The organism is Frankia sp. BMG5.23 (assembly GCF_000685765.2).
Classification (GTDB): domain Bacteria; phylum Actinomycetota; class Actinomycetes; order Frankiales; family Frankiaceae; genus Frankia; species Frankia casuarinae.
The window spans coordinates 1-57671 of record NZ_JDWE01000005.1 but is presented as its reverse complement, the minus strand read 5'-3'; the positions used below and the strand labels follow the sequence as shown (position 1 = coordinate 57671).

General features: G+C 69.2%; 45 protein-coding genes, 2 tRNA genes, 2 pseudogenes and 1 riboswitch (1 of these 50 running past the window's edge). Of the genes and pseudogenes, 25 read left to right on the top strand and 24 right to left on the bottom strand.

Going from position 1 to position 57671, the window contains the following annotated elements:
* The 4 genes in view from BMG523DRAFT_RS03665 to BMG523DRAFT_RS03650 are tightly spaced (each overlapping or abutting the next) and all read left to right on the top strand, a layout consistent with a single transcriptional unit that may run on beyond the window.
* On the top strand, positions 1–517 hold the end of the coding sequence (locus BMG523DRAFT_RS03665) for a DEAD/DEAH box helicase (RefSeq protein WP_043590444.1). It extends 2360 nt beyond the left edge of the window; the window shows 517 of its 2877 coding nt (coding positions 2361–2877); its start codon lies beyond the left edge, outside the window; its stop codon occupies positions 515–517.
* Positions 514–5664, top strand: coding sequence for a hypothetical protein (locus tag BMG523DRAFT_RS03660; RefSeq protein WP_043590392.1), 5151 nt, complete (start codon positions 514–516; stop codon positions 5662–5664). The genes BMG523DRAFT_RS03665 and BMG523DRAFT_RS03660 overlap by 4 nt, the downstream gene beginning before the upstream one ends.
* Positions 5661–12389, top strand: coding sequence for a DEAD/DEAH box helicase (locus tag BMG523DRAFT_RS03655; RefSeq protein ID WP_083494736.1), 6729 nt, complete (start codon positions 5661–5663; stop codon positions 12387–12389). The genes BMG523DRAFT_RS03660 and BMG523DRAFT_RS03655 overlap by 4 nt, the downstream gene beginning before the upstream one ends.
* A complete protein-coding gene (locus tag BMG523DRAFT_RS03650; protein WP_043590391.1) occupies positions 12386–14707 on the top strand; it encodes a UvrD-helicase domain-containing protein in 2322 nt (773 codons plus the stop codon). The genes BMG523DRAFT_RS03655 and BMG523DRAFT_RS03650 overlap by 4 nt, the downstream gene beginning before the upstream one ends.
* A 34-nt stretch (positions 14708–14741) precedes the next feature.
* Here the strand turns inward: BMG523DRAFT_RS03650 and BMG523DRAFT_RS26205 are convergent, their stop codons facing one another.
* The 3 genes and pseudogenes from BMG523DRAFT_RS26205 to BMG523DRAFT_RS27205 all read right to left on the bottom strand — a co-directional run.
* On the bottom strand, positions 14742–15515 hold the full coding sequence (locus tag BMG523DRAFT_RS26205; RefSeq protein WP_011434586.1) for an RNA-guided endonuclease TnpB family protein: 774 nt from the start codon (positions 15513–15515) through the stop codon (positions 14742–14744).
* Between the two features lie 52 nt (positions 15516–15567).
* Entirely contained in the window at positions 15568–19362 is a 3795-nt protein-coding gene (metH, locus tag BMG523DRAFT_RS03640; protein WP_043590389.1) for a methionine synthase, read from the bottom strand.
* Between the two features lie 15 nt (positions 19363–19377).
* A riboswitch (S-adenosyl-L-homocysteine riboswitch) is annotated at positions 19378–19453 on the bottom strand.
* Positions 19454–19684: 231 nt separating this feature from the next.
* A pseudogene (locus tag BMG523DRAFT_RS27205) lies at positions 19685–19894 on the bottom strand (enoyl-CoA hydratase-related protein); the annotation flags it as partial.
* Between the two features lie 459 nt (positions 19895–20353).
* On the opposite strand from BMG523DRAFT_RS27205, the gene BMG523DRAFT_RS03625 reads away from it, so the two are divergent.
* The 3 genes from BMG523DRAFT_RS03625 to BMG523DRAFT_RS25165 all read left to right on the top strand — a co-directional run bounded on the left by BMG523DRAFT_RS03625 (position 20354) and on the right by BMG523DRAFT_RS25165 (position 21096).
* A tRNA-Asp gene (locus tag BMG523DRAFT_RS03625) sits at positions 20354–20428 on the top strand.
* Between the two features lie 52 nt (positions 20429–20480).
* A tRNA-Phe gene (locus BMG523DRAFT_RS03620) sits at positions 20481–20557 on the top strand.
* A 374-nt stretch (positions 20558–20931) separates the two neighbouring features.
* Positions 20932–21096, top strand: a complete 165-nt coding sequence (locus BMG523DRAFT_RS25165) for a hypothetical protein (RefSeq protein WP_160323705.1) — start codon at positions 20932–20934, stop codon at positions 21094–21096.
* Between the two features lie 450 nt (positions 21097–21546).
* Here BMG523DRAFT_RS25165 and BMG523DRAFT_RS03615 read toward each other — a convergent pair whose 3' ends face one another.
* Complete coding sequence (locus BMG523DRAFT_RS03615) at positions 21547–22680, bottom strand: transposase (protein ID WP_083494735.1); 1134 nt, start codon at positions 22678–22680, stop codon at positions 21547–21549.
* Between the two features lie 191 nt (positions 22681–22871).
* Here BMG523DRAFT_RS03615 and BMG523DRAFT_RS22610 point away from each other — a divergent pair, with 191 nt between their 5' ends.
* Positions 22872–23501 carry an MFS transporter gene (locus tag BMG523DRAFT_RS22610; RefSeq protein WP_083494734.1) on the top strand — a complete coding sequence of 210 codons (630 nt, stop codon included), beginning with the start codon at positions 22872–22874 and terminating at the stop codon, positions 23499–23501.
* A gap of 181 nt (positions 23502–23682) precedes the next feature.
* Positions 23683–24204 (top strand): AAA family ATPase, encoded by a 522-nt coding sequence (locus BMG523DRAFT_RS22605; RefSeq protein WP_083494733.1) that lies wholly within the window; start codon positions 23683–23685, stop codon positions 24202–24204.
* A gap of 201 nt (positions 24205–24405) precedes the next feature.
* Here BMG523DRAFT_RS22605 and BMG523DRAFT_RS27200 read toward each other — a convergent pair whose 3' ends face one another.
* The 4 genes from BMG523DRAFT_RS27200 to BMG523DRAFT_RS24175 form a co-directional block, all read right to left on the bottom strand.
* Positions 24406–24834: a transposase gene (locus BMG523DRAFT_RS27200; protein WP_368671085.1), complete on the bottom strand. Its 429-nt coding sequence runs from the start codon at positions 24832–24834 to the stop codon at positions 24406–24408.
* A 511-nt stretch (positions 24835–25345) separates the two neighbouring features.
* Positions 25346–26479, bottom strand: a complete 1134-nt coding sequence (locus tag BMG523DRAFT_RS03605; RefSeq protein ID WP_083494731.1) for a site-specific integrase — start codon at positions 26477–26479, stop codon at positions 25346–25348.
* Between the two features lie 213 nt (positions 26480–26692).
* Positions 26693–27931 carry an IS110 family transposase gene (locus BMG523DRAFT_RS03600; protein WP_011437815.1) on the bottom strand — a complete coding sequence of 413 codons (1239 nt, stop codon included), beginning with the start codon at positions 27929–27931 and terminating at the stop codon, positions 26693–26695.
* A 228-nt stretch (positions 27932–28159) separates the two neighbouring features.
* Complete coding sequence (locus BMG523DRAFT_RS24175; protein WP_152987826.1) at positions 28160–28390, bottom strand: hypothetical protein; 231 nt, start codon at positions 28388–28390, stop codon at positions 28160–28162.
* A 3-nt stretch (positions 28391–28393) separates the two neighbouring features.
* Between BMG523DRAFT_RS24175 and BMG523DRAFT_RS03595 the strand changes: the two genes are divergently transcribed.
* Both BMG523DRAFT_RS03595 and BMG523DRAFT_RS03590 read left to right on the top strand, forming a co-directional pair.
* The gene (locus BMG523DRAFT_RS03595) at positions 28394–29227 is read left to right on the top strand and encodes a hypothetical protein (protein ID WP_152987825.1); all 834 of its coding nucleotides are present in this window, start codon (positions 28394–28396) and stop codon (positions 29225–29227) included.
* Positions 29224–29874: a 2'-5' RNA ligase family protein gene (locus BMG523DRAFT_RS03590; protein WP_023841427.1), complete on the top strand. Its 651-nt coding sequence runs from the start codon at positions 29224–29226 to the stop codon at positions 29872–29874. Before BMG523DRAFT_RS03595 ends, BMG523DRAFT_RS03590 begins: the two co-directional genes overlap by 4 nt.
* A gap of 739 nt (positions 29875–30613) precedes the next feature.
* Here the strand turns inward: BMG523DRAFT_RS03590 and BMG523DRAFT_RS03585 are convergent.
* Positions 30614–31135, bottom strand: coding sequence for a GIY-YIG nuclease family protein (locus BMG523DRAFT_RS03585; protein WP_070982392.1), 522 nt, complete (start codon positions 31133–31135; stop codon positions 30614–30616).
* 176 nt (positions 31136–31311) lie between these two features.
* Between BMG523DRAFT_RS03585 and BMG523DRAFT_RS03580 the strand changes: the two genes are divergently transcribed.
* A complete protein-coding gene (locus tag BMG523DRAFT_RS03580; RefSeq protein ID WP_023841424.1) occupies positions 31312–32007 on the top strand; it encodes a hypothetical protein in 696 nt (231 codons plus the stop codon).
* Positions 32008–32017: 10 nt separating this feature from the next.
* On the opposite strand, the gene BMG523DRAFT_RS03575 is transcribed toward BMG523DRAFT_RS03580, so the two are convergent.
* A complete protein-coding gene (locus BMG523DRAFT_RS03575; protein WP_023841423.1) occupies positions 32018–32848 on the bottom strand; it encodes an endonuclease/exonuclease/phosphatase family protein in 831 nt (276 codons plus the stop codon).
* The gene (locus tag BMG523DRAFT_RS03570; protein ID WP_043590384.1) at positions 32845–33945 is read right to left on the bottom strand and encodes an aldo/keto reductase; all 1101 of its coding nucleotides are present in this window, start codon (positions 33943–33945) and stop codon (positions 32845–32847) included. Before BMG523DRAFT_RS03570 ends, BMG523DRAFT_RS03575 begins: the two co-directional genes overlap by 4 nt.
* A gap of 83 nt (positions 33946–34028) precedes the next feature.
* Between BMG523DRAFT_RS03570 and BMG523DRAFT_RS03565 the strand changes: the two genes are divergently transcribed.
* Entirely contained in the window at positions 34029–34649 is a 621-nt protein-coding gene (locus tag BMG523DRAFT_RS03565; protein WP_043590383.1) for a hypothetical protein, read from the top strand.
* A gap of 19 nt (positions 34650–34668) precedes the next feature.
* Here BMG523DRAFT_RS03565 and BMG523DRAFT_RS03560 read toward each other — a convergent pair whose 3' ends face one another.
* The 11 genes and pseudogenes from BMG523DRAFT_RS03560 to BMG523DRAFT_RS26195 all read right to left on the bottom strand — a co-directional run.
* Complete coding sequence (locus tag BMG523DRAFT_RS03560; RefSeq protein ID WP_083494730.1) at positions 34669–36807, bottom strand: radical SAM protein; 2139 nt, start codon at positions 36805–36807, stop codon at positions 34669–34671.
* Positions 36808–37160: 353 nt separating this feature from the next.
* Positions 37161–37607 carry an NUDIX domain-containing protein gene (locus tag BMG523DRAFT_RS03555; RefSeq protein WP_043590382.1) on the bottom strand — a complete coding sequence of 149 codons (447 nt, stop codon included), beginning with the start codon at positions 37605–37607 and terminating at the stop codon, positions 37161–37163.
* A gap of 26 nt (positions 37608–37633) precedes the next feature.
* Positions 37634–38248 carry an AAA family ATPase gene (locus BMG523DRAFT_RS03550; protein ID WP_043590380.1) on the bottom strand — a complete coding sequence of 205 codons (615 nt, stop codon included), beginning with the start codon at positions 38246–38248 and terminating at the stop codon, positions 37634–37636.
* Positions 38248–39036: a hypothetical protein gene (locus BMG523DRAFT_RS03545; RefSeq protein WP_043590379.1), complete on the bottom strand. Its 789-nt coding sequence runs from the start codon at positions 39034–39036 to the stop codon at positions 38248–38250. The genes BMG523DRAFT_RS03550 and BMG523DRAFT_RS03545 overlap by 1 nt, the downstream gene beginning before the upstream one ends.
* Positions 39029–39982, bottom strand: a complete 954-nt coding sequence (locus BMG523DRAFT_RS03540) for a radical SAM protein (protein ID WP_235462839.1) — start codon at positions 39980–39982, stop codon at positions 39029–39031. The genes BMG523DRAFT_RS03545 and BMG523DRAFT_RS03540 overlap by 8 nt, the downstream gene beginning before the upstream one ends.
* Before the next feature lie 783 nt (positions 39983–40765).
* Entirely contained in the window at positions 40766–41278 is a 513-nt protein-coding gene (locus BMG523DRAFT_RS03535) for a hypothetical protein (RefSeq protein ID WP_083494729.1), read from the bottom strand.
* Positions 41275–42363, bottom strand: a complete 1089-nt coding sequence (locus BMG523DRAFT_RS25585) for a hypothetical protein (protein ID WP_162492181.1) — start codon at positions 42361–42363, stop codon at positions 41275–41277. The genes BMG523DRAFT_RS03535 and BMG523DRAFT_RS25585 overlap by 4 nt, the downstream gene beginning before the upstream one ends.
* A gap of 260 nt (positions 42364–42623) precedes the next feature.
* Positions 42624–42965, bottom strand: a complete 342-nt coding sequence (locus tag BMG523DRAFT_RS03525) for a hypothetical protein (RefSeq protein WP_368671084.1) — start codon at positions 42963–42965, stop codon at positions 42624–42626.
* A gap of 90 nt (positions 42966–43055) precedes the next feature.
* Positions 43056–43592: a flavoprotein gene (locus BMG523DRAFT_RS03520; RefSeq protein WP_043590376.1), complete on the bottom strand. Its 537-nt coding sequence runs from the start codon at positions 43590–43592 to the stop codon at positions 43056–43058.
* Between the two features lie 14 nt (positions 43593–43606).
* Positions 43607–44623, bottom strand: a complete 1017-nt coding sequence (locus BMG523DRAFT_RS26200) for a hypothetical protein (RefSeq protein WP_235462837.1) — start codon at positions 44621–44623, stop codon at positions 43607–43609.
* 184 nt (positions 44624–44807) lie between these two features.
* Positions 44808–45200 (bottom strand): annotated as a pseudogene (locus BMG523DRAFT_RS26195) (helix-turn-helix domain-containing protein); the annotation flags it as partial.
* A 1112-nt stretch (positions 45201–46312) separates the two neighbouring features.
* Between BMG523DRAFT_RS26195 and BMG523DRAFT_RS03505 the strand changes: the two are divergent.
* From BMG523DRAFT_RS03505 to BMG523DRAFT_RS03460, 10 genes are all read left to right on the top strand, one after another.
* Positions 46313–46696, top strand: coding sequence for a 6-carboxytetrahydropterin synthase (locus BMG523DRAFT_RS03505; protein ID WP_043590375.1), 384 nt, complete (start codon positions 46313–46315; stop codon positions 46694–46696).
* 11 nt (positions 46697–46707) lie between these two features.
* Complete coding sequence (locus tag BMG523DRAFT_RS03500; protein WP_235462836.1) at positions 46708–47415, top strand: 7-carboxy-7-deazaguanine synthase QueE; 708 nt, start codon at positions 46708–46710, stop codon at positions 47413–47415.
* Positions 47405–47896 carry a phosphoribosyltransferase gene (locus BMG523DRAFT_RS03495; protein ID WP_200923092.1) on the top strand — a complete coding sequence of 164 codons (492 nt, stop codon included), beginning with the start codon at positions 47405–47407 and terminating at the stop codon, positions 47894–47896. Before BMG523DRAFT_RS03500 ends, BMG523DRAFT_RS03495 begins: the two co-directional genes overlap by 11 nt.
* A complete protein-coding gene (locus BMG523DRAFT_RS03490; protein WP_043590429.1) occupies positions 47893–49017 on the top strand; it encodes a glycosyltransferase family 4 protein in 1125 nt (374 codons plus the stop codon). Before BMG523DRAFT_RS03495 ends, BMG523DRAFT_RS03490 begins: the two co-directional genes overlap by 4 nt.
* Positions 49018–49113: 96 nt before the next feature.
* On the top strand, positions 49114–49815 hold the full coding sequence (locus BMG523DRAFT_RS03485; protein WP_043590371.1) for a PIG-L deacetylase family protein: 702 nt from the start codon (positions 49114–49116) through the stop codon (positions 49813–49815).
* Entirely contained in the window at positions 49812–50573 is a 762-nt protein-coding gene (locus tag BMG523DRAFT_RS03480; RefSeq protein WP_043590370.1) for a WbqC family protein, read from the top strand. The genes BMG523DRAFT_RS03485 and BMG523DRAFT_RS03480 overlap by 4 nt, the downstream gene beginning before the upstream one ends.
* A complete protein-coding gene (locus BMG523DRAFT_RS03475; protein ID WP_051623755.1) occupies positions 50560–51279 on the top strand; it encodes a hypothetical protein in 720 nt (239 codons plus the stop codon). The genes BMG523DRAFT_RS03480 and BMG523DRAFT_RS03475 overlap by 14 nt, the downstream gene beginning before the upstream one ends.
* A complete protein-coding gene (locus BMG523DRAFT_RS03470; RefSeq protein ID WP_043590369.1) occupies positions 51276–52328 on the top strand; it encodes a radical SAM protein in 1053 nt (350 codons plus the stop codon). Before BMG523DRAFT_RS03475 ends, BMG523DRAFT_RS03470 begins: the two co-directional genes overlap by 4 nt.
* Complete coding sequence (locus tag BMG523DRAFT_RS03465) at positions 52325–53404, top strand: DegT/DnrJ/EryC1/StrS aminotransferase family protein (RefSeq protein WP_235462834.1); 1080 nt, start codon at positions 52325–52327, stop codon at positions 53402–53404. Before BMG523DRAFT_RS03470 ends, BMG523DRAFT_RS03465 begins: the two co-directional genes overlap by 4 nt.
* Complete coding sequence (locus BMG523DRAFT_RS03460) at positions 53398–54066, top strand: PolC-type DNA polymerase III (protein ID WP_051623754.1); 669 nt, start codon at positions 53398–53400, stop codon at positions 54064–54066. Before BMG523DRAFT_RS03465 ends, BMG523DRAFT_RS03460 begins: the two co-directional genes overlap by 7 nt.
* A gap of 11 nt (positions 54067–54077) precedes the next feature.
* On the opposite strand, the gene BMG523DRAFT_RS03455 is transcribed toward BMG523DRAFT_RS03460, so the two are convergent.
* Entirely contained in the window at positions 54078–54566 is a 489-nt protein-coding gene (locus BMG523DRAFT_RS03455; protein WP_043590367.1) for an NUDIX domain-containing protein, read from the bottom strand.
* A gap of 163 nt (positions 54567–54729) precedes the next feature.
* Here BMG523DRAFT_RS03455 and BMG523DRAFT_RS03450 point away from each other — a divergent pair, with 163 nt between their 5' ends.
* The gene (locus tag BMG523DRAFT_RS03450; protein ID WP_160323703.1) at positions 54730–55620 is read left to right on the top strand and encodes a hypothetical protein; all 891 of its coding nucleotides are present in this window, start codon (positions 54730–54732) and stop codon (positions 55618–55620) included.
* Complete coding sequence (locus tag BMG523DRAFT_RS03445; protein WP_043590364.1) at positions 55607–57301, top strand: PEP/pyruvate-binding domain-containing protein; 1695 nt, start codon at positions 55607–55609, stop codon at positions 57299–57301. The genes BMG523DRAFT_RS03450 and BMG523DRAFT_RS03445 overlap by 14 nt, the downstream gene beginning before the upstream one ends.
* Positions 57302–57461: 160 nt before the next feature.
* Here the strand turns inward: BMG523DRAFT_RS03445 and BMG523DRAFT_RS03440 are convergent.
* Positions 57462–57671 (bottom strand): hypothetical protein (locus BMG523DRAFT_RS03440; RefSeq protein ID WP_043590361.1); only part of this gene is annotated, 210 nt, incomplete at its 5' end.

Genomic DNA, 57671 nt, shown 5'->3' with positions numbered 1-57671 from the left:
GGTCCTCGTCGCCGAGGTCACCGAGCCGGTGTTCCTGGTCCAGGGCATCTACTGCAACCGCGTCGGCCAGCCGACCGTGGTGCGGTGGATGGCCGTGTCCGGCCTGCCGGACGAGCCTCGGGTGGAGGAGATGGAACAGGTACTGAAAGAGGCGGGGGTTGGCCCGGCGATGACGAACCCTCCCACCGAGATCGACCTCGACGGGTTGCAACGGCTGGTCCCAGCGGCGGTTGCCGCGGCGGCCCGCGAGCTGAAGCGCCAGCGGATGCACTGGGACGCCAGCATCGCGGCACCGTTGGAGGCCTACCGGGCGATGCTCCGCACCTGGCGGCAGCGCAGCCTGCTCGACGAGGATGACACCCGCTCGGCGACGATCCTGCTGCCGGCGGCTGGTCGGTCCCGGCGCAAGAAGGACGTCGAGGACACCGTGGTCGAACAAATCAAGATCGTTGATCGTCTTGAGACCTCAGGCGAGCCGCTGCTGCGGGTGCTCGCGGTCCTGGAGCCTGGCCGGTGAGCTTCGAGGCACTGACGAACCGAGGTGAGTACCTGTCGCCGTACTACCTGACCGAGGTGCTGCCCCAGGAGATCCGCAAGACCGCGGTCCCCCGGTGGGCGGACCAGGAGAAGGCCGCCGCGAGCCCGCGAACAGGAGTCAGAAGACTGCGTTCGGAGTACTTCGCCCGCAAGCCGGCGGCCGTGGGAGTCGACGGGCTGGACGCCGAGCACCGCCGCAAGGAGCTTCTCCAGCTACATGACGAGGTGCTGGCCGCGCTGGGGTTCGAGCCACGCCGCGAGGTCGTCACCGTGACTCGCGCCGGGTCCGAAAGCGTCGTTCCCGTGGTGTACGCCGGGGGTGGCCTGGTCGACGATGCCGGGGACGGTGGCCTCGGGGGCGGTGGCGTCGTCGCCGTCGAATGTGCCTGGGCCGCGGACATCGACGCCGCCGCCGATCCGGACGGCGGGGGCAAGCTGCTCGACCCGGTGCAGCTGGACAACCGCGAACGCATCGAGCACGGCACGAAACTGGCCAGCCACCTGTTCGCCGCCGACAGGGGCGCACCGCGTTACGTGCTGATCCTCAACGGCGGGGTGGTGACCCTCGCCGACCGGCACACCTGGAGTGAGGGCCGGTACCTGGCCGTCAGCTTCGACGTGGCGTTCGCCCGCAACGACACCCGGCCGGGCGGCGAACTGGACGTGATCGCGGCGCTGTTCGGCGCCGACGCGCTGCGACCGCCGCCGCAGGGCGGCCCGGAGCCGTTGGCCGAGCTGGTCGCCGGGTCGCGGCGGCAGGCCGCCGGGGTCTCGTCCGAGCTGCGGGAGGGGCTGCGGCTGTCCGTCGAGCACATCGCCGGCGAGGTGCTCGCCCGGTTGCGCGACGCCGGAATCCACCCGGAGGAGATCATGGCGCCCGACGAGCTCGGTCGCCAACTCACCCGGGAGTCGTTACGCTACCTCTACCGCATCCTGTTCCTGCTGTACGCCGAGGCGCGACCGGAGCTGGGTGTGCTCCCTGCCGAATACCCTGAATACGTCGAGGGGTACAGCCTGGCCCGACTCGGTGACCTGGTGGCCCGGCGCCGGCCCACCGGCGACGACGCGCGCAACCGGTTCTACCTGTACGAGTCGCTGGACCTGCTGTTCACGATGGTCAACACCGGCTACCGACCGGTCGATGGTCAGCCGAAGAGTGACGGGGAGGGGCTGCGGTTCGAGCCGCTGCGCTCGGAGCTGTTCGCGACGGACGCGGTGCGGCTGATCAGCCGCGCGCTGCCCGTCCCGGCGCGGGAGGGCACCGACGGTCCGACGGTTGATACTCGGCTGCGTAACGGTTGCCTGTACGAGGTGCTGCGGCTGCTGATGCTGACGCGGGGGAAGAAGGGGCCGCGGCGGGGGAAGGGCCGGCGCGGCGGCTTCATCTCCTACGCTCAGCTGGGCATCAACCAGCTCGGTGCCGTCTACGAAGGGTTGATGTCCTACACCGGGTTCATCGCGAGCGAGGAGCTTTACGAGGTCGCCAAGGGCGGCGACCCGGCCGACGGCAGCTGGATGGTACCCGCGTCGAAGATCGACGAGTATGCGGACGAGGTGTTCGTCCGACACCTGAGCGAGGAGACCGGCCGGCGTACCGGCCCGCGCGTGCGGTACCCGAAGGGCTCGTTCGTCTACCGGCTCGCCGGCCGGGACCGGCAGACCAGCGCCTCGTACTACACCCCGCCGTCGCTGACCGAGGTCACCGTCCAGCTCGCGCTGCGCCACCGGCTCGACCAGAATGGTACGAAGACCAGGTCTCGCGAACTGCTCGACTGGACGATCTGTGAACCGGCGCTGGGTTCTGGGGCCTTCCTCAACGAGGCGATCAACCAGGTCGCGGCCGAGTACCTGAAACGAGCACAGCACGAGCGGCAGGAGCGCCTCGACCCGGAGCGCTACGCTGTCGAGCTGCAGCGCACGAAGGCGTACATCGCCCTGCACAACAGCTACGGCGTCGACCTGAACAGCACTGCCGTCGAGCTCGCCGAGATCTCGCTGTGGCTCAACGTCATGCACGCCGGCCTGCAGGCGCCCTGGTTCGGCCTGCATCTGCGGCGAGGCAACTCGCTGATCGGGGCCGGGCGCCGTCTCTACCCCCGCGACCAGCTCGCCGACCGGGCCTGGCTGCACACCGCGCCGACCGACCACCCGTTCCGTGCCGGTGAGCTGCCGCCGAGGACGGTCCACCACTTCCTGCTGCCGGCCGACGGCTGGGGCGCGGTCGCGAAGGAACCGGAGGCCAAGGCGCTGGCGCCGAACCAGGCCAAGGCGCTGGCGGCGTGGCGCCGAAGCATCACGAAGTCGCCGGCGACGAAGGGAAAGGTCTCACCGCAGGTCAGACGGCTGGAGGCCCTGGCGCGGCGGGTCGAGTTCCTGTGGGGCCTGGTCCGGCAGCGGCTGGAGATCTCCGAGGCGGAGATCCGCCGGGACATCAAGGTCTGGGGTGCCGGCGACCTGCCGCCGGTGGACGGAAAGATCCCGCGCGACAAGGTGCGTAAGGACCTCGATTATCCCGGCACCCCGTTCTGGCGGCTCAAGACGCTGATGGACGTCTGGTGCGCGCTGTGGTTCTGGCCGCTGGACAAAGCCGGGATGCTCGACGGCTCGGCCGACGAGTACGCCGCGAACCCGATTGTCGTCACCCGGGCCGCGCCCGAACCGCCCGCCGACCCCGGCCCGGTCGGCCAGCCGGCGACGTGGGAGTCGCGCTCGATCTTCGAGGAGGACCAGCAGATCGACCCGGATGTCGCCGCCTCGACAACGTCGACCGCCCCGCGGAACGCGCCGCGGCCGGACAGGAAGCTGGTCGAACGGCTCCGGCGACTCGTGCCGCTGGCCACCCTGGACGACTGGCTCGCCTTCGCCGAGGCGCTGATCGGCCGCAACGAGATCCCCGACGACGCGTTCGTCTCCCGCTTCACCACCCTTGACGAGTTGGAGGAGTACGAGAACGAGCTGGCGCCGTGGGTCGGACAGGACGAGCCGACCAGCCTGGCGGAACGCTTCCCGTGGCTCGCCACCGCCGAGGAGATCGCCGACCGGCGAGGCTTCTTCCACTGGGAGGTGGAGTTCGCCCAGGCCTTCGCCCGGGGCGGTTTCGACCTCCAGGTCGGCAACCCGCCCTGGGTCCGCCCGCGCTGGGAGGAGAACGTCGTCCTCGCCGAACACGACCCCTGGTTCATGCTCAACGAGGCGGCCGGCTTCCAGAACAGGCGGACCCGGAAGGACACGCAACTGGACGACCGGCGGGCGCGGGAGAGCTATCTCGCCGAGTTGTCGGCGAACGCGGCCATGGTCGCATCCCTCGCCTCACCGGCCACCTATCCGCTGCTGGCCGGCTCGCAGCCGAACCTGTACCGGGCCTTCATGATCCAGGTTTGGCGGCATGCCAGCCCGCCTGGGATCTCCGGCCTGATCCACCCCGATTCACACTTCGCGGGAGCGCAGGAGGTGACGCTGCGCGCCGCCACCTACCACCACCTGCGGCTGCACGGGCACTTCCAGAACCAACGTCTGATCTTCCCGGAGATTGACTGGAGCCGTCAGTTCGGAGTCCAGATCTACGGCCACCACCAGCCCATCCACTTCCAGCACCTGAGCTGGCTGTTCGGGCCGGAGACGCTCACGGCCTCGCTCGACCACGACGGGAGCGGCCCACTGCCGGGCATCAAGTACGACGGCACCTGGGACCTCCGGCCCCACACCGGCCGTATCGTCACCGTCACCGATGACGTACTCACGGACTGGATGCGTCTGACCGGCGAAAGCGACCACCCCCCCGACACCGCCCGGCTGCTCTACCCGGTCACGGTCGAGGAGCAGTCGGCCATCGGGGCGCTCACTAGGTGGGCCCACCGGCTCGGCCAGGTGAACCCGAGGATCAGCTCTGGCTACCACGAGTCCGGCGCCAAGAAGGCCCGGCTCATCGAGGAAGAATTCGCCGGTCCGAAGGACTGGTCGGAGGTAGTCCTCCGCGGCCCACAGTTCTCGCTGGCCACCCCGGTCGCGAAGCAGCCTCCCCGCACCGGGCGCTACGACGAACCGGTCGATCCACGCTACCTGGACGCCGGTTACGTGCCGACGACCGACTACCGGCGCGCAACCGACATCGAGACCTTCCGTGCCGCCCAGGACCGCTGGCTCGACCACGCATACCTTGAGGAGTTGCGTGGCTCTCCGGCGGCCGTGAATGATGCACGTCGCGCCCTCGCTGCCGCCGCGGATGCCGATCCCGTCGCCATCGACGACGAGGCGGTAGCCGCCTACCTTCGCGGGAGAGCGCGACGGCCCTACACGGACTTCTTCCGAGTCGCCTGGCGCCGGCGAATCGCCAACAATACGTTCCGCAGCCATTTCGTCGCCCTGATTCCACCAGGGCCGGCGCACATCCATGCAGTACACAGCATGTCCCTGGATTCGAATCGAGAAACGGCTCTTACGGCAGGATTCTGGTCCGCATTGGCGGTGGACTATTTTGTACGAGTAACAGGGCGTAGCGACCTTGAGGTAACTGACGCCAATATATTGCCGGCGCCGATTGTGGACCATCCGTTGGCCGGGGCGATCCTGCTGCGGACGCTGCGGTTGAACTGCCTGACGTCGGCCTACGCGCCGCTGTGGAGTGAGGTGTTCGACCAGGCCTGGGGTGACGACGGCTGGGTGATCCCCACGCCGAACACTCCACCGCTCGGTGACGTCCGGCCGGAGTGGGACGTGCGGTCGCCGCTGCGGACCGAGCTGGCGCGGCGGGCGGCGCTGGTCGAGCTGGACGCGCTGGTCTCGGTGATGATGAACATCTCGGCGGATCAGCTCGCCGCCCTGTACCTCGCGCGCTTCCCCCAGCTTCAGGCCTACGAGGAAGACACCTGGTTCGATCTCGCCGGTCGCAAGATATGCGGCGACCGCAACTCGTTCGGGTTCGGCCAGGCCAAGGAGCACTACGTCCAGTTGCGTAAGCACCTGGAGGACCCTCGTCACGAGCCGCCGCCGGAAGGGTATGCTGCCCCGTTCCACAAGGCGGACCGGGAGGCGGAGATGCGGCAGGCGCACGCCGCGTTCAGTGCCCGGCTGCGGGCCGCCCGGGACGCGGGCTGGCGGGAGCCTGAGCCACCGGAGTCGGGCGGATGAGGCCGACGTTCGCCGCCGACAGCCTGCGGCGCAACCTGACGCAGTTCCTCACCACGACGTTCGCCCTCGCCGACGCGGACGAACGGGCCGCGCTCGCGCGCTTTCTGGAGCATCCCGAGCACGGCATCTACCGCGGGCCGTACCTGCGTGTCCGCATCCCGTTCCGGCCGGCGGCCGACGGCTGGCAACGACACCTCCAGTGGCATCCGGGCGGGGACTGGACGCCCTACGAACACCAGGCCCGGGCGTTCGAGCGGCTGAGCACCCTGCATTCCCCGGCCGAGCCGACGCTGGTGACCACCGGCACCGGCTCCGGCAAGACCGAGGCCTTCCTTGTCCCGGTCCTGGATCACTGCGAGCGGGCCGGCCGAGCCGGCCGGCGCGGCGTCAAGGCGCTGCTGCTCTACCCGATGAACGCGCTGGCCTCCGACCAGACGCAGCGCATCGACGAGTTCCTCGCCCGGCCGGGCCTGGAACACGTGACCGCCGGGCTGTACGTCGGCGACGTGGCGGAGACGACCTACGCCCGGGTGATGACCTCCCGCGCGGAGATGCGCCGCAACCCGCCGGACATCCTGGTCACCAACTACAAGATGCTCGACCAACTGCTGCAGCGGGCCGACGACGTGCCGCTGTGGGAGGGTGCCGAGCTCGCGTATGTCGTGCTCGACGAGTTCCACGCCTACGACGGCGCCCAGGGCACCGACGTCGCGATGCTGCTGCGGCGGCTCGGCGCCGTCACCGGCCAGGCCGAGCCGGGCCGTCCGCTCGGGGCCGCCTGCCCGGTCGCCACCTCGGCGACCCTCGGCGAGGGCCAGGGCAGCGACGGCGGCGCGGCCATCCGCGGCGTCGCGGGCCAGGTTTTCGGCACCGTCTTCGACGAGGCGGCGCTGATCGGCGAAGACCGTCAGCGCCCGGAGGAGATTCTCCGCCCGGTCGACTACAACCTGCCGCTGCCGGACCCGGCGGACCTCGCGAGCATTCCCGACCCGGCCCGGGACACCTGGTCGCTGCGGCGGACCGTGGCGGCCGTGCTCGGCGTGGACACCTTCGACCCGGCTGTGCTTGGCCGGCATCTCCAGCGGCACATCCTCACCCACGCGGTGCTGGGTCTGCTCGGTGACGAGCCCAGGACCGCGGCGGAGATCCTGGAACTGCTCCCACGCCGGGGCGCCTACCGCTGGGGCCTCGCCCTGCAGAACGAACCCGAGGTGGCCGCGCTCGGACTGGCCCGGTTCGTCGGGCTGCTGTCGATGGCCCGCGACCCGGACCGGCCTGAGCGCCCGTTCCTCGGTGTCGAGACGCACCTGTGGGTCCGGGCGGTGTCGCGGCTGCTGCGAGGCGTGGCCCGGCAGCCGACCTTCCTGTGGGACGGCGACCCCCGCCGGGTACCCGTCGCCGACGCATCCGAGGCCGACGGTGCGGTCGCGGATACCAGTCAGGCGCTGCTCCCGGCGGTCTACTGCCGGCACTGCGGCCGGTCCGGCTGGTCGGCGATCTCGCCCGAGCGCGATCCGCACGAACTCGTCACCGACCCGGCCAAGATCTACCGGGCCGGCGTCGGCCGGGACAAGCGGCGGGTACGCGCCCTGCTCGCCGCGACCCCGGGCGAGATCGCGGGCACCGGCCGCGGCCTGTTCGTGCTCGACTCCGCCGGCAGCCGCATCCGTCCGTTCGACCCGGCGAAGGACCGCGCCCGGGCCGACCGCCCCGGTTCCGGCAACGGTTCCGGTTCCGGTTCCGGCAACGGTTCCGGTTCCGGCAACGACTCCGGTAACGACGTGGTCGTCCTCGCCGATCTCGGGGACGATCGGGCGGCCAGCCTGGACCGCTGCCCGGCCTGCGGGCTGGACCAGGGCATCCGCTATCTGGGTGCGGGCCTGGCGACGCTGGCTTCGGTCGCCGTCACCCAGCTGTTCACCGGCGGCGAGCTGGCCGGCCGGGAACGGCGCACCCTGCTGTTCAACGACTCGGTGCAGGACGCCGCCCACCGGGCCGGTTTCGTCGCGAACCGCTCGTTCACCTTCTCGCTGCGCTCGCTGCTCGCCGCCCAACTGGTACCCGGCCAGCCGGTGACTCTCGACGCCGTCGTCGCCGACCTGGTGGCCGCCGCCACCGACCGCGACACCCTTGCCGCGATCATCCCGCCCGACCTGCACGACTCACCCGGTATCGACGCCCTGCTGTCCGGTGAGCACACCGGCAGCCGCAGCACCTGGCGGCTGGTCGCTGACCGGCTGGGGTTCGCCACCGTGCTCGAGTTCGGCCTGCGTTCCCGCCAGGGCCGCACGCTCGAGCTCACCCGCACCGTCGCCGCCGATGTCGTGCTCGACGAACCGGGGAAGGTCGCCGCCCTGTGCCGCGACCTGCTGCTCACCGGCCGGGCCGCGCAGCTCCCGGCCGGGAGCCTGCCCGACGAGGCACGGCTGGAGGCCTTCGTCCGGGGTGTGCTCGAACGGCTGCGCGTCCGCGGCGGCGTCCGCCACACCTGGCTGGCCGGCTACCTCGCCCAGGGCGGCCGCCGGTGGATGGTCTGGGGTGGCCGGCCCGCCGGCATGCCGGCTTTCCCGGAGGGCCTCTCGGCGCCCGCATTCCTGCTGTCCGGGCCTCGGCGCAACAGCGAGTTCGACCTGCTCACCGCGCGCGGCGGCTGGTACCAGGACTGGGCGCGACGGTGCCTGGGCGGGCTCGACCGGGAGGCCGTCCACGAGTTCCTCGGCCGTCTGCTGCCCGAACTCGCCGGTGCCGGCGTGCTGCGCAGCCACCAGCTCACCGCCGACCCGACACTTTCGGTGTTCGGGCTGCAACCCGGCCACGTTCGGGTCGTCCGGCTTGACGATTCCGCGGCCGAGCTGGCCGGGATCCGCTGCGACTCCTGCTCCTGGGCGCAGACCGTGCCGCCGGAACGGGTCGCCGGCTGGGTCGGGCAGCCCTGCCAGCGGTACCGCTGCGATGGTCACCTCACCGCCGCGCCCGACGCCGCCGCCGTGGGCGACTACTACCGTCGGCTCTACCTCGGGGGCGGGGTGTTCCGGGTGGTGACGGGCGAGCACACCGGCGTCCTCACCCGCGTGCAGCGCGAACAGGTGGAACGGCAGTTCCTCGACGGTACCCGCTACACCGACCCGAACGTGCTGTCCTGCACCCCGACGCTGGAGCTCGGGATCGACATCGGGGAGCTGTCGGCCGTGCTGCTCGCGTCGTTACCGGCTGCGCCCGCGAACTACGTGCAGCGCGCTGGGCGGGCGGGCCGCCGTAGCGGGAACGCGTTCGTGCTGACGCTGCTCGCCAACCGCGCCCGGGACCGTTACTACCTCACCGAACCCCGCGAGATGATCGCTGGCCAGATCGTCCCGCCGGGCTGCTACCTGTCCGCGGTCGAGATCCTGCGGCGCCAGTATGTCGCGCACCTCATCGACCTGGCGGCGCGTCGCCAGCTGCCCGGCGTGCTGCCGCTGCCGCGCCGGGCCGGCGCCCTGTTCGGCCCGACCGGCTGGCTGTCGTCGTTCGGCGCCGCGGCCAAGCGGGCCGGCGCCGACACTGTCGAGGTGTTCCTGTCGCTGTTCGGTGACGACGTCACGGCGCAGGCCGCCGGTGAACTGCGGGTGTTCGCGACCGACCGAGCCGGCGGAATCGGCGGAATCGGCGGAATCGAGGGTGCGCTGGCCCGCGTGGACGCCGCCTGGGAAGCCCGGCTGGACGGCCTGCGTCACCGGCTGGCGGCCATCTCGTCCGCCACCGACGCCCTTGCCGACTCCGACCCCGACCAGAAGCGCGAGGCCCGCGGTCTGCGGGCCGAGCAGCGGGCCGTCCGAAAGCGGGTCGCCGAGATCGGCCGGGCCTCGGCGCACGCCACACTCGTCGAGTTCGGACTGCTGCCGAACTACGCCCTGATCGACACCAACACCATGCTCGAAGCGACCCTGACGTGGGAAGACGGCGGGTCAGGACCCGACGACCGCAGATACCACAGCGAGGTCCGCGAGTACCCGCGCCCCGCCCGGCAGGCGCTGCGTGAGATCGCACCTGGCAACATCTACTACGTCCGGGGATACCAGCATGAGATCAGCGGTCTTGAGATCGGCACGCCGGACAGCCCGGCCTGGGAACACTGGCGGGTGTGCCCCGCCTGCGGCCACGTGCGCACCGAACACGCCATCCAGGACCCGAGCGCCTGCCCTCGCTGCGGCAGCCGCGGCATCGCCGACTCGGGAAACCTGTACCAGGTGCTACGGCCCAGCAAGGTGACCGCGGTTGACCGCCGCGATGACGCGCGTATCCGGGACGACGCCGAGGACCGCGTCGTCCGGGCATACTCGATGGCCCACACGGTGGACGTCGACCCCCAGCAGGTGCTGCGGTCGTGGCGGCACACCGGCATCACCTTCGGGATCGACTACACCCGGACGGCCGTGGTGCGGGAGTTCAACCTCGGCCCGGCGCGGTACGACCGGCCGGCCGGCGACGTCTTCGGCGGCGCCCAGGTTCGGCTCAATCCCTTCCACGCCTGCGTCACCTGCGGCGGTACCCCGGAGGACGGCCCGCCGCCGAGCCCGGCCACCGCGGTGGCAGGCCAGGGTGGCCTGCCCGTGGCGGCCACCGCCACCTCGATGCCGGGAACGGTTCCGCGCGAGGCTCAGCACCACCGGCGGTGGTGTCCGTACCGGCGTTCCCCTTCGGCGGCCCGGCACGTCCCGCTCATCCTGGCGCACGAGCTGCGCACCGAGGCGATCCGCATCCTGGTCCCGGCCGTCACCGCCGCCGTCGACGAACGGATGGCCTCGTTCGCGGCAGCGCTTCGCCTGGGCATCGCGGCCCGCTACGGCGGCGATCCGGATCATCTGCGGATCGTTCGGGCGGTGATGCCCGACGGCGGCCAGCACGGCACCGGGCACGTGCGCCGGTTCCTCGTCGTCCACGACACCCAGCCCGGCGGCACCGGCTACCTGCATCGGCTCTCCGACCCCGACAGCTTCCGGGAGGTGCTCGCCGCCGCGCTGCGGGCCGTCGAGAGCTGCCGGTGCGCCGAGGAAGGACGCGTGGCATGCCACCGGTGCCTGTTACGGGACGCCCGCGACGACGAGTTCCAGCTGATCAGCCGGTTCTACGCGGTGGCGATGCTGCGTTCCCTGCTGGACGGGTGGGACGTCGTCGGTGGCCAGCGTACCGACGAGATCTCGCTGTTCGACCAGGTCGAGAGTGAACTCGAAGCGCGGTTCCTAGCCGGTCTGCTCGACTGGGGCGCCCGTCCCGGAAGCCGGGCGACCGTGACCCGCACCGCCGACACCCATGGCGCACGCACCGCCGACCTGCGCATCAGCCGGCCCGACGGGCAGGTCGTCCACTGGCAGTTGAGGCTGCAGAACACCATTCACGGGACCAGACCAGACGCGCTGTTCGTCCGGGTAGACGCGGCCCCGTCGACTGTCGCGGTGTACCTCGACGGATTCAGCTACCACGCCTCGAAGGAGCACAACCGGATCGCCGACGACGCGGACAAACGAACGCTGCTGCGTGCCCATGACATCGTGGTCTTCCAACTGGCCTGGGACGACGTCGAAGCCTGGTGCGGCCGGCCGGTGGCGCAGCCGCCGGTCTGGCCACCGTACGCCGGCAACGCCCAGGCCGGCGCCCGGGACCTGTACCGGCTCCTGACCGGCCGAGATGTGCGGGAACTGGCCGGCACGGTGTGGGCGAACCCGGTTGAGCTGCTGCTCGCCTACCTCGGGGATCCCGACGCCGAGCTCTGGCGGTCCCGGACGGTCGCGGCGCTGGCCGGCCTGCTCAACCTGCCTGGCTCGCGGACCACCGCGAGCCGCGGCGGCGCGGCGGCAGCGGTACGGGAGGCGCTGACCGCCGGACCGACCGCTGGTCCGGCCGTCCCCGGACGGCCGACGACCCGCCCGGGGACGGCCGGACCGGTCACGGTCGTCCGCGTCGAGGACGCCCACCACTGCCCGGTCGTCGTGGTCGCGGATCAGAGCGACGGCGGGCCACCCGTGTGGACCGCACTCGTGCTCGTCGACGACCGCACCGCGACCGTCGCGAACGACACCGATGCCCACCGGCTGCGGTGGGCCGCCTGGCTGTACTGGAGCAATCTGCTGCAGTTCCTTGACTCCGGGGGCGGCGACGGCGTCCAGCTCGCGCGGAGCACCCTCGGCGAGTTCGACCCGTCGTTGCTCCGGGTCGCGGCGGGATCGGGTGCGCTGTCGGTGCGTCGGTCGGTCCAGCTCGATGCCGAGACCTCGGTCTGGATCGGGACGTCGTCCGGTGCGCATCCCGGGGCGGCTGTCGAGGTAACCGGCCCGGCGCAGCAGCAGCAGCAGCCGGTCGGGCCCGCGTGGCAGGCGGTGCTCAGGCTGATCACCGCGACGGAGCCGGGGCTGGTCGAGCTGGTGCGGGAGCTGGCGGCGCGGGATGTGCCGGTACCGGAGGTCGGGTACGAACTCGGGGACGCGGCCTGGCAGGCGGAGCTGGCCTGGCCGGCCGCCAGGATCGGGGTCGTCACCGCGGCCGGGCCGGGCGACCCCGAAGGCTCGGGACGCGACGCCGCCTACGCGGCGGCAGGCTGGCTGGTGCGGACCGCGTCCGAATGGCAGGCGTCCGATCTCACATCGAACCTCACATCGAACCCCGCCTCGAACCTCACATCGAACCCCGCAACGAACCCCGCATCAAGGATCGATGGTCCACTCGGCTCACGGAGGGACAGCCAGTCGTGACCGACCAAGCCAAGGTGACACTTCGCATCCTGGATCGGGCCGACAAGGAGATCCTCAAGCTCACCCGGGCTGAGAAAGGCGGCGTCTACGACTTTCAGAGCGCCTTCCGGCAGAACCCGAACACCCCGAGCCTGCACTTCAAGCGACTCAAGGGCAATTCTCGGCTGTTCTCCGCCCGGATCGGCAAGGATCATCGCGCGTTGCTGCTCCACGTGGGCAACCAGGACTACCTGCTTGTGTCGGTCAAGCACCGCAGCGAGGTCTACGACGGCATCGAGGACAAGTATTCCTACCAGATCAACCGAGTCACCGGCGGCATCGAGGTCGTGGACCTGTCCGCCGTCGGTGACAGCATCGTCGGCCGGTTGTTGCCGCCGGAACGGCAGCTGACCCACACCCGGGTCAGGCCCGCCCAGGTCAGGCCAGAGCCGGCGCCGGGAGTCGGCGACACCGCAGGGGGGGAGCCGGGCGGCCAGAAGGACGTCGAACGGCCGTTGTTCGAGGCCTTCACCGACCAGGACCTGGTCGACCTCGGTGTGGTTCCGGCCCTGCTTCCGCTGATCAGACGGATCGTTGACGAGGACGAGCTGCTCGGGCTCGCCGAGGTCGCCCCGCAGCTCACGTCCGACGTGCTCCTGGCGCTGCACGACGGCAAGAGCGTCGAAGAAGTACTCGAACACGTCACCGTGCCGGTGAAGGCCGACAGCCCGGTCGACCCGGAGGACTTCGCTGCGGCGGTTGCCCGGCCGGCGACCCAGGTGACCAGCGACGATGCCGCGCTGCAGGCGGTGCTGGGCGAGTCGTTCGCGCGGTGGCAGGTCTTCCTGCATCCGACCCAGCGCCAGCTCGTGGACCGGGTCTACGGCGGACCGGCGCGGGTCAGCGGCGGGCCGGGAACCGGGAAGACGATCGTCGCGCTGCACCGGGCCGGGCACCTCGCCGCCCGGCTGCCGCCGGGCGATGACAAGCCGATCCTGCTCACCACGTTCAACCGCAACCTTGCCGCCGACCTGCGGGCCCGGTTCCTCGATCTGGTCGGCCCCGACCTCGTCGATCGGGTCGATATCGTCAACATCGACAAGCTCGCGAGCCGGGTTGTCGGTGAGGCCGGGGCGAGCCGTCGCCGGCGGACGATCGACGATGACGCCGCCGTGCGGGAGTGGGCCGCGATGCTTGACGAGGTCGGTGAACGACGGTGGGACGCCGAGTTTCTCGCGGCCGAGTGGGCCGAGGTCGTTCTGGGCCAGGTGCTCCGTTCCCGCACCGACTACTTCAAGGCCCGGCGACCAGGTCGAGGGCGGCCACTGTCCCGAGCCGACCGCGACGCGGTGTGGCAACTCGTCGAACGTTTCACCAAGCGCCTGGACGACGCCGGTGTGTGGACGTGGCGCCAGGTAGCCGAATACGCCGCCCGCACCGAACAGGACCGCGCGGCCGCGGTGGTGAGCGCGGCCGGTCAGCCCACCGCTTCCGGCTCCCTGCCCAGGTACCGCTATCGGCATGTCGTCGTGGATGAGGCCCAGGACCTCAACCCGGCGCACTGGAAGATGCTGCGGGCCATGGTCGCGCCAGGTCGGGACGACATCTTCCTCGTCGGCGACACCCACCAGCGAATCTACGATAATTACGTCACGCTTGGTAGTCTCGGCGTGAATATCCGTGGTCGCAGTGCCAAGTTGACGCTGAGCTACCGCACCACCCGTCAGATCCTGTGGACAGCGCTTCGGCTGCTTGCCGGTGAGACGTACGACGACCTCGACGGCGACGACGACAACCTCGCGGGGTACCGGTCGCTGCTCAGTGGCGGAGAACCCGTGCTCGGTGAGGCCGTCACCTGGGCGGATGAACTGAAGCTCATCAGCGGGCAGATCAGGGTCTGGGAGAGCGCCGGCGACGGTTCGACCAGTGCCGGCGACGGTTCGACCGCCGTGTGCGTGCCGACTCGACGGATGGTGGAGGACGTCGTCACACACCTCGAGGCGAGCGGGATTTCTGCCATCGAGATCGGGCCGGACGGGCCGAAGCGAGCCGACGGCGTCCACGTGGGCACCATGCACCGTTTCAAGGGCCTGGAGTATCGGCGGATCATCATCGGAGGTGCCAGCGCCGGGCTTGTGCCCCGTGGCGTGATCGAGCGGTACCAGGACGTCGACCCAAAGCGGTACCAGCAGGAACGGGCACGAGACCGGTCACTGCTGTTCGTCGCGGCGACCCGCGCCCGCGACGAACTGGCGATCTTCTGGCACGGCCGGCCAAGCCCGTTCCTGGCCGCCGCCTGGACGCGGCGTCGCGCCGTTGGGTCGAGCTTGCGCAACTGACGAAGCGCATGCGGGGTTATGCCGACCGGGTACCTCATACCAGGCCGAGGTCGGCCTTTACCTTGTCCCATGGAACTACCTTGTCCCATGGAACGGGCGTCTGCCCGGTAGCCGCCATCTCCTCGACGTAGACCACTTGGTTATCGCGGACCAGTCGAGCGGCAAGCTTGTGATGATGATCCCGGCGGGTTTCGCGCACTTTCCGGTGCAACACCGCTACCCGCCGCACCGCCTTCCGACGGTCCGCGGAACCTTTCCGTGCGCGGGCCAGCGACCGCTGGGCGCGGGCGAGATGCCGCCGCTTCGACCGCGGCGGGCGAGGGTTCGCCACGATCTCACCCGTGGACATGGTCACCAACCGATCGAGCCCAAGATCGACCCCCACCTCGGCGGGCACGACCGGGTACGGCTCGTCGGTCACATCGACCACGAACGACACGTAGTACCGGCCGTCCGCTTCCCGGATCACCGTGGCCGACGACGGAACCGACGGCAACCCCCGAGACCAGGCGAGTTCGACATCTCCGACCTTCCTGATCCGAGTTCTTAACGCGACTGGGCGACACTCGCCACCTGGTCCGTCAGCATGCTTGAGCGGGAGGTGTTCACCGAAGCGGGGTCGCGGCCCGGCTTCTCGGCCTGCCGCAGAACACCTTCCACTACTGCTTGGCGGGTGGCACGGTCGGTGACCGGGCCTACAAGCCGGTGATCCGTGTCGCACCCCGGGCGGCCGGCCTCGACTACAAGAAGACTGCCAACCGTACGTCTGGCCGGCCCCTCGTGCTTCTTGCGGGAACGGCCGCCGCATGTCGGATCACGAGGAGTAAGCGTCGTGAACCCGGACCTGCTGTCCGGGGCGTCTACTCGGGATCGTAGGCGAGGTTGGGGCGTAGCCAGCGCTCGACGTCGGAGATCTTCAGGCCCCGCCGCTGGGCGTAGTCCTCGACCTGGTCCCGGCCGATGCGCCCGACGGTGAAGTACCGCGACGACGGATGGGCGAAGATGAGCCCGCTGACGGCGGCGGCGGGGGTCATCGCGAAGGACTCGGTCAGGCCCATCCCCACCCGCCCGGCGTCCAGCAGGTCGAACAGCGCCTGCTTCTCGCTGTGGTCGGGGCTCGCCGGGTAGCCGAAGGCGGGACGAATGCCGCGGAAGCGCTCGGCGTGCAGATCCTCCAGCGACGGCTTGGCGTCCGGCTCGAACCAGGCGCGTCGCGCCTCAAGGTGGACATACTCGGCGAACGCCTCGGCGAGCCGGTCGGCCAGGGCCTTCACCATGATCGCCCGGTAGTCGTCCTGCCGGGCCTCGAAGCCGGCCGCGAGCGTGTCGGCGCCGTGGACGGCCACGGCGAACCCGCCGATGTGGTCCCCGGCCGGGGCCAGGTAGTCGGCGAGGCTGCGGTTCGGCCGCCCCGCGGGCTTGGCCGTCTGCTGGCGCAGCATCGGCAGGCGCAGCCGCCCCGTGCCACCCGGACCCGGCGTGCCACCTTGACCCGGCGAGCTGGCGCTGTTCACCGCGCCGACGTCGATCTGATCGATCAGGATGTCGTCGTCCTCCGCGACGGCGGGCCAGAAGCCGTAGACCCCGCGGGCCTGAAGGCTACCGTCCGCGATGATCTGATCGAGCAGGACGTTCGCCTCGTCGTACAGCTCACGGGCCACCGGCTGGTCCAGGATCGCCGGGAACCTGCCCTTCAGCTCCCAGGCAAGGAAGAAGAACTGCCAGTCGATCATCGAGCGCAGCGCGCCGAGGTCCGGGGTGACGACGCGGACGCCGGTGAAGGCGGGGACGGGCAGGTCGTCGAACGTGACCTGCTCGCGGTTCGCCCGGGCCTGCGCGAGGGGGAGCAGCGGGCGCTGCTGGCGGTTCTCGTGCTGCTCACGCAGGAGCTTCTGCTCCGCCCGGTTACGCACGGCGAGCTCCCCGGCCCGGTCGGCGTCGAGCAGGTCCGAGACCACGCCGACGACGCGGGAGGCGTCCAGCACGTGGACGGTGGTGGCGTCGTAGGCGGGGGCGATGCGGACCGCGGTGTGCTGGCGCGAGGTGGTGGCACCGCCGATCAGCAGGGGCAGCTTCAGCCCGCGGCGCTGCATCTCGGTGGCGACCGTGACCATCTCGTCCAGGGACGGGGTGATCAGGCCGGACAGGCCGATCGCGTCGGCGCCCTCCGCCACCGCCGTGTCGAGGATGACCGTGGCGGGGACCATGACCCCCAGATCGATGACCTCGTAGTTGTTGCAGCCGAGGACCACACCCACGATGTTCTTGCCGATGTCGTGCACGTCGCCCTTGACGGTCGCGAGCACCACCGTGCCGTTGCCACGGTTGGCACGGCCGGTGCCGGTGGTGCCGGCCAGCAGCGCCTGCTGCTTCTCGGCCTCCATGAACGGTTCCAGGTAGGCGACCGAGCGCTTCATCACCCGGGCGCTCTTGACCACCTGCGGCAGGAACATCTTCCCTGACCCGAAGAGGTCGCCGACGATCTTCATGCCGTCCATGAGTGGTCCCTCGATCACGTCGAGGGGGCGGGCCGCCCGCGCCCGGGCCTCCTCCGTGTCGGACTCGATGAAGTCGACGATGCCGTGCACGAGCGCGTGCGCCAAGCGCTCCTCGACCGGCGCCTCGCGCCAGGACAGGTCCACCGTGCGCTTCGTGCCGCTCCCGCTCCCGCTCCCGCTCACGGTCTCGGCGAACGCGACGAGCCGGTCGGTGGCGTCGTCGCGCCGGTCGAAGAGCACGTCCTCGACGAGTTCGAGCAGGTCGGCGGGGATGTCCTGGTAGACGGCGAGCTGGCCGGCGTTGACGATGCCCATGTCGAGCCCGGCGCGCACGGCGTGGAAGAGGAACGCCGAGTGCATCGCCTCGCGGACGATGTCGTTGCCGCGGAAGGAGAACGACAGGTTCGAGATGCCGCCGCTGGTCCGCGCTCCCGGGCAGTGCTGCTTGATCAGCGGCAACGCGTCGAGGAACGCCTTCGCGTAGCCGTTGTGCTCGGCGATGCCGGTGGCGACGGCGAGCACGTTCGGGTCGAACACGATGTCCTCGGCCGGGAAGCCGACCCGCTGGGTAAGCAGGTCGTAGGCGCGGGCGCAGATCGCCACCTTGCGTTCGGCGGTGTCGGCCTGGCCCCGCTCGTCGAAGGCCATCACGACCACGCCGGCGCCGTAGTCGCGGATGCGCCGGGCCTGCTCCAGGAAGGGCTCCTCGCCCTCCTTGAGGCTGATCGAGTTGACGACGCCCTTGCCCTGCACGCAGCGCAGCCCGGCCTCCAGCACACTCCACCGCGAGCTGTCGACCATGATGGGCAGGCGGGCCGCCTCCGGCTCGGTGGCGAGCAGGTTCAGGAACGTGGTCATCGCCCGCTCGCTGTCGAGCAGGTCGGCGTCCATGTTGACGTCGAGCAGGTTGGCCCCGCCGCGCACCTGCTCCAGGGCGACGTCCACGGCGGCCTGGTAGTCGTCGGCCTCGATCAGCCGCCGGAACCGCGCCGAACCGGTGACGTTGGTGCGCTCCCCGATCATGACGAAGCCGGTGTCCTCGCCGATCTCGAACGGCTCCAGCCCGCTGAAGCGGGTGCGCGCCGGCGGTGTCGGAACCGGGCGCGGCGGCGCACCGCCGACGGCGGCGGCGATCCGCGCGATATGCGCCGGCGTCGTCCCGCAGCAGCCGCCGACGATGTTGACCAGGCCCGCGGCGGCGAATTCGCCGATCAACTGGCCGGCTTCGTCCGGGGTCTGGTCGTAGCCGCCGAAGGCGTTCGGCAGGCCGGCGTTGGGATGGCAGGCCGTGAACGTGCCGGCGAGCCGGGCGAGCTCGGCGACGTGCGGGCGCATCTCCTCGGCGCCGAGCGAGCAGTTCACCCCGACGACCAGCGGATGCGCGTGGGCGATGGAGCTCCAGAACGCCTCGACGGTCTGCCCCGACAGCGTCCGCCCGGACAGGTCGACGATCGTTACCGAGATCCACAGCGGCAGCCGCGGGGCGACCTCGCGGGCGGCGGCGATCGCGGCCTTCGCGTTGAGCGTGTCGAAGATCGTCTCGATGAGCAGCAGGTCGACCCCGCCGTCCGCCAACGCCTGGATCTGCTCGGCGTAGGCGGCCCGGACCTCGTCGAAGGTCACCGCCCGGTACGCCGGGTCCTCCACTCGCGGGGACAGCGAGAGCGTGACGTTCAATGGGCCGATCGAACCGGCGACGAACCGCCGCCCCCCGGTCTGCCGGGCGGCCTCGTCCGCGGCCTGGCGGGCCAGCCGCGCGCCCCGCAGATTCATCTCCCGCACCAGCGACTGCAGCCCGTAGTCCGCCTGGCCGATGCTCGTCGCGGTGAACGTGTTCGTCGTGGTGATGTCCGCGCCGGCCGCGAGATACTGCCGGTGCACGTCGAGGATCACGTCCGGACGGGTCAGGTTCAGCAGGTCCGGGTCGCCGGCGAGGTCCTTCGGGTGGTCGCGGAACCGCTCCGTGCGGTAGTCGGCCGGGGTGAGCCCGGCGTTCTGCAGCATCGTGCCCCAAGCCCCGTCGAGCACGACGACCCGCTGGGCCAGCAGCTCCCGGAGCTCCCGGTCGCCGGCCTCGACCGCGTCTGCCCCGACCGTGCTGGCCTCGACCACACCGTCATGGACGGCCACCTCGTCGACCGACCTGGACCCTGCCATCAGACCACCTCCCGGTTATGGGAGGCGCCCTTACTGAACGGTGCGGGCCGAGCGTGGCGGACCTGGGCCCGTTGCAGCGCCTCTCGACCTGTGAGTGACGATACCGTGCCATCGTGATCACTTCACGCCGGCTCGAGCGTTTCGCTGTCGCTGTCGCTTGAGAGTCGTATGCTACCCGGGCGGGACACCGGTCCGCGCCGCGCATGAGCTCATCCGGACCTGGCAGAGACCTGGCAGAGGTGTCGGCATACAGCGCACGGATCTGGGCGTCGCTCGGATGGTGGCCCGTGCCCGGGAAACCGACCATCCAACCGGCGACAAGCACCGCGTGGTCCAGTACGTCGTCATCCGTGATCATCTGGTTGACCAGCCCGAGCTCGGCCGCCTCGGTGGCGCTGACGGCGTGGCCGGACAGCAGGAAGTCCGAGACCCGGGCGGTGCCCATGATCTGGGGAAGATGCCAGGACAGACCGTATTCGACGGCCAGGCTGAGGCGGGAGAAGCCGGAGCCGACGAAGGCGGAGGCCGCGATGAACCGGACCTCCGGGTCGGCGTCCGCGGCACACAGGGCCTGCGCCTAGGCGGTGGCCATCGGCAGGGTGAACGCGCTCATGACCTCGGGCCGGTTCAGGGTGGCGACGGCGACCCCGTCATCGGACCCGGGTCAGAACGGGATCGGCAACGGCGGTCTGGATCGACTCCGTGCTGCTGCGCACCTTTCGCTCGGTTCCCGCGAGGTCGGCGGCGTGCCTGGCATTCCCGGGTGCGCCCCGGCGTGCCGTCGCGCCCGCCGCGTGGACTCCGCGGATCTCATGCCGATGTCGCGTCTCCATAGCGGATCGCGAGTGATCGGGTGCGTGGACTGTTGGGCAAGAATCCTGGGCTCCCGGCCCTTCGAGTGGTCCCGGTGTCGTGTAGCATGACCTCCAGATCCGGACAGGGCCCGTGGCTGGCACCTGGAGGGCGACAACTGAAGATCGATCTAGAGCATGGTCCCGTGGTGAAGCCTGGAGTTCACGCCGCCCTGTCAAGGCGGAGGTCGCGGGTTCGAATCCCGTCGGGACCGCGTTCGTAGGGCTAACAGTGCGCTGTGGCTCATGCGAGAGTCGCACTGCCCGGGGCAGGTAGCTCAGTCGGTACGAGCGTCCGCCTGAAAAGCGGAAGGTCGGCGGTTCGACCCCGCCCCTGCCCACCATCGCTGACGTGCGGTTTCATCATAAAGATGATCTCCTTTGGCTCCGTTGAAGATCGTTATATGGCAGTAGATATGGCAACGGCCGTGGAACCCCACGGCCATTCTCGTTTACTGCCACATGGGACATCATCCCAGCCGGTCACCCAGTTGTAAGGGCTGCGCGCTTCTCGTCCAGGGAGCGTGCGCGTAGATCGTCATGGTGACGTCGAGCGCGGCGCAGTCGGGCGGTACTTGGCGGCTCTCTGGCATCAAGGAACAGCAACACCTAGTGTCTCGTGATCCTGTTTGCTTACCGGCTGCGGTTTCGGTTGTTGTCGACGAGTTTGCGGATGCTGGTCTGGGTGAGGCGGACCTTGGCGAGGATCTCGTCGGCGGTGGCGGTCACCAGCGCACTCGAAGGCTGGCACGGCTCTCTGACCCGTGACGACACGCCGGCTAGCACTCGCGTCCCCACGCTCGCCGGCGTCCAGCTGCGCTGCGCCCACCTCATCCGCTCGCTGCGGGGGGTGCAGACCGCCGCGTTAGGCGCCGAGAAATAGGTCCGCCAGTGGATCGACCTGCTCCGCGAGGCCAACACCCACGTCGCCACCACCCGCGCTATCAGACACACCCACCTCCACCAGGCGACGATTAACGAACTGCGACGCAGTTGCGACCGGGACGTCCACATCGGCGACCGGGCGAACACGTCCAGAAGCTGAACCGAAGGGAGGAATTATCCCGGCCTGGACCTGGACCTGGACCGCCGCGTCGCCGCGAAGGCCGATCAGGTCTGGCTCCTCGCTACAATTTCAAGATCCTCTGGACGAACAACGTCTGACCTAGATCCGCCAGTAGCGCGGGCTTGCATGATCAAGACCGGGTGATCCTCCCTTTTCGGTTCTGTTGATGTTGTTTTCGGTGGCTGGGCACGGTGGCGGCCCGGCTGTCGTGCAGGGTGAGCGCCGAGTCCACGGCCCGGGGGCGTCTTCCGCGTGGGAACGGGCTGGTCAGACGGCCGCGGGCAGGGCGCGCAGCCGGGCGAGGGCGGTGGTCAGGTGCTGGTCGCGGCCAGGTGGCAGGCGCAGGATCAGTTGCCCTGCGTGGCGGACGACCCGACCGGGAACGGTGATCAGTTCGTGGCGGAGCCGGTCGCCGTGGGCTCGTCCCGCGCGCTGGTCGAACCCGGTCAGGGTCTGGAGTAGGCTGGATAGCCAGCCAGCGAGGATCGCCGCCCACATCCAGACGGTGTTGATGATCGGGTCGGCTGAGGGCAGGTGACGCAGGCCGGCGCCGAGTTTATGGTCCTTGATCTGGGTCTCGATGTCGGCGCGGCCGCGAAACCAGTGCTCGAGCGCGACGATGTCCGGCCCGTTGTCGGCGGGGATGTTCGTGACGATGAAGCTGACCGCCCAGGCATGGTCGGCGATCCCGTCGAGCGCGAGGGCGAGCTGGGCTTTCGGGATGGTGCGCCGCCGCCGTGAACGGGGATCAGCGGAGATCTCACTCGCCCGCACCTTCACCCGGCGGATGATCGTGTAGGTGCCGGGCGGCCAGCCCTTCGGAGCGTAGTCACTGGTGGCGACCTGGGCGCCGGTCATGTCCCGCGCGTCCGTCCAGCACGTCTCCTCGACAGCGGCGTAGGCACGCCAGAACGCGGAGTTAGGCGGCGCGGCGATCGCGAAGTCCACTCCCGTGGCCACGGCGGTGCGAGCGAGGTCGCCGGTGAAAAACCCCGAGTCCGCGCGCAGCAGCGGCGGCGCGCAGACCGCGGCGGGCAGGTTGCCCAGCGCCCGGGCCAGCACAACGGCGGCGCGCGGCCGGACGTCCTGATCCCCAGCCAGCAGGTCCGTGGCCAGGACCAGCCCGGTCCGCGCCCACGACGCCAGCAGCGGCCGGCCGGCCTTCTTCCCCTCGTAGGTATAGGCCACGCCACGTTTCCCGCGGCCGAAGACCTCGACGTCGGAGGAGTCCAGGATCGTCGGCCGGGCCCGTGACCAGCTCGGTCTGACGCTGGGCGGGCAGCCGCGCCAGCCACCGCGACGCGAGCACCCCGATCGTCGCCCACGCGGCCGGCCCGAACCTGCCCGCCAACCGGGCCGCCGTCCGTGACGGCGCGAACGGCACCCGGGCGAGCAGCCCACCCGCCTCGTCCAGACGCAGCCGGTCCAACCCGGACAGGCTCGCCTGCCCTGCCACCTGCGCCGTCGCCAGCCCGACCAGCAACTCCCCGGCCGCCAGCCCCCGGGCCCGCTGCTTGACCGGCCCGACCCGCTCGTCGAGCGCCTCAACGACCCCCAGCTGATCCACCAGCTCACTCGCCGCCGCTGGACGGTTGGGTGATCGCGCTAGGGTAACCGTCGGCGAGGCGTTCGCTGGGTGGCGACAAATTTGGCGGGATACGGTCGGGCGGGCCGCTCTGATGCAACTCGGGGGAATGAACTTTCTACTTACCGCGCTTCCCCTGGTGGTTATTCTCGACGCGCGACTGGCGGGTGCTAAAGGTGCCGTGATCGGTGCTCTTCTCTCGGTCGGAGGAATAGGCGGGATTGCCGGGGCTCTTCTCCTGTCGTGGTTGCGTGATAGATGGAACGATTGGATGATTATAATGGTCGCTTGCTGGATCTGGCCGGTGGCATTGGTTCCGATCTCGCTGAACTACTCTCCCTGGTTGATCGCACTCATGCTCCTGCTCGTCTCCGTCACGGTGGCACCCGTGCAGAGCATTATCTTCGGCTATCAGACTGCGAACACCCCGGACGGGTTGCAAGGCCGCGTGCACTCCGCAACTAACCTCGTTGCAAACGGACTGACACCGCTCGCACCGCTGGCCGTCGGATACCTGGCAACAGCCTGGGGTTTGTCGCCCCTCGGCATGGTTCTTGTCCTTGTGGCGGCACTTGTTGCGATTCACGCGAGTCTTTCGCGCCCTCTGCGAGAACTTAGATTCGCCACCGATGTGTAGCAATGGCTCGCTGTCGCTGCTAGAATAGAGGTCCATATTGCGCTACCGGTGATCTCAAGTGTACCGAGGTCGGAAGAGGTTTTGGGTGATGGAGTTGCTACGGTCTGGGATGGCTGTAGATCTGGGAAATCCGGTTAACGGTAGAAATTTTTCTCCGAGGAACTAGTGGGAGTAACTGATAATGAATGACGTTCCGGTAATTATTGTGACCGGTCCATCTGGAAGTGGAAAGACAACCACTTGCTGGGAAATCCGCGAGATTCTTCGTAACAAGGACATCCCGCACGCTCTAGTGGACCTCGACAATATTCGGTGGTGTCACGTACCCGGATCCAGGGACCGGTACAACAGGATGCTTGTGCTGAAGAACCTTTCTGCGCTGTGGCGGAATTTCCAGGAGGCGGGAGCAACTCATCTCGTGCTCAGCGGCGTCGTTGAGAACCACGCAGAGGTTGTGGAACTCGAAGGAGCTGTTCCCGGTGCCCGGGTACAGGTATTTCGGCTACATCTTGACGATAACGAGCTCGAGCGACGCATCCGCCAGCGTGAGCAGGGGCTCGGGCTTGATCGCAATCTAGCGCGGGCTCGGGAGCTTTCGGAGATCATGGACAGGAACAGCGTCGGTTCCCACGTTGTGAACGCAGGCCGTGAACTTACGGAGATCGCTGACGATATTGTCAGTTTGAGCGGCTGGCTTCGGTGACCTGCTGAAGACGGGTGATGCGTGTGTTTGGTCAGGAAAGCAGGCCTTGGACTACGCGCTCGACGGCCAGCGTCCATCCATATGTCGGTCAGTAGCGATCTGTGTTATTTTGGTAAGAGGAGTGGCCGGTGTGGGGTCGACGGTGCTGTCAATCAGCCCGTGGCCATGCATTTCCTATCAGAGCGGGCCGACCCAGTCGGCTTATTTAGTACTGAGGCGAAAATAACTCAGGGTGAGGCGTTCAGGTGACCTGGTGGCCGAGCTGTTGGATCTGATAGACGAGCTTGCTGGTGTGATGTTCGTGGTCCTGGCGGCGCTGGTGGAAGTCGGGCCGAGGTCGCGGAAGGTGGTCTGGTCGTGGAGGGGGTGCCAGGCGGTCACGAGCACGGCGTGGGAGACCGCGCGGAGAGCGCGTTTGCTGCCCCGCGGCGGGTAGCGATCCGTCGATAGTGCGCCGACGGGTTGAGGTCTTCGACTGGGACACGGAAGAGGTGGCTTCCCGAGTGCTCCGTGTAGCCACGTGTCGCCGTGGCGGGTGCGGCCGGAGTAGTGCTCGCCGGTCGAGTCGTTGTTTCCCGGACACAGCCCCGCCCACGAGGCCAGATGTCCGGCGGTGGGGAACCGGGTCATCTCCATTGGCCATCTCCCGCCATAGATTAGGCGGGACCTCAGGGGAGACCGGCCAGGCGAAGAAGAAACTGAGTCACATGCTCGCAGCAAAAGGAACGTGCAACTGGATGTGGCACTCATCGTCCGACTGCAACCCGGGATTAACGATGTCGACCAGACACCCCGGCACATTTTCACCCTTTACCGGATGGCCTCACCTCGGGGCCATGACGGACTGCAATGGTACTCGTGGGTGTCCTCGTTCCACCGCCGAAGCCGACCGAGCTGGAATAGGCTCTGATCATTGGCTCGACGTTCAAGTCCAAGTTCGCAGTCCGTCGCGCGGGATGTTCGTCACCATCGATGCCCATTGATCAAGCGTCCCAGTTATCGCTGAGGTAGCCGACGCCATCGCAGAGCCCGGCCGACGTCGGCGGGAGCAATGGTTGATGAGGCTATCCCAAGCCAATTTTATGATCTTGAAGCAGCGGCCGTCGTGTTCCACGGCCGCTGCTTCCTGCTGGTACAAGGATCATCCCAGCCGGTCGCCCAGTTTGGTAAGCGCTGCGCGCTTCTCGTCCAGGGAGACGTGCGCGTAGATCGTCATGGCGACGTCGATCGCGGAGTGCCCGGCGATGTCCCGGACGATGTGCGGGGGCACTCCCGCGTCGAGGAGCAGCGTCACGCAGGTGTGGCGCAGATCGTGCAGCCGCACGCCGTCGAGACCGACCCGGGCCGCAAGAGGCTTCCAGCTTCGGTGCAGGTTGTCCGGGGCGACCGGGGTACCGATGTGGGTCGTGAACACGAAGCCGCTGTCCACCCAGTCGCGGCCGGCGAGGGCACGCTCGTCGTTCTGGCGACGCCGGTGGCCCTGCAACGCGGTTGCGACAATGCCGATCAGGGGAAGGGTGCGTTCGGAGCTGCGCGTCTTGGGCTCCACGACCCGCAGCTCGCCGTCGATCCGCTGCAAGGAGTGGCGCACGATGAGTGTCTGCGCGTCGAAGTCGACGTCCTCCCAACGCAGACCGAGTAGCTCGCCCCTGCGGAGCCCGTAGTAGAGCGCCAGGACGTAGAGGGCGTGGAGCGGCTCGTCGGTAGCGGCCTTGAGCAGGTGCTTGGACTGGTCGACGCTCAGGCCTCGATGGATGGTGTACGAAGGTCCGGACATCTTGACGAGCTTGGCGACGTTCCGGCTGACCAGCTTCTCCCGGACCGCGGCGCCGAGAGCGTTGCGCAGGACGCTGTGGACCTGCTGGAGCAGACGCTTCGACGGGACGCGATGGCAGCATCGGCCGACGGCACAGCACCGCTGCTGTTTGGCCGGGCGGCGGGTGTCGTATCCATGCTGGCAGCACAGGCAGGTGTTCTCCACGCGCTTGAGGAACAGCCGGACGTCGGCCCCGGTGAGCTTGTTCAGCCGCTTCGTCCCGAGGTGCGGCACGAGGTAGGTGCGCACGATGACCTCGTAGCCCTGGAGGGTGCGGGGCCGGCACGCGGGTCCGGCGATCTCCGCCAGCCAGTAGGTGAGGAATCGCGCCATGGTCCACCCGGTAGCGTCCGCGGGGATGCCCTGGTCGGAACGGGCCTGCGCCGCGGTCAGCTTCGCGCGGACGTCATCCTGGGTCTTGCCGTACAGCCGACGACGCTGGCGCGTCCCGTCGGGCATCAGGACGTAGGCCGCGCCGACCCACAGGCCGTTCTTTCCCTGGTAGATGGATCCTTGTCCGTTGGCCCGGCGGGTCCTGAGGAGTGAATTGCTGGACCGCGGAGGGGCTGGTTCCGGGCATGCGGGAAGGCGCTGGGAGCCGGGCTTCCAACGCTGGTCTTATCGGTATTCGGTGCGCGTGCTGCGGGTGTTCCTTTCTGTCTGGGGTAGCGGCTATGCCGCTGGTGTGATGGTGACGGTGTAGCCGAGTTTCTCCAGTTCGCCGACGAGGTTCTTCCGGCGGCGTTCAGGGTCCCGGCGTCGGCGGGCATGCCAGTCTCCGCCGAGGTCCTGGTAGACGGTCTTGTTCGCGATGATGTGCCAGTAGGCGATGAGAATGTCGTGGCGGGTCGCGCCGATCGCTTTCAGGACACCGCGGCGGCCACGGACCTGGGCGTGGTGGGACGCCAGGTAGGTGTCCTTGCTCCGGGCGGCGGCGTGCGCGGCCTCGGTCAACGCGGTACGTAACCACTTGTTACCGTGTCGGGTCCGCCCGGACAGGCGTTTCCCTCCCGAGGTGTTGTTCCCCGGACAGATACCCGCCCAGGACGCGAGATGGCCGGCGGTGGGGAACCGGCTCATGTCCAGGCCGACCTCGGCGAGCAGCACGGTCGCGGTGACCTCACCGACCCCGGTGATCGTGCGGATCCGGTCGACCGTCTCCCGAAAAGGGGCGATCATCACCTCGATCCGGTGGTCGAGCTCGTCGATCTGCTCGTCACACAGGTCGATCCGGGCCAGGAGCTGCGCGGCGAGGAACCCGTGATGCCCGGAGCGGAACGTTCCCGCGAGTGCCTCCTGCAACTGTGGGATCTTGCTGCGGAGTCGGCCACGGGCCTGATCAGCGAGATATTCCAGGGACTGCTCTCCCTCGATCATCTTCTCCAGGATCGCACGGCCCGAGACCCCGAGTAGCTTGGAGGCGACGCTGGTGAGTTTCACGCCGGCGTCCTGCATCAGTTTCTCCAGCCGCTGGATCTCCCGGGTCTTCTCCTCGACCACGATCCGCCGGGCCCGGGTCAGGTCACGCAGGTCCCGCTGGGGTTTCGGCGGCACGAACGAGGCGCGTACCAGGCCGTGCGCGACGAGGTCCGAGATCCACGCCGCGTCCGCGACGTCTGTTTTTCGGCCTGGTACGTTGCGGACGTGGGTGGCGTTGAGGAGCCAGCACTCGAACCGGTCTTCCAGCAGGTGGAACACCGGCTTCCAGTAGACGCCTGTCGATTCCATCCCGACGATCGTCACCCGGCACTCGGTGAGCCAGTCCGCGAGTAGTCCGAGCGAGCCCCCGGTCGTGGTGAACGTCCGGACCTCGGTGACGGCTTTACCCGAACCGGTTTGGATGCGCACCGCCGCGGCGACCGTGTCCCGGTGCACGTCAAGGCCCGCGCACCGTGGGAATAACACCTGCATCTGCCAGCCCTCCATGGTCAGCAACCTGTAGGTGCTGTCCGGAGAGGCCCTGACCACAGGAAACTGAGGAACGCGCTCGTAGCAGCAGGAAAGAGTACCCCAGGACCTCCACCGCCATACTCTTGGACGGGCTCTGAGCACCAGAGAACGCCGACGTCGATCCGGACAGCATCGGAGATGCTGCACGGGACTCGGCGATACCGGGCCGAAACGGCCCACCGGCCAACATCAGGACCACAGGCGTCCCGCGGCCGGACTCAAATTCTCATACGAAAGGGTGGCGGCCACGCCGCCCTGGCTGCTCTTGGCGGTGGATTTGACCGACAGGCGGAAATGTTCGACGTCGGCGTTCGGCTGCGATATTTCGCAGGACTCTCCACGCAAATTCCTTTCCTCGACTATCTCGACGTTTTCGTCGAGGACTGTGTCGCCTCCTATGAGGCGCGGTGCCCAGAGCATCTGATGCCTCTTGTCGTACGCCAGCGGAAGGTCGTGCAGACCCTCATCGAGGGCTGGCAGACGTCCCGGGACCGAGTCCGGCTGCTGCGGGCCGCGGGGCGGCTGTCGGGGCTGGCCGGCTATATGGCGGTGAACCTCGGGGACTTCCCACTCGCGCGCGCCTACTGCGTGGAGGCGTTCACCCTTGCGGTGGCCGTCGAGGACAGCGATCTGGCGGCCTGGGTACGGGGCACCGAAAGCCTGTGCGCCTACTACGCCGGTGACTACCGGCTGGCGTTGGAACGGGCCCGAGAGGGGCAGATCCACGCCGCGGGCGGGCCGCAGGCGATCCGGCTGGCGATCAACGGCGAAGCCCGCGCCCTGGGCCAGCTCGGTGACCGCGACGGTGTGCGGGAAGCCGTCGGCCGCGCGTTCGACCTCGCCGAGGACGCCGAGCTACCCGAGGGCATGTCGCCGTGCATCTCCTTCGGCGCCTACAGCCTCGCGCGGATCGCGGCGAACGCCGCGACCGCCCACGTCGGCACCGGCGACACCGCCCTCGTCCAGAGCTACGCCCAGACCGCCAGCAGCATGCCGGGCGCCGACCGTTCCCGGTGGAGCGATGTCCTGATCACCCTCGATGTCGCCACCGCGCTGACGGCCGGCGCCGACCCCGACCCGGAACACAGCGCCGCGCTCGGCGTCGAGGCCCTCACCCGCGCCGGTGCCGCCCCGATCGAGTCGATCCGCCAACGCGGCCAGGAACTGGCCCGCCGCACCGCGCCCTGGCGGACCCTGCCCGCCGTCGCTGAACTCGCCGAGGTGACCCAGACGCTGCCCCGCGGCGCGTCACGGTGAGCGAGCACGATCCGGTCCACGACGACTGGGAACGCTTCCGAGTCCTACCCTCCATGACCGACCACTGGGATCGGCCCGGCTGGACCCCGGGCCGGAGCAGCTTCCACTGGTTCCTGACCTTCGACAGCGCCGCGCTACGCGACCTCGCCGCGACCTGCCAGCAGCAGCTGCACGACCTCGCCTGTCTCGACCCGGTACCCGCCGACGGGCTGCACCTCACCGTGCGCCGGCTCGCGTTCACCGACGAGATCGACCCCGCCACCCTCGCCGCGGTCACCCGCCGGGTCGCCGAACAGTGCGGTCACCAGCCGGCGTTCCGGCTGCGGGTCGGACCGCTGGCAGGATCGAACGGCGCGGTCCGCTTCACCGTCACCCCCTGGGAACCCTTGATCAGACTGCGGGACTCCCTGGACGACGTGTCCACCGCCTGCGGCCTGCCCGCCGTGAAACGGCGTTTCCGTCCGCACATCGGCATCGCCTACTGCAACCGCGACACGCCCGCGGAACCGATCATCCACCGGGTCGCGGGGCTGCGTGACCTGCCCCCCGCCGAGGTCTCCGTAGCCGATCTACGGTTGGTGCGGCTGTACCGCGAAGGCCGGACCTACCAGTGGGACACCGCGACCGTTGCCCCTCTGAGCGCCTGACACGTCTCGTCTGGTCGCCCGGGTCGGACGACGCGGCGGGGCTGCAACGAGGGTGCAGGCCGGTGGTTAGGGCCGGGTGAGGGCCAGCTGAGCGAGGCCGACCAGGACAGCAAAGATCTCGGCCAGATCTGCCGGCACCCGCTGGCTCGCATCCCCCGCAAGGAAGACCCGGACAATTCTGATCGCGGGCGGGGCTCGACGGTTCTCCCCAGCCCGGCGACGAGGTCTGCCCAGATCGGAGGAACTCCTCAAACCCGCGCAGGATGTCCACCCGGACTTGATTGGCTCTTGACGCTGCGTAGGAGGCGAGGTCCGCAGCAGGTGTACCCGCCGGTGTCTGCTGATTGAGGCTGCGCTGGAGCACACGGGTAGCGTGCGCGGCGCTGTCCAGGGCGTCCACGGCTTCGACGTGAACCTCATCCAGGAGGCCATGCAGCTCTGGGTCGTGGGCGAACGCGTCGAGGCGCAGCGTGCGGTAGGTGAGGAGGATCGCGCCCGGACAATCCGCGGGGCGTCGAGCATGAGCGTCCAGACGTTCAGGTGGCGGCGAGGTCGGATTCGCGGCGAGGAAGGCCACGGCGGTCGGGGCCAGGTCATCGACGGGCATGGTCGCGTCGATGACCTGGCCCCGACTCCCTTGTCCACCACTCGGCGCGCTTCCGTCGATGTCGTCGCTGGCAGGCCGAGTGACTCGACGGACGCGTGGACGGCCGGTATGAACGCCGAAATGGCGATTCCGCTAGTGAATGCCCTGGATGTTGAGGGTCGGCTGGTACTCCTCGATCAGCCGTCCTTCGGTGCGGTCCATCTGACGGCCGTCCCGACATCGGATCACCGTGACCCGCTGGACGCGGTAGCGCCTCGTCGAGTCGCTCATGTGCTGGCCGAGCCGGGCCAGGATGTTGGTCGACTTCCCCACGTAGAGCGGTCTGTCGGGGTCGGTCCCCCAAAGCAGGTAGACGAAGCAGCCGTGCGGGTTGAACTCCCTGTCCACGGCGGTGACGACCAGGTTCGCGAGCGCGTTGCGCACCCGTGACTCGACGACTCGAAGCACTCGCGTGTGGGCGCGCTCGGTGCGTTCTCGTCGTTCGGTCTCGACGGTGATGCGCAGCGCGGCCTCCTCCGCCAGCGCCTTGACAGCCACCAGCTCAGGTGCGATCGCGTCGAGTACGGCATCTGGGTCGGACACCAGTCCGTGCGCAGCAGCTCGCCGGATCGCGATCTTTATGCAGGTATGCGCGTCGCGAAGATCTCCGATCACGTCGTCCGACGATTGGCGTACAGGCGCAGCCAAGCCCTGATGCGTACAGGACATACCTGCCGTATCGGTCATTGCGCGACGTTAGTCCGGCGCACCGACAGATCCGCCCATCGCCACAGGAGTCGTCGGCATCTGCACCTGGCGGAGGAGATGGCCGCAGACCGTACGCTGGGCAGATGACCTTGAAAGCGCGTCTACGGGGCCGGGAGACCGACCTCGCCCTGCTCTCGCGGGTGCTGCCCACGGGTGACACTCAGGTCTCCTGCGACGAGGAGGGCTATTACCTCACCTCGACAGCGGTGGACCACCGGCCCGAGGACACGGACTTCTACGAGGCAGCGGCCGAGGTGCTCGCCTGGGTCAACGGCATCGGTTGGCTGAACGGCACCGACTTCCACGCCGTCGAGCTGACCGGGATGTACGACGACGGTGATCGACGTCACGCCGTCCTCACGCCTGAGACAATTAGGTGTACTACCCAATTCGGGAAGGTCGTTGTAGGAGGAGACGCGGTGGCCTCCGAGCCGCCACCGCCGCCAGGCCCGCCGCAGGCGGCTGCCGCGGCCCGCGGTCCGGCGCTCGCGGAGGCCCTGGCGATGCTCGGCCGGGCCACGCACCTTGGGTGGGTCGAGCTCTACAAGGTGTGGGAGATCGTGCAGGACGGCCGCGACCCGATTGCCCTCGGCTGGGTAACGAAAGCCGAGAAGCAGGCGTTCAAGCAGGCCGCGAACCATCCCGGTATCAGCGGACAGGCCGCACGGCACGCCAGGATGCCCGGCACCCCGAGCAAGACATCGGCCATGAGCCTCACCGAAGGACGAGCCCTCATACGACGAGTGATCCTCGCCTGGATCGCGGCGGAATCGATCTGACGCCGGCGGACTACGACTGGAGATGCCGGGGAGCAACGACAGCGGCGACGGCCATCGCCGCGTGGTCGCTGAGGCCCTCGTGGCGGGGGGCATGGAGGTAGTCGCACCGGGTCAGGTCGAGTCGGTCGTGGGTGAGGAAGGTGTGGTCGAAGCGGTAGCCGTTGCCGCCGCGGCCGTACCAGCTGTGGCCCGGGGTGGTGGGTTGCAGGGTGCGGTAGGCGTCGATGAGGCCGGTGTCGGTGAAGGAGCGGTAGAAGTCGTATTCCCAGCGGCCGAAGACTGGATAGTGCGGGACGTGGCCGGGTTCGACGACGTTGAGGTCGCCGGTGACCACGACGGGCCCGTCGAAGCCGGCAAGGACGTCGGGCAGGGCCCGGGTGACCGCGTGTTGGAAGGCGCGCTTGTTCTCGTTGCGGCGTGCGGCCGGTCCGCGGGACGGGACGTAGAGGCCGACCAGACGTAGGCGCTGTCCATCGATCCGCAGGTCCACGACGGGTGCGCGGTGGGCAAGAACGTCGATGCCCGTGGCCACAGGTTCGAGGGGCGCGTTGCGGGAGGCGATGACCGTGCTGTAGTCGGGCGCGCCCGGCCGTGGGGCGTGGATGTGGGCGTAGCCGTGCTGCGCGAGTGCGTCGAGCAGGGTGTGGCCGCCGGGTCCGTGGCCGACCTCGGTGAGCACGACGACGTCCGCGTCGGTCTGCTGTCCGAGCCAGGCGGCTTGGCGGCGGGCCCGGTCGGGTGCGGCGTGCTGGGCGTTGAAGGTGACCAGCCGCAGCTCGGTCGTGGCCGCGGGAGCGACCGGTGCGGGCGGGTTTGGGAACAGGGCCTGCTGGGGGTTCATGCGGGTGGCGCCGTTTCGTCGAGGAAGACCTCGCCAGCGGCGTCGAGGTCCTGCTGGAGCTGGCCGAGGGTGGCCCGGACGAAGGTGAGGTCGTCGGCGGACAGGGGTGTGTCGAGGGCGGTGAGGTTCTCGCGGATCTGGTCGGGGGTGGTGAAGCCGACGAGCACGGCCGCGTTGTCGGCGCGCTGAAGGCTGTAGGCCAGCACCACCCGGGCCAGGTCCTGAGTCGACGGGCCGAACCGGTCGCGCAGGGGCGCGAGCCCACGGTCGACGACCGCGAGTGCGTCAGGGGTGTACCAGCGTTTGCGTCGCCGGTGATCCCCGTCGCCGAAACGGGGTGGACGGCGCGGGTCGTATTTGCCGGTGAGCAGGCCCTGGCCGAGCGGCTTGTTGATCAGAATGCTGGTGTGATTTTCGGCGGCGAGGGTGAAGATGTCCTGTTCGCCGGCAGGTGCGGGCGGGGTCAGCGGGTTGTGGCGGACAGCGAGGAAGTCAGGACGGACGCGGTCGAACAGGGCCCGGAACCGGGCGTGTTTGTCCGGCCGGGCGGATCGTGGCTGGGTGAGCCGGTGAGGGGCGTAGCGGTGCGGGCCGCGCATGCCGACGCAGCGGACCAGGCCCTGGCGTTGAAAGTCACCCATCTGGGCGATCGCGTCGTCGAGGTAGCGGTCGTCGGGGCCGAACTCGCTGGTGTGGAAGAAGTAGATGTCGAGCCGGTCGGTGCGCAGGTTCTCCAGGCTGGTCTCCAGCTGGCGGCGCATCGCGGAGGGCTGGTAGGCGTGGGCGGCGGTCCCGGCGAAGTAACCGACCTTGGACGACAGCACGAGACTGTCCCGGTCGACCTGGGAGACGAGGTGGCCGAGGAGGCGTTCGGAGTGGCCGTGGCCGTAGACGTCGGCGGTGTCGAACAGGTTCGCGCCCAGGGTGTAGGCGAGTTCCAGTCCTGCGAGGGAGGCGCGGTCGTCGGCGGTGGACCAGCCCATCGGCAGGCCCAGGTTGTGGTCCGGTCCGCCGATGGCCCAGCAGCCGACGCCGACGGGGTGGACCGTCAGCCCGCCGGCGAGCGTCCGGGCGGTCAGAAGATTCGGTGCCGTCATCTCGTTCCCCTCGTTGTCCGCCGGCGATCTCTGGGATCGACCTGTGTGTGAACGCTGCTGGCTGTGACGTTAGGGTCACCGGCATGACGACTCCGGACCCTGCCACCCTGCTGGACCTGGATGCGATCAGGGCGAAGGGGTGGGCCGACCGTAGCGACTTCCCCGACGCCGAGTTCGACCGGGCCGCGGCGTTCTACGCGGCGATGCGCGCCCACGACGAGCGACTGCACGCGGTGCGCGCGCAGGCGTCGGACCTCATCGAGCGCTGGACCGGGCACCGGCCGCGGGACGTCGGCTCGTTCGGCACCCGGTTGAACCTGGAGACCTCGGATCTGGACCTGGGCATCGGCTACCCGGTGGAACGCCGTGCCGAGCTGATGGCCACGCTCGACGGGAACGCTCGTTTCCTCGGTGAGCGCTACACCAGCTTCTCCACCACCCGGCTGGTATTCACCTTCGCCGTGGACGACGTGGAGATCGACCTGAGCGCGCTCACGGTGGACGACTTCGCGGTCGCCTGCCGGATGCTCGACCAGATCGACACCGCGATGAGCCACGACGAGCGGGTCTGCCACACCTGGGTCAAGCACCTGCTGCGCGCGACCGGCCGGCTGGAGGACTACGCGGCGTGGAAGCTGGTGACCTACGCCCGGTTCTGCCCGGAGTTCAACTGGGTGCCGATCCCGGAGAAGACCGGCGGTTGACCGGCCGCGGGTCGGCGGGTCAGCTGGCACAGGAGTCCGCCGCGTTGATCAGCGTCCAGCCGCTGGCCGCCGACCACCGTCGGTACTCGACGGTGAGTAGCTCCGCGTGCTCACGGTCGAGAGCGGGCAGCAGGTCGTGCACGGTAGTCGCGAGCTCGCCCCGGAGCAGGGTGAGGCGCTTCTCAACCTGCTGCCAGATCCGGGCGTCCAGGGTCGCCTCGGCAGCCGGATCGTGGCAGAGCGGCTGGGCGTCGACTTCAATGATCAGGTCGCCGAGTACCGTGTAGCTGGCGTCCTTGAGGACGCTGCGGGCCTCGCGTACCTGGCGGCGTGGGTCGCCGTCGAGGACCTTCTCCAGCGACTTGAAGGTGTAGTCGAGGGCGAAGTGCCGGTCGACCCAGCGCTGAGCCCAGCCGGCAACGGCCCCGATTCGCCAGTCGGCGTAGCGGGCCTCCACCCGGCCCATGCTCGGCGTCACCGCACCGGCGAGGCCGGCGTGCTGGACTTGGCGGGTGTAGGCGGCACCGATCAGGCATTCCATGCCGACCAGCAGGTAGGAGATCCCCTGGTAGAACGGCCTGCCCACGCTGGCCGTCGCGACAAAGCTGCTGTCCCTCACGCCGCGCGCGACCTCGGCGGCGGGAAGGTCCGGTCGTGGGGCCAGGAGCAGGTCGGTGCGGCCCTGGAACGCGTGGGTGGCTTTCAGCTCGTCGAGGGTCATCAGCGGGTCGAAGGTGATGTAGGTGAACCGGGTCGGCACGCCGAGCGTGGACAGGGTCCGGACCGCCAGCACGTTCTGCTCGCCGGTTGTCCCCTTCGCGAACCGGTCCAGGACGCTGTCCACCCCGGACTCGACACCGAACAGCATCCGCCGCAACCCCCAGGCGACCAGCATCCGCCACATCTCGGCGCGCTCGACATGCCAACCGAGGTCCCGGCCCGGGTCGACGACCTGGTCGACGCGGCAGCTGGACTCCCAGCCGAAGCCCGCCCCGCGCAGCAGACCGGCCAGCCGCAGCGCCCGGCCCGGGGCATCAGGGCCGCGGCCGAGGAACTCCTCGTCGACCAGGTACAACGTCCGCGACACCTGCGGGTAGCGGTCGAAGACCGCCGCCAGCTCGCCCAGCAGCCACGGCAGCTGGCCCGTACCGGCCCCCGCCCAGCTGCCCTTGTGGTCACGCGGGCAGAACGAGCAGTAGCTGGTGCAGCCCCGGCTGGTCTCCAGCTGCGCGACACCGTGGTGATCGAACGTCGCCGGCCGCAGATCGAGCTCGGGAACGACATCCGCTGTCACATCCCGGGTGACGGGCTTCGCGGTCCTCCGCCGCCCGACCGTCAGCCCACCCCCACGCGGTGCTCCGATGAATCCCAGACCGGGAACCTCGTCGAGGGTGCGGTCGCCGTGCCAGTGCGCCAGCAGCGCGCTGATCGTGGCCTCCCCGCCCGCTCGGGCGACCAGCAGCGCCGGGAACCGGTCGAGCAGGACCCGTTCGACCCGTGCGGCAAGGCTGCCGCCGACGACGATCAGCGGCAGATCATTCTGGGCGTAGATCGATTCCAGTAGCTGGATGAGCAGGTCGTACTGGCCGAAGGTCGCCGACACCCCGAGAACGTCTGGCCGGTCCGCCTCGACACGGGCTACCAGCCCGTCAAGGGTGAGTCCGAGCTGCATGTCGGCCAGGGTCACCGTGCCTAGCAGTGTCTCGCGGGCCGCGCGCGCCACTGTGCTGATCCCCAGCGGGAACCGCGGCAGCGGGAACGTCTCCGGGTGATACAGCGCCGCCAGCAGCACGCCGGGCCGCGACAATCGATCCACCCCCGGCTCGTGCACGTCGGCCAACGACAGCCAGGACGCCGGCTCGTCGAGCACCACCGTGTCCCGGGCCCACGCCGGCCAGGCCCGTGAATCGTGCGGTTGACCCGACAGGTCCGCCACCACCCACCGGCCCTCACCGCACTCGACGAAGACCAGACGGCGATCGAGCGTGCCCGCGACCCGAACCCGTCTCACCCCGGCGCACTGCTGCTCCACCCACCTGCGAAGCGCCAGTGGATCGAGCAGCAGCTCGCTGTGATCGGGTGGGCCGGCAGCCGGATTGGCGCCGGCGAGGCGTACAGCGGTGATCAGACGGGCGAGGGGCTCAGGGGGATGCTCCACGGCGATGCCTTCCGGACGGACGGTGCTCCACCGCCGTACGGATGGCCCCGGATTGGACCGGCTTCGGCGGTGTGCGTGTAGCACCTGTCACTTTCCGCGACATCACACCCGATGGTCATTCCCTGGAACGCGAACAAATAGTTCCCCACCACACGGGGCCGCTACCTGCATAGATAGGGCCTACAGCCCCCAGAACTTCGGCCGCAGTGTCGACTTCATGTCGAACCCGGCCGGACGTTCTTGATCGTCGTCGCGAACGCATGGGCAGCCGACGAAGCAGGCTGGCGCCCGGTTCACAGATCTGCCCTCTGCCTGGCCATGCATAAGGCGTCCATGCCGCGCGACATGGCTTGCTAGGCGTCGGTAGATGTCCATCCCGAGGCGGCGAAGTTCTGTCGCTTCCGGTACAGCTCGACACCTATCCGCGTGTAGGGGTAGGTGTTGTCGGGCAAGGCGTCGAGCGGGAACCAGCCGAGGCGGGCGCATTTGTGCGGCTCGGCGTTGACCGGCTCGCCCTCCCACGACTGCGCGTGGAAGAACAGCCCGAGCCGGCCCTCGCCGTGCTCGTTGCGGAAGTGCACGGTCGAGGCGAGCGACAGCGCCCTACGGTCCAGGTGAAGGCCGATCTCCTCGCGAGCCTCGCGGCAGAGCGCGGCGGCGACGTCCTCGCCATCTTCCAGCTTGCCCGACGGGCAATTCCACCAATTGTCCGCAAAACCGGTACCGGACCGCAAAGCCAGCAGAACCGCGCCGTCTCGGATGAGCAGGAGCATGACGTCGATGACACTGGCATACGCCATGGAGGGCAGTCTCCCAGACACGTTGGTCAGCGGGCTGTCGGGTCGAGGCCGAGGGCGGTGAGCTGCTCGGCGATCCAGCCGACCCGCTGGCCGGTGGACATGTTCGGCGGGATGTCGTAAATGTTCTGCCCGACGGTGGCGCAGATGCTGCGCACAACCCGGTCGGCGGCGGGTTGGATGTCGAGAACTTTGGAACGGTAGGGGTCGCCGATCTGGTGCTGGTCGAAGCGGTCGCAGCAGTAGTACACGGCGTCGTAGACATGCGCCCAAGCCCGGCAGAACGTCTCCATCGCGTGCAGCACGGGGGCGTGGGGCCCGTCGGGGCCGCCGGGCAGGACGAGCCAAGCGTAGGCGAGGACGTTCGCGACAGTCTTGTCACAGATGATCATCCTGTGCTGTCGGGCGGTACGCAGCTGGTTGGTCAGCTGAGCGGCGAACAGATCGACTTCGGTCTCCAGGTCGAACTCGCCGCGGCCATGCACGACGATCTCCTCGATGAACGGGCTGTTGCGCGCAGGTTCGGGGACGCAGGCGACATGCACGCCGCGTTCCCGGTAGTACGCGGCGAGGGCGTGGGTGAGTGTCGTCTTCCCGGAGGCGTGGGTGCCCTCGACGGCGATGACGAGGCAGTTTCGCAGCATCAGCGGGCTCCTTCCGCGGTCAGTGTGTGGTCGTCGTGGCAGGGCGGCGTGGCGGGGTGGGATGAGGGCTGTGCTGGTGGGGTCGTCATGGGCGCTACCGCCGTCTGGTCCCAGGCGGCGGCCTCGACGATCGTGTCGAGATGGAGCCGGTCCCATTGGTAGTGGCCGGCGCTGCGCGCCGCGAGGAGCGCGATCCCCAGCGCTCGGAGAATGACCTGCCGAAGGGTCTGCGGCGCGGTGGCGGAGGTCATGGGTGCCGCCGAGGCAGGGCCGGCGGCTGGGTCCGAGTCGGTGGGCAGACCGTGAAGGTGGACGGCGGCACACACCTTGTGCAGCGCGGGCGGTGTAGGGCCGTATGCCGTGTCGCAGAGGCGAGCGAGACCGGGCTGCGCGTTCTGAGCCGGCCAGGCGGCGGCGAGGGCGGTGATTCCCCGTGTGGGTGCGTCGGCGGTGGCGAGTGTCGCCAGAGTGTCGGCGAGCCGGTGGCCGGCGAGGATCGCCGCCCGGCGTCGCCCCTGCACCAGCAGGGCATCGAGCCTGGCCGCAACGCTCGGGGTCTCCGCCGGTTGCTCGGCCGCGAGGGCGTGGAAGCCGAACCGCAGCGTCGTGTCGGTCACCGTCAGGGTGCGTCCCCGCGGCAGCCGCAGGTAGACCGCTGCGATGGCGTCCGGCGCCGCAGCGCGGGTCGAGACGGTGAATGCGGCCAACAACGGAGTGCGTTCGACGAAAGGCCGCCGTGCGGCGCCGAACGGCGTGTCGGCCCAGCCCAGGTTCGTCCCCTCACGCATGGCTGATGCGCAGCGACGGATGGTCGGCCGGCGGTTGCTCGGCGCGGGTGAGAGTGCGGATCGAGCACCCCAGGTATTTGGCGTAATGATTGCGTCGAAAGCGGTACCGTGCCCAGATCGCGGTGATCGACTCGAACCGCAGGTTGCCCAGCGGTTCGAGGAGGTCGGGGGCGTCGTAGACCGGCCAGGCACTCGCCAACCCACGCGGGCTGACCACGATCATGTGGCCTTCGGTGTCCGGGGTCCAAGCTGTCAGCCGCAGTGCCGGCCGCCAGTCGTGCACCGTCCGCAACTCGGCCAGCCGGTCGAACGTCGCCGCGGCCTCCTCCACGGAGATGAACTCGTTGTCCGCGAGGTCGAGCGCGTTGCCTTTCTTCAACGGCATGATCAGCTTGAGTTTCCCGGCGTCCAGCAGATCAGCGATCTGGTAGGTGAACGGCAACACTGGCACCGTCGAGCGGTAGACCACCGCCGACAGCGACAGCGGCAGACCCGCGTCTTGGAACGCCCGTACCCCGGCCATCACCGCGTCGTAGTCTCCCCGGACCCGGTTCGTCGTCGCCCGAGGCCCTTCCAACCCGACGTTGACGAACGCGATCTTGCCGGACAGGCGTGCCGCGTGCTGAAGGCCACGGGTCGCGTTGGTCGGCACGCCGATCACCGTTCCTGTGAACATGTCGACGATGTCGACGAAGTCCCGGCGCAGCAGCGGCTCACCGCCGGACAAGAACACCCGGGGCACCCCAGCCAGGTTGTCCCGCACCTGCTCCAAGACAGCCAGCGTCGGGTCGGGCTCCTGCAACGTCTCGGAGCAGAACGAGCAGTCGAAATTGCACCGCTTCGTGACCTGAAGGATCACCGACAGTGGACCGGTCGCCGCTGAGGCGACCTCCTCCAGGTCTGATGACGGAGCGAGGTTGAAGTGGTGGCCCGCGGTGAAGACCACAGGTTCATCAGTACGGGAACGCCCCTCGTCGCAGGCGGACCGCCTCGCGGGATCGGCGGCAGCCACAGATGGGGAAGACGTGATCATCAGGTCCTTCTCGACGTAGGCACGTACGGCGGTGGGCCAGCTGACCGCCGTCTTTGTGACGGCGAGCTGCCGTGCCGACGCTGAACGCCTCCAGCGTCCCAAGCGACCCACACGGTGGTCATTCCCTGCGGAGCGAACATCTGATTCGGGGGGCGCGTGGTCGCTGACCTGTGCGAAAGCGATCCGGCGAGTCCTTTTGTTCGTCGCGGACGCGGCGATTCGTTCGTGTCCTCGTGGGAGCTCGTAGTGCTGCCTGTCGCGGGGCCGGGTGCTGGCCTGTGCAGGGTCGACGTCACACGGAAGACGTGTTCGTCGCCGGTCGCGGCTTCGTCCGGCTCACCGAGGTCTGCCAGGACCCCTGCCATCAGCGCCTGGAAGTAGCCATAGTCTCGAAGGGAAAATTCTGCGGGCCACAGCTCCCATTGGAAGATCGACAAGGCCCGGTCGGGCTGCCCAGAGGCCGCGTAGCACAGCGCGGTCTGGAGCATCAGCAAGACCGGGCTGTAGTGCGGCGACATGTCCTGCTCGTCATGCTCGCGCACGCTGGCCGCGAGCAGGTCGCGCGCCTCGTTCAGCTTCCGTTCGACGGCCGCGAGATCCCGTGTCGTCAGGGCGTGACCGCGGGCTTCCTGCTGCGCGGCTTCCGAAATGCCAGCCGGGGTATTCGCCGTGCTGCTTGTCCGAGCAAGGCCAGGATTACCGTTGTCGCTGTCGTGCTGCCCCGGTGGGCCAGATGACCTGGACGGCGCGTTCGTTCGCCTGGGCGCGAGCGACGACGGCGGCTGTGCCGCCCTGGTCGGCGGCGGCCTGGCCGTCCCAGACCGCGATGAGTAGATCGACGGTGTCGAGGAGCGCCTCGTTCGCCGCCTCGTACGCGGCCCGATCGGAGACCTCGTGCGGCAGGACCCGCACGGTGGCGGCCCGGCGGACGAGGTCGTCGAACAGCGGGGCGTGGTCGGGTTTGACCTTCCTTGCGCGGTAGTCGGCGGCAGGGATGATCACTTCGAGTGTGCCGCCGAGTTCCAGGACGACGTCGGCGAAGATGCTGTCGGCGCCGGCCGCGATGCAGCTGACGCCGGTCAGGTCTGGCGCGTACGGCAGGAGAGCCGCGGTGAGAGCCGCCCGGACGAGGGGGACGGTCGCGGGGGTGAGGTTCATGTGGCCGGTGACGCCGATGCGGGTCAAGTCCTGACCTTCCTCACGTTTCATATCCGGGCCGCCGTGTCTTCGGCGCGAAGCATGGGTTTGATCCTCCCGCACAGCTCGGCGATGGGGCGGGCGGATGTTCTGGTTTCGGCGTGCCGATAGAACTGGCCGAGTTTGACCTGGACGCGGCTGGACCGGGTCTGCTCGACCGTTGTCACGGCGGCGTGACCCAGCCGTGCCGCCTCGTCGAATTCGCCCTGTACCAGTCGGATCTCGGCGTGCCCAAGCTGATCAAGAGCGGTACTGCGGACACTGCCGACGCCCCGAGCCCGGACGGCCTGGCTCAACCAGGTGGCTGCCTCCTCGGCATACTCGGGCGCCTGGTGCGCGATGTCGAGGAGACGACCCCCGGTGACGCCGGCCAGTTCCGCCTGGTCGAAGTAAGAGATCCAGTGCGGTTCAACGGCCGGGTCGACGTCGCGGAAGGCGTCCTGCGCCCGGCCTGTCGCGCGCCGGAAGGCGGAGAGCCGACCTTGCTGGGCGTAGGCCCATGCCTCGCGCGTGAACAGCATCGCACGCACCGCCGGGGTCGCCCGAGCGCCTGCGACGTCCTGCGCGAGTCGGACGAGCTCAAGTCCTTCGGTCGTCCGGTCGAGATAGAACTGCTGCCGCGCCATGCCGGCGAGGATGTTCGCGCAGAACACGGGATCGTCAGCCGCCTTGGCTGCTCGAAGAGCGAGCAGGTAGTAGCGCTGCGCTATCCCTCCCTGGCCCGAGTCCCAGGACATCGTCGCGGCGGTCTCAGCAAGATCGGCCATCACACCGTGCAGCCGCCGGGTCAGATCCTGTGGATGGGAGAAGTTGCGAAGCTCATCCGCGATCTCAGCGAGCTGACCCACAACCGCTTTCCGGCGAAGGCCACCGCCGAACTGGTTGTCCCAGGCTCGGAAGGTTCGCGCGGCCAGCTCGATCTGCTCGATCTCCTCATCGCCGACGCCTGCGGTGCGACGCTGCCCGGCGGGCGGCTCGATGGCATGTAGCCAGCGCTCCGCCCCCTCAAGCAGAGCAGCGCCGACGATCACGTCCGCCATCGCGCGAGCCGCCTCGCGGCGATCAAGGGAGAGATCATCTCTGGCGATCTTATTCACCGCCTCTGTCGTCGATACCGTTTCCCATCCCATGAAATCTGTCGTTGCCTCGGGAAGGCGGCCGATGGGACTCGTGCACAGTTCCACCAGCGATCGAGTTTCCCGGGCGGTGGGCTCCGCCATGGCGCCGGCATCGGTTCTGTCGCTCTGGCGCCTCGTCTGTCCCGACAGTTCCACCGGCTGCGGCCGTGCGGTTTTCGACGTCTTGTCGATGAGGAGCAGGTCGGCGGGGTCGAAATGTTCGCGGTCGTCAAGGTCGATCAGGTTGTGGATGCTGGTGTCGTAGACCTCGGCGAGCAGGGCGAGGATCTGGGGGTGGGCCGGCGGCGGTTGTTCGGCAGTGGCCAGTTCTCCAGTTCCGACAGCTTCGGTGCGGTCATGGGCGCGGCGCCGTGGGGGTCGAGGCCGACGTGGACGGCGTGGGTGTTGATGTGGTTGGCGGCCTGCTGCTGGGTCCAGCCGTGCGCGACGCGGTGGGCAGCGCGTGGGCGCAGCCGGTAGCGCCGGCCGAACTCGATCGCGATCTCGTCGTGGCTCATCCCGACCGCGCGCATCCGCGCCCGCAACTCGTCCTGTTCAACACGCTGACTGGGTCTGGGCATGAGACAGCCTCCTTCCATCGGGACTTGGGCGCCGCCGTCCAGAATGATGCGCGGGTCGAGGCGCAGCAGCGTCGTGGGATAGGCGCATGGTCACGATGGGTCCTCTGGCGCGGAGATCTCACCGGCGGGCCGACGCGCTGGCAGGGAATTGAGAACGGGACGCCAGGCGAAGGAGGTGGTGCCGTCGGGGGGCCCGATCGCGTTGGTCGGCAGGACGGTGAAGCCGTAGGTGGTCAGGTCGCGTAGGGCTCGGGCGAAGGCCGGGTGGGCGGCGAGGGTGGGTTTGACATAGGGGGCGATGACGACGGGCAGCCCGAGCCCGATTGTTTCGTTCATGACGCCGAGCGCCGCGTTGTCGTTGATCCCGGCGGCGCACTTGTTGATCGTGTTGAAGGTCGCAGGGACAACCACCACGGCGTCCGCGGGCGGCAGGCGAGGCTCGTCCGGCCGCCGGGGCCGTGAGCGGACCGGGTGACCGGTCAACTCTTCCAGAGCGTGCACGTCCAGCCAGGTCGTGGCGACCGGCGTCGGCACAAGGCAGACTGCCCAACCATCCGTGTGGACGTGGCGGATCAGCTCGTCGACCTGCGCGGCGGGTGGGGCCGCGCAGACCACCAGATGCAGCATTGGTCGTCCACCGATCACGTTGCGACTCCGGCCTGCTCCGCGACACTCCGTAGGACCGAGACGGTGGAGCCGCGGGCACGGCCGAGCAGTGTCGCCAGCACAGCCCGAGCTGTCGGATCAACCCTCAGCAGCTGCGGCGCCCGGCGGGCGACGTCAAGGATGTGCACCGCCGCGATGGCATCCTCGCCCAGGCGGGCATGCCCGTCGGAAAGATCTACGTGCAGACGTGCGCGCCTGCCGGCCAGCGGGGGTGGCAGCAGACGTGTGTCGATCTGCTCGCCGACGCCGACCGCCTCTGTCGGATCGTCCAGTACCAGGGTGGCGGTAAGGGTGTGGATCGCGACGTTCGTCGGCCCGAACGCCGACCACAGCCGGTTGTCGTCCCGGCCAAGCGCGTCAGCCTGCTCGGCCGCGGCGGTGAGCCGGCGGCGGCCTTCCGTCCGTTCGCCTCGGCGGATCGAGGTCATTGCCGCGAGCAGAAGAAGAGCGCCCCGCGCGGACGAGAGGTCGCGGTGGTCCTCGTCGCCTGGTCGCTGGTTCAGGGAGTCGAGGGCGCTGACCGCGACCCGTTCGGCGTCGGCCAGCCGTCCCGTGTCGTGGAAGACGCAGGCGATCTGTCTGCGCGCTGTCGCCAGCAGCGCTGGCGCGTCGGCAGCGAGCGCCGCGTGTTGGCCACGGTCTGCGGCCAGCCAGGCGAGATCGTGGTCGCCGGTCTTGGTCGCGAGCTTGGCGGCAGCGATGTACGCGACGGCCTGCGTCCGCCGGATCGCGCGGTGGTTCACGCCAGTCGGCGGATCGACCGTGAGTGTCTCGATGCCCCGCACCACCGCGGGGAGAAGTCTCGCCGTGCCTGCGTAGTCGGCCCGCCGGTAGCGGTCGTGGCACTCCCGCGTGCGAGTGTCAAGGTCGGCAGGGCCCGCGAATGAGGCCGGGCCGGGATCGCTGGACCACTCCGCCGGTGCCGTGATGGCTTCTCGCAGATCAGCGAGAAGATCGTCCGCGGCCGGGAACACGGTCGACCGGACGCTCACGGACGGGGACGGCGCGGCCGGCTGTCGGGGCAGCACCACGGCAACGCCCAAGGCTGACGCCGCGAGCAGGAACTGCTGCCGATTCGGCGTATCCACCCATCGGCGTGACCTCCGAGCCTGCCGACTGCGCTTGTGGGAGCGAACCGATAGCGCTCGCCGGCACGTCCCTCTCAGGGATCGTGGTGATGAGCAGCAGATCAGCAGGAGGCATCTGTTCGCGGTCATCAAGGTCGATCAAACCGTGGATGCTGGTGTCGTAGACCTCGGCGAGCAGGGCGAGGATCTGGGGGGTGGGCCGGCGGCGGTTGTTCGGCAGCGGCCAGTTCTCCAGCTCCGACAGCTTCGGGCCGGTCATGGGTGCGGCGCCGTCCGGGTCGAGGCCGACGCGGGCGGCGTGGGTGTTGATGTGGTTGGCGGCCTGCGTCTGGGTCCAGCCGCGGGCGTGGCGGTGGGCGGCACGGGGCCGCAACTTGTAGCGGCGGGCGAACTCGACAGCGATCTCGTCGTGGGACATACCCACCGCGCGCATCCGGGCCCGCAACTCCTCCTGCTCCACCCGCCGGCTGAGCTTGCTCATGACGCCACCGCACATCCTCTCCGGACGTGAACGCTGATCGCTGCGCCCTATATCCGTAGCACGAATCCATGTCAGGGTAGTCAAACAGTTACGGTTCGCGCGGCCCGGGTGCTCACCCCAGAGGCATGTGGGACATACCGGCGTGCCGTCCAGGGGCGCAGGAGGGCGGATCGGTGATGGCCCGAAGAGGGCTGTCGCGACGGAGGCGAAGGTGTGGCCGTACCCGTCGGGCTTCGGCGTCCGCTGCTCGCGGCGTCGCTATATCCGTCTCGAAGTTCGCTCAAGCGCTGGCGCCAGTACGCGATCTGGGAGCTGCCGGGATCGGGATGATCACTTCCTGGCGGTCGGAGGGGTGCGCTACGAGCGGCTGGGTTGCGGGGCTCCGGCAGCGGCCAGCAAGGTCGCTTGTGCCGTGGCTCGGCAGGCGACAATGATCGCGATCGCGTTGGTAGCGGGGCCGGCTGGTCAGAAGTGGGATGTCCAGGGATGGGCCACCTTTGTGATCGGTGTTCCGGGTGTGGATGTGTTCGCCCTGGGCATCCGGCGAGGGCGCGGCCGTCAGGTCCGTGTCCGTGGGCGCCGAGTTTGGTAGGCGAGGGAACGGCGGTGGCTCAAGCGAGCTGGCTTGCTACGGCGGACGTGCGTGGCGCAGCGCCGGCCGCCGGCGGTGGCAGCGGGACCCAACGGGAGGCACCGAACAGATCTACATGATCGCGCCGAATAGGAGCACCCATGCGGCGGTGTTTTCGCAGGTCATCCCTCTTCTGGTAGGTGAACAAAATGTTCGTGGTGGAGGGAATGACTCGCCCCCCGGACGTCGGTCATCGTGGTGATGCGCCACCCACCTCCATATAACGATCTTGCTTATGGCGCTCGGGCGAAGGGGGCATTCATCCCGATTCACCTCATTTAGAAGATCTTGAACGTCAGGAGAGTCTGCCCCATGTGTGCGGCAGACCGTACACATCGGAAGGAGCCGCTCGGTGTGGGTGCCGACGCCAAAGGCGGTGAGAGTCACCTTCATGATCATAGGAATCAACTGCCGACGGCGAGAAATTGTACTTTTCGTTTCCAACGAAGGTCGTCTGACGACTTTCTGAAGGGGGTGGCACATGGAATACCGGATCGGTAAGCGTTTCTCCTTCGACGCGGCCCACCACCTTGAGGGGCTCGCGTCAGGGCACAAGTGTTCCCGTGTGCACGGGCACACCTACACCGTCGAGGTCGTGCTCACCGCAGACCGTCTCAGTGGGCCCGGATTCGTGACCGACTTCGGCGACCTGGCGCCGTTCAGCGACTTCCTGGACAAGCACTTCGACCACCGCGACTTGAACGAGGTGCTGGACGTCCCACCGACCAGCGAGCTGGTGGCAACCCACCTGGCTCACTGGTTCATCGACAACCTGGAGCCGCTGATCCCGGGCAGGCTCGTGTCGATGCGCGTCGCGGAGACGCCTGGGAGCTGGGCCGAATACACCCCTCCCGGGCGTCACTGATGATCCCGACGGTGCAATCCGCAGCGCCGCCTCGGGACATCCTGGTCAGCGAATGTTTCGGACCCACCTTCCAAGGTGAAGGCGCCTCCTCCGGCCGGCTGGCGCTGTTCCTCCGTCTCGCCACCTGCAACCTGTGCTGCGGCTGGTGTGACACGCCTTTCACCTGGGACTGGAGCCGCTTCGACCGCAGCGCCGAGACCAGACACGCCCGCGCGGCCGACCTCGTCAACTGGGCGACGAGCTCCGCGGCGACGCTCGTCGTAATCACCGGGGGAGAGCCGCTGCTTCAGCGGGACTCCCTCGCAGACCTGGTGGCCTCGTTGGCGGCTGCGGGTAAACGTGTGGAGATCGAGACGAACGGCACGCTCGTTCCCGGCCCCGCGTTGGCCGCATCCACCGCCCAGTTCAACGTGGGGATCAAACTAGCGAACAGCGGGATGCAGGAGGGCCGACGGGTCCGACCGGACGTCATCCGAACGTTTGCCGAGACGGCGGCCTGCGTGTGGAAGTTCGTTGTCCGGGACCTCGCCGATCTGGATGAGATCTCCGCTCTGGAGGCCCGGTTCGGCCTTGCGCCGATCTGGGTGATGCCCGAGGGCACCGACACAGAGTCGACGCTCACCGTCATGAGATCGCTCGGCGACGAGGTGCTGGCACGCGGGTGGAACCTGACGCCTCGTCTGCACATCCTCCTGTGGGGAGATGCCCGTGGACGCTGATCTACTCACCTGGCATGACATCGCCGGGATCACCGAGGCGCTGGCCGCCGCGGTGATCGCTGACGGGGTCCCGGATGTGGTCGTGGGCATCCTGCGAGGCGGGATGGTCCCGGCGGTGCTGCTCGCTCACCATCTCGGTGTCCGGGATGTACGCGCCCTGACGATCACTCACACTCAGTCGGATGGCGTGAACGCGCCGAAGGTCGAACGGCCCGTCCTCACGAACCCAGACTCCGTCGGCCGCCTCGACGATCGGGACGTTCTCCTCGTTGATGACGTGGTGGGCAGTGGTGGCACGCTCGATGCCGCCCGCAGCCACCTGGCCCACAACCACCCTGGCAGCGTGCGTACCGCCGTGTGCCTCCAGAACTTGGCGAACTGGCCGGCCACACGCGGTCCCACGAGCGGTAATTGGCGTATTGCGACCTACATCGGACGTGAGGTCCGGCGGTGGGTCGTCTTTCCGTGGGAGCGGCCATGACAGCGGTCGCGTTCTGCCTGCTGACCTACCGGCCCAATCATCCCTCCGGTATCGAGCGAAGCATCGCCGCGTTGACGGCCGGATTGCGAAGCCTCGGCCACAGCGTCGTGGTCATCGCTGGTGGCCCCGCGGAGCCGGGAGACGAGGCCGAGCCGGGGCTGGTCCGCCTGGAGTCGGTGCGGTTGCCGCGGCCGGCGCTCAACGCCGACGTGCTCGCCGCGCTCGCCGAGGCCGGACCCGTCGTGGCCGAGGTGTCGCGCGTGCTGCGCGAGCGCCGGATCGAGGTCGTGTGCTGGGGCGCGCCTGTCTGGGGGCTGGGTTACCTGAACCCAGCGCCGCGCGGGGTACGGACGGCGCTGATGATGCACAACAAGATCCGGCCCGGATCGGCGGAAACGTGGAGGACCGCGATGGCCGCCGCCGACGTGGTCCTGCCCGCGAGCCCCTATCTCGTGGACGCGGCGGCGCAGGATGGCTGGGACACCAGCGCCTGGCGGGTGGTGCCCAACGGGGTTCTCACCCTTCCGCAGCCACCAGACCGCGAGCAGCGGGAGCGGCTGCGCCAGTCGGGCCCGCTGCGGGTCGTCTCCCGGGTCGCGCCCGTCAAGGGGCAGGCCCCGTTTTTGGCGGCCATGCCGCCGCAGTGGGATCGCCGAGTGGAGATCGTGCTCGCCGAGGCCGACTTCGAGTTCGAGGCCGGCGAGCAGGCCGCGGCGCTGGCCGCGTGCCGTGAGCAGGCGGCGCGACGTCCCGACGTTGTCCAGCTCCTGCCAGCGCTGGGGTGGTGGGAGGTGCCCTCGTTCTTCGCCGGCGCGGCGGCCACGGTCATCTCGTCCCTGGAACCGGAGACGTTCAGCCACACGGCTGCCGAGGCGCTGTCCGCCGGTACCCCGGTGATCACCTTTGGGCATGGCTACGTTCCCACGCTGATCGGTCCGGCAGGACGGGTGGTGTCGCTGAGGTCGGGCTTCCCCGCCGTCTGGGACGCGCTCGACGACCTGCTGGCCAACGCCGAGGATTACCACGCCGCCAGCCGATCGGCACCCGCGCGGCTCGCCGCCCACACACCCGAGAAGGCAGCCGAAGCGTTCCTCGCCGCAACGGCCGCCGCCCCCGCTTGACCTGACGACCCGGATCTTCCCGGCTCTGGAACTCCGCCGTACGGGTTGTCCGTACGGCCCCGTCGCACCCCTTCCACGGACAAGAGGAGGGCCTCTGTGTTCGGGCTACATCCCGGAGATCGGGTGCTGGTGGTCGGTGCCCATCCGGACGATGAAACCGTCGGCATGGCCGGCACGATCGCCGCGATGACCGGCTACGGCATCCAGGTCGACGCGCTCGCCGTCGCCTGCGTGACCGCGCCGATGTTCGGCGGCAGTTCAGACACCCGTACGCGCTTGGACGAGTTCCAGGAGGCGTGCGATGTGCTCGGTGTGGACCGGCGCAGGGTCGCCTGGCTCGACGACGAGCGCGCGGCCAGCCCCAGCGCGCATCTTCCCGAGCTGGTCGCACTGATCGAATCGGGCCCGGACGTGTCACTGGCGGTATCCCGGCCGGCCGCCCTGTTCATCCCGGCCGGTGGCCATCACCAGGACCACCAGGCCGTACATCTGGCCGCCCTCGCCGCAGTACGGCCAGGCTTTCGCGCTGGCCGGCCGCTGCCGCGTGTCGTACTGGGCTATGACGGGCCCGAAGACCGGGCCTGGCTCGCCGGTCCCTCACCCCGGCCCGTGCTCGTCGACATCACCCCGACCCTTCAGACCAAGGCCAAGGCTCTCGCCTGTTACCGCAGCCAGCTGCGGGAGGACCCACACCCCCGCAGCATCGAGAAGATCCAGGCGCAGGACTGCGCGGCCGGCGCGGAGGTGGGCACCCCCGCGGCCGAGCGGTTCGCCGTGTATCGCATGGCGTTCTCATGAGCGGCGCCAGCCCGGCCGTTGGCCACGTTCTCGTCGCGCACCAGCCGGCCTACCTGCCCTGGCCTGGCTACTTCGCCCGGCTTCTGGATGTCGACCGTTTCCTCCTGCTCGACCATGTCCAGTACTCCGCGGGCAGCTGGCAGCAGCGCAACTACGTCCTGGGCCGAGACGGCGAACGCCGACTGCTGACGGTCCCGATCCGCCGGCCACACCATCAACCGATCTCGGACGTCCTCATCGACGACGACCGGTGGCGAGGGCGGCACTGGCGGATCATCTCTGACGGATACCGCCGCGCCCCGTTCTGGCCGCAGTGGGAACCGCGCTTGGCTGCCGTCTACGGCCGGCCCTGGGAGCGGCTCGCCGCCCTGAACGAGGCGCTGCTGCGACTTCTCCTCGATGGATTCGGTATCTCGGTCGACATCGTGCGTTCGAGCGCGTTGAGACCGACGGGCCGCAGTACCGACATGCTGATCGACCTGTGCCGACTGACCGGCACGCGGATGCTGCGGGTCGGCACCGGCGCAACCAGCTACCTCGACGTCGGCAGCCTCGCCCGCGCGGACGTCGGGATCGAGATCGCGACCTACGCCCACCCGCCCTACGACCAGGGCCGCCCGGACTTCAGCCCCGGCCTGTCTGCCCTGGATCTCCTGCTGCACCACGGACCCGACGCTCGCAGCGTTCTGGCCGTCGGTGCGGCGAACAGCCCGTGGACATCGGCCATCCCTACGGAGGACGCCCATGCCGCCCGATGATCAGCCTCCGTCCAGCGGCGCCTTGCGCACCGCACCCGGCCCGGCGCCTATGCAAGCCTGGGTCACCCTCGAAGGCGCCAATGGTGTCGGCAAGACCTACCTGGCCCGCATCGCCCTCCAGCACCTCGGACAGCGGTGTGTGCCGCTGGTCGAGCTTCCTGACCAGGCCCCCGCGCTGCTCCCGGGCCAGGTGATCGGCGCTCTGCGTGCGACCGGCGACCTGTTCCTGCGTACCGGACATCCGCGGACCGAGACCCTCTTGCTGGCCGCGCTTCAGGTCCACCGGCACGAGGCGACGAAGGCGGTCCCGGGGCAGGTCGTCCTGGAGGACCGCGGCCCCCTCAGTGTGGCCGTCTATCAGGCCGCCGTCCTCTCGGCTCAGGCTCCCCTCGACGAAGCGTTCGCCGTGGCCGGTCGCATTCTGGAGCTGCTGGCGCAGTGGCGGCCCCTGCCCACCACCACGCTCCTGCTTGTCGATGACCCGGACCGCTGTCTGGAGCGTTTCGAGCACCGCATCGGCCGCGAGGCCAGCCCGAGCGAGGCGGGACTCATGCAGCGGGTGACCAGCCTCTACCGCCTGTTCGCCGCCGCATCGCCCCAACCGTTCGAGGTCCTGGACCGCACCCACCTGGACGCGGACACCTGCGTGCGGCGCATCGTCGCAGCCTGCGACCAGGCCGCGACCTTGCCCCAGGAGTCCCGATGACCAGGGGTGGCGGCGAGAAGGCGGTCACCCTGCTGTGGGCGCTGCGCAGCCCATGTCCCCTGTCCTGCCGGTACTGCTACTTCGGAACGATCGAGGAGCATCGGGACAGCCCCGTCACCGGGCCGGGAACACTGTCGCACCTGTCGCGCAACGACCTCCCCACGGCTGACGTACTCGCCTTCGCCCGCAGCATCGCCGGGTCGACGGTGAAGCGGGTGTTCCTGGCCGGCGGGGAACCGCTCGTGTGGGCACCCATTCTCAGCCTGATCGAGATCCTGAAGGGCGGTGGCGTGCAGGTCGTCGTCGCCACGAACGGCATCCCGCTGAACCGTCCCGACCTCGCCCGCGCCCTCGTCGACCTTCAGGTCGACGCGGTGTCCGTGTCGTTGGACTCCGTCGATGCCGCCTACCACGATGCCTGGCGCCCGGCGCGCAACGGCAAGGACGGCTGGCAGCAGGTCGTCGACGGCATCGGGTCGCTGGTCGCCGCCCGCGGCGCCGCGCCCGCTCCGCGGGTCGGCGTCTACATGGTCGTCACCCGGCACAACCTCACCGACCTGGCCGCAACCGGCCGCCTCGCCGCGGACCTCGGCTGCGACTACTTCGTCCCGCAGCCCGTCGCCCTCGATTCCGACCACACGCTGCACCGCCAACTGTCCCTGACCACGGACGACCTGCCGGCCCTCGATCAGCAGTTCGCCGCTCTCGCCGACGCACAGCTGCCGGTCTGGACACCACCAGCCGGCTACCCCGGTCAGGTCGCCGACGCGGTCCGGGTCCCCACCGGGTTCGTCCGCGGCTGCTTCGGCGGGCGAAGCCTCTTCTTCATCGAACCCGACGGGTCTGTCTGGGACTGTCCGTCGTCCCTTCGCATCGCCGCTACCCCTGCCTCGCGGCGCCGGACGATTCTGGACGGCACCGCCACCCAGGTCTTCGCCGCAGACGACGGCTGCGCCGACTGCCCACTGTTCTCCGTCGACTGCGTCAACATGTGGCCACTCATGGACTTCGACCAGGTCCTGTCGACCTCCACAGGGACAGCATCGTGAACAGACAGACGCCGATGGAGTTACTCGAACGGGTCGTCGCGCGAATGCCCGATCCCGCCAGCCGCGAACAGGCAGCGCTGCTGGAAGCCGAGCTCGCCGCCACCCACGGCGCCACGCACGCCGTCGCGGTCTCCTCCGGAACCGCGGCCCTGCACACGGCGCTCGTCGCGTGCGACATCGGCGAGGGCGACGAGGTCCTACTCCCAGCCCTCGCCGTGATCATGACCGTGGCTGCCGTCGTGCAGGCGCGCGCCCGTCCGGTGTTCGTCGACGCCGGGCCGGACGGCGAGCCTCTGGACCTCGCCGACGCGGCCTCAAAGATCACGCCCAGGACGCGGGCCCTGCTTCCCGTCCACCTCGGCGGCCGGTCCGGCGACCTGGGCGCCGTCGCCGAGCTGGCCGCAAGCGCCGGGCTGGACCTCATCGAGGACGCCTGCCAGGCACACGGCAGCCGGTATTGCGGACGGCACGTCGGCACCATCGGGAGGGCAGGCTGTTTCTCCCTCAAAGACGGAAAGTTGATCTCGTCCGGTGAGGGCGGCTACCTCCTCACCGACGACCCGGACCTGGCGTCCCGCGCCGCCGCGTTCCAGACCCACTGGCAGATCCCTGCCGCCGGCCAGCCGGCGCTGTCTCGCCTCGGCACGAACTACCGACTCGCCGAGCCACTCGCCGCGCTCGCCCGAGTCAGCCTCGCCGGCTTCGACGAGCGACTCGCCCGTCGCCGGCACGCCGCGAACCGCCTGGTCGACCTCGTCGGCGACGTTCCCGGCCTGGCCCCTATACCGGTCGCCGCGGCGGCACAGCCCAACGGATACAGCGCACTGTGGCGGATCTTGCTGCCGCAGCCGCGGCAGCTGTGTCGCCGCCTCGCCGAGGTCGGCGTCATCAACAGCGTCGGAACGTTCGACCTGCGCGCCGCCCACCTGCATCCGGCCTGCCGCCCATTGCACCCCGCGCCCTGCCCTCGCGCCGAGCACGCGGCGGACTCCCTGCTCGCAGTTCCGGTTCCGCACGACGACACGCGCCTCACCCAGATCGCGACCCTGATCAAGAGCGAGGTATTGGCATGGTGACCCTCGACGACCCCGCACTCCTGGGCCACACGTTCGTCGTCATCGACTTCGAGGCGCTGACCCCCAAAGGCCGGCCCGCGGAACCGATCGAGGTCGCGGCGGTCGCCGGCTCCTTCCGCACCGGCCACTGGGCCGAGACCGGACGGTTCAGCGCCCTGATGCGACCACCCGATGACGTCGCCGTCACCCCGTTCGACGTCGCGCAGACCGGCATCACCGACACGGTGCTGCGCGCTCAACGACCAGCGTCGCAGGTCATGGCCGCTCTCGACGCTCGCCTGACCGCACCGCCCTACCGACTGGTCGCCCACCATGCGCCCACCGAGGCAGGTCTGATCGCCCGCCAACACGAACACTGCCCCCGGCTGGCCGCAACACCGCTGCTGTGCACCGTCCGCCTCGCCCGAGTCGCCTACCCCGAGCTGCGGTCCCACAGCCTGGACACGGTGCTGCATCACCTGGGCATCCCACTGCCCGCGAACCGGCACCGCGCCCTGCCCGACGTGGAGCTGACCGTCGCGCTGTTCGGACGACTGCTCACCGATGGCGCCGCCACCGACCGGTGGTCCACCCTCGCCGACCTCGACCGCCTCGGCGGCGTACCACCCAAACGAGCAACGCAGGTACCGGCGGACACTAGCACCCAACAGCCGCTGTTCTGACGCAGGCCGTGTTAGCTGTGCGCGAGTTCCTCGACTTCGCTGAAGCGGGCGAACAGTTCCTTGGCCTGCAACCGGGAGTCCTCGGCGATGTCCGCCCCGTCGGCGAGCTTCTGCTCGTCGAACCAGCGCACCCTCGTCTCCGGGGGCTGCACGTCACCGTCCCAGAACGCCACGAAGACATGGTCGACGTGGACGTGCCGTTCGCTGGTGTGGCTGTCCGGGCTCGCGGCCATCTCCACGATCCACCAGGGCGCCACCACGGGCGTGTGCGGGAAACCGTCCGGCAGCGGGGTCGCGGGACCGGCGACCAGGCGCACGCGGCATCCCAGCTCCTCGACGACCTCCCGGGTCGCGGCTTCCGCTGGGCTTTCGTCCGCCTCGACGTGACCTCCCGGCGGAATCCAGCCCGCAAACCGCGGATGCCACATCATCGCCACCCGCCAGCCTGCTTCCTCGCCCTGGCGGAAGACGAAGACCGTCGCCGTCGCCTCTTTGATCATCGTCTGTGTCTCTCCGCTCCCGCCTTCGCCGGCGCCCTCGCAGGAATGGCGCGAGCCTCCCATACCGCCCCCAACCGAGCCCGACACGACACCCCACACCCACGCCAAGACACCGGTACGTGCCGGCCCCAGAGGGCGTTGCGGACCCGGACGAGTACGGGAGGTGGCCATGGAACCCGTCTGGAACGGGGTCCTGACCTGCGACTACGAGCGAACCCGCCCCCAGGCCAGCCACCTGGAGTGGGATCTCTACACCGAGGCTCTCATGCGGTGGCCCCTGATCCTCATGGACAACCCCACGCCGTATGGCCAGCTCCGCCGCGCGGGCATCGTCGACATCCCCGAGCCAACCCACCGCAACCTGACAAGCACCTGGCACCGCCAGCTCGCCAGCCTGGACTACGCCATCAACCTGATCACCCGCGCGACCCACGACCGGGACGTCGCCGGCGCCGCCCTCGACCGCGTTGACGCCGCCAGGCGGCAAGGCGACGTCGGCGATCTCACGCGAGCGCTCGCGGCAGCGACCGCGGCCTTCACCAGGGTCAACGCGACGCACATCGTGAACTGGCTGCTCCCCGAAGACCACTGGGAACGCCTGCTCACCGACTTGTTCGGCTTCCGCGACGCCGCGCTCACCTGCCTGTCGGCGCTCCAGCTTCCCGCCACCCCCGGACACATCCTGGCCACCCAGATACAGCCCCCCCACCAGTCGGAAGAGGCGACCGCCGCGGACATCGAGGCGGCGGCTCGACAGCAGGAACCGACAACCCCGGCCGCTGACCTGATCACACAGCGCACGCGGGCCGCCCGCCGGCGCGAAGCGTGGACCACCGCCGCCCTCCTCGCGGCGGCCGGCAACGACCGGGTCGTCACGGAGATCCGCGCCATGGCCTTGCTCCTCGGGTGGGCGGCCGACAGCGAGGAGCGCCGTAAGGAACTACGCGAACGCTTTCTGACCGCCGCGCACGCCTGGTGCTACCTCACCGACACCGATCTGAGCCGGATCACCGCAGCCGACCTCCAAGGAGAGGACCGCGATGCACTCCGTTGAGGTCATCAGACTGGCCAACGCCATCGACCCTGCCCTGCACGGCGGCAAGGCCACCGCCCTCGCGACAATGATCCACCACGGGCTACCGGTACCCGACGGACTCGTCCTGCCAGCCGATCTCCCAGACGACCGGCTCACGAGCGCGGTCTCCACCGTGCTGGACTGGGCAACCTCCATCGACACCCGCTATGGCATCGTCGCCCGCTCCTCAGCACCTGCGGAAGACGGTCGCGAGGCGTCCTTCGCCGGTCTCCACACCTCCCGATTCACCCCCACCCATCCCGAGGCGCTCCTCGCTGCCGTCCGCGAGGTGCGCGCCTCCGCGATGACGCCTGCACTCGCCGCCTACGCCGCGCGTCGCCACGTACGCCCCACCCCACACCTCGCGGTGCTCGTCCAACCAGCCGTCCGTCCACACACCGCAGGGGTGCTGGCCGCCGCCCGCGACACCGACGGCCTTCGGTCGTGGGCCCTCGACGCTGTCCGCGGCCTCGCGCTACCGGTAGTCGACGGAAGCCAGCGCGGCGAACGCCACCACAGCACCCGCGACAACCCGACGCCGGCCGAGCAGGATGTGATCCTTCTACCCGGAACCGTCGACGAGCTCCGCCAGCCACCCGGCGAATGGATCGCCCTGCCCGCAGCCCACGGACAACCACCACAGCACACTAAGATCCAAACCTCGGCAGCCGGCCTGCTCCACCTCTACACTCCCGCGCCGATCTCTGACGCCCACCTGCTCACCACATCGACGCGGAACCGCCTTCTCCGTCTTGCCGGCCGTGCCGCCGCGGTGCTCAACCTCGACCGCATCGACGTCGAGTGGGCCGTGACCGCCGACGACACCATCCACATTCTTCAAGCACGCCCGCTCACCAGCCCCGTCCCCGACCCCGCTCCCGATGCGCTCCCTGGCGACGGCTCGGTCTGGCACGGCATCCCCGCAGCACCTGGCCGCGGCACCGGCCCCGCCCATCACCACCATCCCGAGGCCATAGCCCTCACCGACGAAACGCCCGCCAGAGCCGTGCTCATCTGCGACAACATCGGCCCCGAAGCGCTCCCGGCTCTCCTGGCCACCCCAGCGGCGATCGCCGCGACATCCGGAGGGCCGCTCTCTCACGCCGCCATCGTCGCCCGCGAAATCGGCATCCCCTGCGTGACCGCCTTGCCCCGCGAACTCCTCAAGGTCAAGCCCGGCACCCAACTCACCGTCGACGGAACAGCGGGAACGGTCCGACGCGCCGTCACGGCCGAAGAACGGCCACACCGACAACCACCAGCACTCACCGGCGCAGCCGTCGTCACACCGACACGACCGGCAGCCATCCCCTCCGACGAACGAGCGGCCACTCTCCTTCTCCATACACCGACACGACCGGCAGCCATCCCCTCCGACGAACGAGCGGCCACTCTCCTTCTCCATCTCCCAGACGATGAACTACCGCTCCTCCGCAACGACACCGAAGCCGCCTCACACCCGACACCCGTAGGCGTTTTCCAACCCAGCGAAGAGCCACCGCTCCCGCCACTGCCGACCGGCTACCAGGAACACCACCTACCGGGACTCGGCAGAATTGCCTGGCCTACCGATGCCGGCCCCCTCCCCGACCGTCTGGTCGCCCTTGAGGGCCGGCAGGCCATTCACGAGCGGCCGATCCGCCCCGCCAAACCCACCTGAACCATCGGCTCAGGATCGCGTACCAAGGGGCCGCCGTAGGAAGATGACTGTGTGAGATTATCGAAAAGACCCGCGAGTTCTGGCCGGAACTCCTCCTGCGGCGGGAGGAGCACGACATCTGCCCAGAGGGCTGACCTCAATGCCACTTCCACTAAGTCGATCAAGCTGCTACCTGGGGTTTCGTGGGGTTGGCGAGCCTGATCGTGGGCGGGGCGTGGTGGCGGAGGCCGCGCTGGCCGGGTTTCTTGACCGGATACTGGTTGTGGCGCGCCCGGCGGACGACGCGGGGGTAGGTGCGTTCGCGGCGGGTGTTGAGCCGGGTCGGTCGGGTGATGTCGGTGGCGGTCTCACCCTGAGTGCGTGCCCGCTG

Bases quoted from the DNA above. Each gene is read 5' to 3' on its own strand.
- BMG523DRAFT_RS03535 (WP_083494729.1), bottom strand. From the start codon at position 41,278: ATGAAACGTGAGGAAGGTCAGGACTTGACCCGCATCGGCGTCACCGGC.
- metH (WP_043590389.1), bottom strand. From the start codon at position 19,362: ATGGCAGGGTCCAGGTCGGTCGACGAGGTGGCCGTCCATGACGGTGTG.
- BMG523DRAFT_RS03460 (WP_051623754.1), top strand. From the start codon at position 53,398: ATGGTGACCCTCGACGACCCCGCACTCCTGGGCCACACGTTCGTCGTC.
- BMG523DRAFT_RS03565 (WP_043590383.1), top strand. From the start codon at position 34,029: ATGACGACTCCGGACCCTGCCACCCTGCTGGACCTGGATGCGATCAGG.
- BMG523DRAFT_RS03525 (WP_368671084.1), bottom strand. From the start codon at position 42,965: ATGCCCAGACCCAGTCAGCGTGTTGAACAGGACGAGTTGCGGGCGCGG.
- BMG523DRAFT_RS03445 (WP_043590364.1), top strand. From the start codon at position 55,607: ATGCACTCCGTTGAGGTCATCAGACTGGCCAACGCCATCGACCCTGCC.
- BMG523DRAFT_RS03575 (WP_023841423.1), bottom strand. From the start codon at position 32,848: ATGAACCCCCAGCAGGCCCTGTTCCCAAACCCGCCCGCACCGGTCGCT.
- BMG523DRAFT_RS27200 (WP_368671085.1), bottom strand. From the start codon at position 24,834: ATGACCCGGTTCCCCACCGCCGGACATCTGGCCTCGTGGGCGGGGCTG.
- BMG523DRAFT_RS03470 (WP_043590369.1), top strand. From the start codon at position 51,276: ATGACCAGGGGTGGCGGCGAGAAGGCGGTCACCCTGCTGTGGGCGCTG.
- BMG523DRAFT_RS03475 (WP_051623755.1), top strand. From the start codon at position 50,560: ATGCCGCCCGATGATCAGCCTCCGTCCAGCGGCGCCTTGCGCACCGCA.
- BMG523DRAFT_RS22605 (WP_083494733.1), top strand. From the start codon at position 23,683: ATGAATGACGTTCCGGTAATTATTGTGACCGGTCCATCTGGAAGTGGA.
- BMG523DRAFT_RS03555 (WP_043590382.1), bottom strand. From the start codon at position 37,607: ATGGCGTATGCCAGTGTCATCGACGTCATGCTCCTGCTCATCCGAGAC.
- BMG523DRAFT_RS03520 (WP_043590376.1), bottom strand. From the start codon at position 43,592: ATGCTGCATCTGGTGGTCTGCGCGGCCCCACCCGCCGCGCAGGTCGAC.
- BMG523DRAFT_RS03455 (WP_043590367.1), bottom strand. From the start codon at position 54,566: ATGATCAAAGAGGCGACGGCGACGGTCTTCGTCTTCCGCCAGGGCGAG.
- BMG523DRAFT_RS03655 (WP_083494736.1), top strand. From the start codon at position 5,661: ATGAGGCCGACGTTCGCCGCCGACAGCCTGCGGCGCAACCTGACGCAG.
- BMG523DRAFT_RS24175 (WP_152987826.1), bottom strand. From the start codon at position 28,390: ATGCTCTGGGCACCGCGCCTCATAGGAGGCGACACAGTCCTCGACGAA.
- BMG523DRAFT_RS03550 (WP_043590380.1), bottom strand. From the start codon at position 38,248: ATGCTGCGAAACTGCCTCGTCATCGCCGTCGAGGGCACCCACGCCTCC.
- BMG523DRAFT_RS03545 (WP_043590379.1), bottom strand. From the start codon at position 39,036: ATGCGTGAGGGGACGAACCTGGGCTGGGCCGACACGCCGTTCGGCGCC.
- BMG523DRAFT_RS03505 (WP_043590375.1), top strand. From the start codon at position 46,313: ATGGAATACCGGATCGGTAAGCGTTTCTCCTTCGACGCGGCCCACCAC.
- BMG523DRAFT_RS03490 (WP_043590429.1), top strand. From the start codon at position 47,893: ATGACAGCGGTCGCGTTCTGCCTGCTGACCTACCGGCCCAATCATCCC.
- BMG523DRAFT_RS26205 (WP_011434586.1), bottom strand. From the start codon at position 15,515: ATGCGGCGGCCGTTCCCGCAAGAAGCACGAGGGGCCGGCCAGACGTAC.
- BMG523DRAFT_RS03600 (WP_011437815.1), bottom strand. From the start codon at position 27,931: ATGCAGGTGTTATTCCCACGGTGCGCGGGCCTTGACGTGCACCGGGAC.
- BMG523DRAFT_RS03580 (WP_023841424.1), top strand. From the start codon at position 31,312: ATGACCTTGAAAGCGCGTCTACGGGGCCGGGAGACCGACCTCGCCCTG.
- BMG523DRAFT_RS03605 (WP_083494731.1), bottom strand. From the start codon at position 26,479: ATGCCCGACGGGACGCGCCAGCGTCGTCGGCTGTACGGCAAGACCCAG.
- BMG523DRAFT_RS03595 (WP_152987825.1), top strand. From the start codon at position 28,394: ATGCCTCTTGTCGTACGCCAGCGGAAGGTCGTGCAGACCCTCATCGAG.
- BMG523DRAFT_RS03570 (WP_043590384.1), bottom strand. From the start codon at position 33,945: ATGACGGCACCGAATCTTCTGACCGCCCGGACGCTCGCCGGCGGGCTG.
- BMG523DRAFT_RS03480 (WP_043590370.1), top strand. From the start codon at position 49,812: ATGAGCGGCGCCAGCCCGGCCGTTGGCCACGTTCTCGTCGCGCACCAG.